The sequence below is a fragment of the Sulfitobacter sp. EhC04 genome, assembly GCF_001650875.1.
Lineage (GTDB): Bacteria > Pseudomonadota > Alphaproteobacteria > Rhodobacterales > Rhodobacteraceae > Sulfitobacter.
The window spans coordinates 1-53,369 of sequence record NZ_LXYI01000047.1; the positions used below are offsets into that span (position 1 = coordinate 1).

At 60.6% G+C, this 53,369-nt stretch carries 66 protein-coding genes and 2 pseudogenes (1 of these 68 running past the window's edge); 24 read left to right on the forward strand and 44 right to left on the reverse strand.

The window, feature by feature from the left end:
- The 4 genes and pseudogenes from A8B82_RS24020 to A8B82_RS18735 form a co-directional block, all read right to left on the reverse strand.
- Window positions 1-530: pseudogene (locus tag A8B82_RS24020) on the reverse strand (hypothetical protein); the annotation flags it as partial.
- Window positions 527-931 (reverse strand): phage tail terminator-like protein, encoded by a 405-nt coding sequence (locus A8B82_RS18725; RefSeq protein ID WP_067295900.1) that lies wholly within the window; start codon window positions 929-931, stop codon window positions 527-529. The pseudogene A8B82_RS24020 and the gene A8B82_RS18725, both read right to left, overlap by 4 nt.
- Window positions 928-1,362, reverse strand: a complete 435-nt coding sequence (locus tag A8B82_RS18730) for a hypothetical protein (protein WP_067295903.1) — start codon at window positions 1,360-1,362, stop codon at window positions 928-930. The genes A8B82_RS18725 and A8B82_RS18730 overlap by 4 nt, the downstream gene beginning before the upstream one ends.
- Window positions 1,359-2,387, reverse strand: a complete 1,029-nt coding sequence (locus tag A8B82_RS18735) for a hypothetical protein (RefSeq protein WP_067295905.1) — start codon at window positions 2,385-2,387, stop codon at window positions 1,359-1,361. The genes A8B82_RS18730 and A8B82_RS18735 overlap by 4 nt, the downstream gene beginning before the upstream one ends.
- A 153-nt stretch (window positions 2,388-2,540) precedes the next feature.
- Between A8B82_RS18735 and A8B82_RS23690 the strand changes: the two genes are divergently transcribed.
- Window positions 2,541-3,296 (forward strand): GIY-YIG nuclease family protein, encoded by a 756-nt coding sequence (locus A8B82_RS23690; RefSeq protein ID WP_161489475.1) that lies wholly within the window; start codon window positions 2,541-2,543, stop codon window positions 3,294-3,296.
- A 152-nt stretch (window positions 3,297-3,448) separates the two neighbouring features.
- On the opposite strand, the gene A8B82_RS18745 is transcribed toward A8B82_RS23690, so the two are convergent.
- The 25 genes and pseudogenes from A8B82_RS18745 to A8B82_RS18855 all read right to left on the reverse strand — a co-directional run bounded on the left by A8B82_RS18745 (window position 3,449) and on the right by A8B82_RS18855 (window position 19,316).
- Window positions 3,449-3,847, reverse strand: coding sequence for a hypothetical protein (locus A8B82_RS18745; protein ID WP_067295907.1), 399 nt, complete (start codon window positions 3,845-3,847; stop codon window positions 3,449-3,451).
- Window positions 3,844-4,350 carry a DnaT-like ssDNA-binding protein gene (locus A8B82_RS18750; RefSeq protein WP_067295910.1) on the reverse strand — a complete coding sequence of 169 codons (507 nt, stop codon included), beginning with the start codon at window positions 4,348-4,350 and terminating at the stop codon, window positions 3,844-3,846. The genes A8B82_RS18745 and A8B82_RS18750 overlap by 4 nt, the downstream gene beginning before the upstream one ends.
- A 45-nt stretch (window positions 4,351-4,395) precedes the next feature.
- Window positions 4,396-4,617 (reverse strand): hypothetical protein, encoded by a 222-nt coding sequence (locus A8B82_RS18755; RefSeq protein WP_067295912.1) that lies wholly within the window; start codon window positions 4,615-4,617, stop codon window positions 4,396-4,398.
- Complete coding sequence (locus tag A8B82_RS18760; protein ID WP_067295914.1) at window positions 4,614-5,636, reverse strand: major capsid protein; 1,023 nt, start codon at window positions 5,634-5,636, stop codon at window positions 4,614-4,616. Before A8B82_RS18760 ends, A8B82_RS18755 begins: the two co-directional genes overlap by 4 nt.
- 18 nt (window positions 5,637-5,654) lie before the next feature.
- On the reverse strand, window positions 5,655-6,035 hold the full coding sequence (locus A8B82_RS18765; RefSeq protein WP_067295917.1) for a head decoration protein: 381 nt from the start codon (window positions 6,033-6,035) through the stop codon (window positions 5,655-5,657).
- Window positions 6,036-6,038: 3 nt separating this feature from the next.
- Window positions 6,039-7,160, reverse strand: coding sequence for a DUF2213 domain-containing protein (locus A8B82_RS18770; RefSeq protein WP_067295920.1), 1,122 nt, complete (start codon window positions 7,158-7,160; stop codon window positions 6,039-6,041).
- Window positions 7,157-8,914, reverse strand: coding sequence for a phage portal protein (locus A8B82_RS18775; RefSeq protein ID WP_138069805.1), 1,758 nt, complete (start codon window positions 8,912-8,914; stop codon window positions 7,157-7,159). The genes A8B82_RS18770 and A8B82_RS18775 overlap by 4 nt, the downstream gene beginning before the upstream one ends.
- On the reverse strand, window positions 8,911-10,581 hold the full coding sequence (locus tag A8B82_RS18780) for a hypothetical protein (protein WP_067295925.1): 1,671 nt from the start codon (window positions 10,579-10,581) through the stop codon (window positions 8,911-8,913). Before A8B82_RS18780 ends, A8B82_RS18775 begins: the two co-directional genes overlap by 4 nt.
- A complete protein-coding gene (locus A8B82_RS18785) occupies window positions 10,550-11,074 on the reverse strand; it encodes a DNA-packaging protein (RefSeq protein ID WP_067295927.1) in 525 nt (174 codons plus the stop codon). Before A8B82_RS18785 ends, A8B82_RS18780 begins: the two co-directional genes overlap by 32 nt.
- A gap of 99 nt (window positions 11,075-11,173) precedes the next feature.
- Window positions 11,174-11,809 (reverse strand): hypothetical protein, encoded by a 636-nt coding sequence (locus A8B82_RS18790; protein ID WP_138069806.1) that lies wholly within the window; start codon window positions 11,807-11,809, stop codon window positions 11,174-11,176.
- Entirely contained in the window at window positions 11,809-12,024 is a 216-nt protein-coding gene (locus A8B82_RS18795; RefSeq protein ID WP_067295933.1) for a hypothetical protein, read from the reverse strand. Before A8B82_RS18795 ends, A8B82_RS18790 begins: the two co-directional genes overlap by 1 nt.
- On the reverse strand, window positions 12,021-12,632 hold the full coding sequence (locus A8B82_RS18800; protein ID WP_067295936.1) for a hypothetical protein: 612 nt from the start codon (window positions 12,630-12,632) through the stop codon (window positions 12,021-12,023). Before A8B82_RS18800 ends, A8B82_RS18795 begins: the two co-directional genes overlap by 4 nt.
- A complete protein-coding gene (locus A8B82_RS18805; protein WP_161489476.1) occupies window positions 12,629-13,465 on the reverse strand; it encodes a DUF1376 domain-containing protein in 837 nt (278 codons plus the stop codon). Before A8B82_RS18805 ends, A8B82_RS18800 begins: the two co-directional genes overlap by 4 nt.
- The gene (locus tag A8B82_RS24240; RefSeq protein WP_161489477.1) at window positions 13,452-13,820 is read right to left on the reverse strand and encodes a hypothetical protein; all 369 of its coding nucleotides are present in this window, start codon (window positions 13,818-13,820) and stop codon (window positions 13,452-13,454) included. The genes A8B82_RS18805 and A8B82_RS24240 overlap by 14 nt, the downstream gene beginning before the upstream one ends.
- Entirely contained in the window at window positions 13,817-15,505 is a 1,689-nt protein-coding gene (locus A8B82_RS18810) for an SNF2-related protein (protein WP_067295941.1), read from the reverse strand. Before A8B82_RS18810 ends, A8B82_RS24240 begins: the two co-directional genes overlap by 4 nt.
- A complete protein-coding gene (locus A8B82_RS18815; RefSeq protein ID WP_067295944.1) occupies window positions 15,502-15,864 on the reverse strand; it encodes a hypothetical protein in 363 nt (120 codons plus the stop codon). Before A8B82_RS18815 ends, A8B82_RS18810 begins: the two co-directional genes overlap by 4 nt.
- Entirely contained in the window at window positions 15,861-16,097 is a 237-nt protein-coding gene (locus A8B82_RS18820) for a hypothetical protein (protein WP_067295947.1), read from the reverse strand. The genes A8B82_RS18815 and A8B82_RS18820 overlap by 4 nt, the downstream gene beginning before the upstream one ends.
- A complete protein-coding gene (locus A8B82_RS18825) occupies window positions 16,097-16,396 on the reverse strand; it encodes a DUF2312 domain-containing protein (RefSeq protein ID WP_235604734.1) in 300 nt (99 codons plus the stop codon). Before A8B82_RS18825 ends, A8B82_RS18820 begins: the two co-directional genes overlap by 1 nt.
- A 41-nt stretch (window positions 16,397-16,437) precedes the next feature.
- Window positions 16,438-16,917 (reverse strand): hypothetical protein, encoded by a 480-nt coding sequence (locus A8B82_RS18830; RefSeq protein WP_138069807.1) that lies wholly within the window; start codon window positions 16,915-16,917, stop codon window positions 16,438-16,440.
- Window positions 16,883-17,149, reverse strand: a complete 267-nt coding sequence (locus A8B82_RS18835) for a hypothetical protein (RefSeq protein WP_067295954.1) — start codon at window positions 17,147-17,149, stop codon at window positions 16,883-16,885. The genes A8B82_RS18830 and A8B82_RS18835 overlap by 35 nt, the downstream gene beginning before the upstream one ends.
- Window positions 17,146-17,316: a hypothetical protein gene (locus A8B82_RS24245; protein ID WP_161489478.1), complete on the reverse strand. Its 171-nt coding sequence runs from the start codon at window positions 17,314-17,316 to the stop codon at window positions 17,146-17,148. The genes A8B82_RS18835 and A8B82_RS24245 overlap by 4 nt, the downstream gene beginning before the upstream one ends.
- The gene (locus tag A8B82_RS18840) at window positions 17,313-17,798 is read right to left on the reverse strand and encodes a hypothetical protein (protein WP_067295955.1); all 486 of its coding nucleotides are present in this window, start codon (window positions 17,796-17,798) and stop codon (window positions 17,313-17,315) included. The genes A8B82_RS24245 and A8B82_RS18840 overlap by 4 nt, the downstream gene beginning before the upstream one ends.
- A gap of 564 nt (window positions 17,799-18,362) precedes the next feature.
- Window positions 18,363-18,488 (reverse strand): annotated as a pseudogene (locus A8B82_RS18850) (ClpX C4-type zinc finger protein); the annotation flags it as partial.
- Window positions 18,489-18,577: 89 nt separating this feature from the next.
- Window positions 18,578-19,036: a hypothetical protein gene (locus tag A8B82_RS24025; protein ID WP_138069808.1), complete on the reverse strand. Its 459-nt coding sequence runs from the start codon at window positions 19,034-19,036 to the stop codon at window positions 18,578-18,580.
- A 70-nt stretch (window positions 19,037-19,106) separates the two neighbouring features.
- A complete protein-coding gene (locus A8B82_RS18855) occupies window positions 19,107-19,316 on the reverse strand; it encodes a helix-turn-helix domain-containing protein (protein ID WP_067295964.1) in 210 nt (69 codons plus the stop codon).
- A 74-nt stretch (window positions 19,317-19,390) separates the two neighbouring features.
- Between A8B82_RS18855 and A8B82_RS18860 the strand changes: the two genes are divergently transcribed.
- The gene (locus tag A8B82_RS18860) at window positions 19,391-20,104 is read left to right on the forward strand and encodes a S24 family peptidase (protein ID WP_067295966.1); all 714 of its coding nucleotides are present in this window, start codon (window positions 19,391-19,393) and stop codon (window positions 20,102-20,104) included.
- A gap of 113 nt (window positions 20,105-20,217) precedes the next feature.
- On the opposite strand, the gene A8B82_RS18865 is transcribed toward A8B82_RS18860, so the two are convergent.
- Window positions 20,218-20,649, reverse strand: a complete 432-nt coding sequence (locus tag A8B82_RS18865) for a DUF2513 domain-containing protein (RefSeq protein ID WP_067295969.1) — start codon at window positions 20,647-20,649, stop codon at window positions 20,218-20,220.
- A 171-nt stretch (window positions 20,650-20,820) separates the two neighbouring features.
- Here A8B82_RS18865 and A8B82_RS18870 point away from each other — a divergent pair, with 171 nt between their 5' ends.
- The 12 genes from A8B82_RS18870 to A8B82_RS18925 all read left to right on the forward strand — a co-directional run bounded on the left by A8B82_RS18870 (window position 20,821) and on the right by A8B82_RS18925 (window position 28,040).
- Complete coding sequence (locus A8B82_RS18870; RefSeq protein WP_067295971.1) at window positions 20,821-21,120, forward strand: hypothetical protein; 300 nt, start codon at window positions 20,821-20,823, stop codon at window positions 21,118-21,120.
- Window positions 21,117-21,359, forward strand: a complete 243-nt coding sequence (locus tag A8B82_RS18875; RefSeq protein WP_067295974.1) for a hypothetical protein — start codon at window positions 21,117-21,119, stop codon at window positions 21,357-21,359. The genes A8B82_RS18870 and A8B82_RS18875 overlap by 4 nt, the downstream gene beginning before the upstream one ends.
- Window positions 21,356-21,688 (forward strand): hypothetical protein, encoded by a 333-nt coding sequence (locus tag A8B82_RS18880; protein ID WP_067295977.1) that lies wholly within the window; start codon window positions 21,356-21,358, stop codon window positions 21,686-21,688. Before A8B82_RS18875 ends, A8B82_RS18880 begins: the two co-directional genes overlap by 4 nt.
- The gene (locus tag A8B82_RS24250; protein WP_161489479.1) at window positions 21,685-21,861 is read left to right on the forward strand and encodes a hypothetical protein; all 177 of its coding nucleotides are present in this window, start codon (window positions 21,685-21,687) and stop codon (window positions 21,859-21,861) included. Before A8B82_RS18880 ends, A8B82_RS24250 begins: the two co-directional genes overlap by 4 nt.
- Complete coding sequence (locus tag A8B82_RS18885; protein ID WP_067295979.1) at window positions 21,861-22,991, forward strand: hypothetical protein; 1,131 nt, start codon at window positions 21,861-21,863, stop codon at window positions 22,989-22,991. Before A8B82_RS24250 ends, A8B82_RS18885 begins: the two co-directional genes overlap by 1 nt.
- Window positions 22,988-23,776, forward strand: a complete 789-nt coding sequence (locus A8B82_RS18890) for a lambda exonuclease family protein (protein WP_082899378.1) — start codon at window positions 22,988-22,990, stop codon at window positions 23,774-23,776. Before A8B82_RS18885 ends, A8B82_RS18890 begins: the two co-directional genes overlap by 4 nt.
- Window positions 23,777-23,868: 92 nt before the next feature.
- Complete coding sequence (locus A8B82_RS18895; protein WP_138069809.1) at window positions 23,869-24,480, forward strand: 3'-5' exonuclease; 612 nt, start codon at window positions 23,869-23,871, stop codon at window positions 24,478-24,480.
- Entirely contained in the window at window positions 24,477-25,187 is a 711-nt protein-coding gene (locus A8B82_RS18900; protein WP_067295984.1) for a hypothetical protein, read from the forward strand. Before A8B82_RS18895 ends, A8B82_RS18900 begins: the two co-directional genes overlap by 4 nt.
- An 8-nt stretch (window positions 25,188-25,195) precedes the next feature.
- Window positions 25,196-25,432 (forward strand): hypothetical protein, encoded by a 237-nt coding sequence (locus tag A8B82_RS18905; RefSeq protein WP_138069810.1) that lies wholly within the window; start codon window positions 25,196-25,198, stop codon window positions 25,430-25,432.
- The gene (locus tag A8B82_RS18910) at window positions 25,429-26,121 is read left to right on the forward strand and encodes a hypothetical protein (RefSeq protein WP_067295990.1); all 693 of its coding nucleotides are present in this window, start codon (window positions 25,429-25,431) and stop codon (window positions 26,119-26,121) included. The genes A8B82_RS18905 and A8B82_RS18910 overlap by 4 nt, the downstream gene beginning before the upstream one ends.
- Before the next feature lie 238 nt (window positions 26,122-26,359).
- On the forward strand, window positions 26,360-26,767 hold the full coding sequence (locus A8B82_RS18920; protein WP_067295995.1) for a hypothetical protein: 408 nt from the start codon (window positions 26,360-26,362) through the stop codon (window positions 26,765-26,767).
- A gap of 193 nt (window positions 26,768-26,960) precedes the next feature.
- On the forward strand, window positions 26,961-28,040 hold the full coding sequence (locus A8B82_RS18925; RefSeq protein ID WP_067295998.1) for a tyrosine-type recombinase/integrase: 1,080 nt from the start codon (window positions 26,961-26,963) through the stop codon (window positions 28,038-28,040).
- Between the two features lie 42 nt (window positions 28,041-28,082).
- Here the strand turns inward: A8B82_RS18925 and A8B82_RS18930 are convergent, their stop codons facing one another.
- Complete coding sequence (locus A8B82_RS18930) at window positions 28,083-28,496, reverse strand: MerR family transcriptional regulator (RefSeq protein ID WP_067296121.1); 414 nt, start codon at window positions 28,494-28,496, stop codon at window positions 28,083-28,085.
- Window positions 28,497-28,611: 115 nt separating this feature from the next.
- Between A8B82_RS18930 and A8B82_RS18935 the strand changes: the two genes are divergently transcribed.
- Window positions 28,612-28,869 (forward strand): zinc ribbon domain-containing protein, encoded by a 258-nt coding sequence (locus tag A8B82_RS18935; protein WP_067296001.1) that lies wholly within the window; start codon window positions 28,612-28,614, stop codon window positions 28,867-28,869.
- A gap of 4 nt (window positions 28,870-28,873) precedes the next feature.
- Here A8B82_RS18935 and A8B82_RS18940 read toward each other — a convergent pair whose 3' ends face one another.
- On the reverse strand, window positions 28,874-30,493 hold the full coding sequence (locus tag A8B82_RS18940; protein WP_067296004.1) for a long-chain-fatty-acid--CoA ligase: 1,620 nt from the start codon (window positions 30,491-30,493) through the stop codon (window positions 28,874-28,876).
- Between the two features lie 137 nt (window positions 30,494-30,630).
- Here A8B82_RS18940 and A8B82_RS18945 point away from each other — a divergent pair, with 137 nt between their 5' ends.
- Window positions 30,631-31,077 carry a GNAT family N-acetyltransferase gene (locus A8B82_RS18945; protein WP_067296005.1) on the forward strand — a complete coding sequence of 149 codons (447 nt, stop codon included), beginning with the start codon at window positions 30,631-30,633 and terminating at the stop codon, window positions 31,075-31,077.
- A complete protein-coding gene (locus tag A8B82_RS18950; RefSeq protein WP_067296008.1) occupies window positions 31,074-32,327 on the forward strand; it encodes a cation:proton antiporter in 1,254 nt (417 codons plus the stop codon). The genes A8B82_RS18945 and A8B82_RS18950 overlap by 4 nt, the downstream gene beginning before the upstream one ends.
- A 92-nt stretch (window positions 32,328-32,419) precedes the next feature.
- On the opposite strand, the gene pgi is transcribed toward A8B82_RS18950, so the two are convergent.
- From pgi to zwf, 3 genes are read right to left on the reverse strand one after another with little or no spacing between them, the layout of a single operon-like run.
- Complete coding sequence (pgi, locus tag A8B82_RS18955) at window positions 32,420-34,009, reverse strand: glucose-6-phosphate isomerase (RefSeq protein ID WP_067296011.1); 1,590 nt, start codon at window positions 34,007-34,009, stop codon at window positions 32,420-32,422.
- Window positions 34,009-34,680, reverse strand: a complete 672-nt coding sequence (gene pgl, locus A8B82_RS18960) for a 6-phosphogluconolactonase (protein ID WP_067296013.1) — start codon at window positions 34,678-34,680, stop codon at window positions 34,009-34,011. Before pgl ends, pgi begins: the two co-directional genes overlap by 1 nt.
- Complete coding sequence (zwf, locus tag A8B82_RS18965; protein ID WP_067296123.1) at window positions 34,677-36,143, reverse strand: glucose-6-phosphate dehydrogenase; 1,467 nt, start codon at window positions 36,141-36,143, stop codon at window positions 34,677-34,679. Before zwf ends, pgl begins: the two co-directional genes overlap by 4 nt.
- A 208-nt stretch (window positions 36,144-36,351) precedes the next feature.
- Here zwf and A8B82_RS18970 point away from each other — a divergent pair, with 208 nt between their 5' ends.
- Entirely contained in the window at window positions 36,352-37,311 is a 960-nt protein-coding gene (locus A8B82_RS18970; RefSeq protein ID WP_067296016.1) for a radical SAM protein, read from the forward strand.
- Here the strand turns inward: A8B82_RS18970 and A8B82_RS18975 are convergent.
- The 3 genes from A8B82_RS18975 to A8B82_RS18985 all read right to left on the reverse strand — a co-directional run bounded on the left by A8B82_RS18975 (window position 37,308) and on the right by A8B82_RS18985 (window position 39,870).
- Complete coding sequence (locus A8B82_RS18975; RefSeq protein ID WP_067296018.1) at window positions 37,308-38,390, reverse strand: hypothetical protein; 1,083 nt, start codon at window positions 38,388-38,390, stop codon at window positions 37,308-37,310. The genes A8B82_RS18970 and A8B82_RS18975 overlap by 4 nt on opposite strands.
- A gap of 27 nt (window positions 38,391-38,417) precedes the next feature.
- A complete protein-coding gene (locus A8B82_RS18980; protein ID WP_067296020.1) occupies window positions 38,418-39,494 on the reverse strand; it encodes a DUF2855 family protein in 1,077 nt (358 codons plus the stop codon).
- A gap of 94 nt (window positions 39,495-39,588) precedes the next feature.
- Window positions 39,589-39,870: an usg protein gene (locus tag A8B82_RS18985; RefSeq protein WP_067296022.1), complete on the reverse strand. Its 282-nt coding sequence runs from the start codon at window positions 39,868-39,870 to the stop codon at window positions 39,589-39,591.
- 232 nt (window positions 39,871-40,102) lie between these two features.
- Between A8B82_RS18985 and gyrA the strand changes: the two genes are divergently transcribed.
- Entirely contained in the window at window positions 40,103-42,826 is a 2,724-nt protein-coding gene (gene gyrA, locus A8B82_RS18990; RefSeq protein WP_082899381.1) for a DNA gyrase subunit A, read from the forward strand.
- A gap of 292 nt (window positions 42,827-43,118) precedes the next feature.
- Here the strand turns inward: gyrA and A8B82_RS18995 are convergent, their stop codons facing one another.
- From A8B82_RS18995 to A8B82_RS19010, 4 genes are all read right to left on the reverse strand, one after another.
- Window positions 43,119-43,469, reverse strand: coding sequence for a hypothetical protein (locus tag A8B82_RS18995; RefSeq protein ID WP_067296027.1), 351 nt, complete (start codon window positions 43,467-43,469; stop codon window positions 43,119-43,121).
- 161 nt (window positions 43,470-43,630) lie between these two features.
- Window positions 43,631-45,106, reverse strand: a complete 1,476-nt coding sequence (locus A8B82_RS19000) for a carboxypeptidase M32 (RefSeq protein WP_067296029.1) — start codon at window positions 45,104-45,106, stop codon at window positions 43,631-43,633.
- Window positions 45,107-45,108: 2 nt separating this feature from the next.
- Window positions 45,109-46,257 (reverse strand): heme A synthase, encoded by a 1,149-nt coding sequence (gene ctaA / locus A8B82_RS19005; protein ID WP_067296032.1) that lies wholly within the window; start codon window positions 46,255-46,257, stop codon window positions 45,109-45,111.
- Between the two features lie 475 nt (window positions 46,258-46,732).
- Window positions 46,733-47,488 carry an RNA methyltransferase gene (locus A8B82_RS19010; protein WP_067296035.1) on the reverse strand — a complete coding sequence of 252 codons (756 nt, stop codon included), beginning with the start codon at window positions 47,486-47,488 and terminating at the stop codon, window positions 46,733-46,735.
- A 101-nt stretch (window positions 47,489-47,589) separates the two neighbouring features.
- Between A8B82_RS19010 and A8B82_RS19015 the strand changes: the two genes are divergently transcribed.
- Window positions 47,590-48,210, forward strand: coding sequence for a thiamine phosphate synthase (locus A8B82_RS19015; RefSeq protein WP_067296038.1), 621 nt, complete (start codon window positions 47,590-47,592; stop codon window positions 48,208-48,210).
- 52 nt (window positions 48,211-48,262) lie between these two features.
- On the opposite strand, the gene A8B82_RS19020 is transcribed toward A8B82_RS19015, so the two are convergent.
- The gene (locus A8B82_RS19020; protein WP_067296040.1) at window positions 48,263-49,453 is read right to left on the reverse strand and encodes a HupE/UreJ family protein; all 1,191 of its coding nucleotides are present in this window, start codon (window positions 49,451-49,453) and stop codon (window positions 48,263-48,265) included.
- Here A8B82_RS19020 and A8B82_RS19025 point away from each other — a divergent pair.
- The 4 genes from A8B82_RS19025 (at window position 49,452) to A8B82_RS19040 (ending at window position 52,974) form a co-directional block, all read left to right on the forward strand.
- Complete coding sequence (locus A8B82_RS19025; protein WP_067296043.1) at window positions 49,452-50,270, forward strand: DUF4198 domain-containing protein; 819 nt, start codon at window positions 49,452-49,454, stop codon at window positions 50,268-50,270. The two genes, A8B82_RS19020 and A8B82_RS19025, sit on opposite strands and share 2 nt — an antisense overlap.
- A gap of 60 nt (window positions 50,271-50,330) precedes the next feature.
- Window positions 50,331-51,221 (forward strand): PfkB family carbohydrate kinase, encoded by an 891-nt coding sequence (locus A8B82_RS19030; protein WP_067296046.1) that lies wholly within the window; start codon window positions 50,331-50,333, stop codon window positions 51,219-51,221.
- A complete protein-coding gene (locus tag A8B82_RS19035) occupies window positions 51,218-52,135 on the forward strand; it encodes a pseudouridine-5'-phosphate glycosidase (protein WP_067296049.1) in 918 nt (305 codons plus the stop codon). Before A8B82_RS19030 ends, A8B82_RS19035 begins: the two co-directional genes overlap by 4 nt.
- A gap of 101 nt (window positions 52,136-52,236) precedes the next feature.
- Window positions 52,237-52,974, forward strand: a complete 738-nt coding sequence (locus A8B82_RS19040) for a DUF502 domain-containing protein (RefSeq protein WP_067296051.1) — start codon at window positions 52,237-52,239, stop codon at window positions 52,972-52,974.
- A gap of 130 nt (window positions 52,975-53,104) precedes the next feature.
- Here the strand turns inward: A8B82_RS19040 and A8B82_RS19045 are convergent, their stop codons facing one another.
- Window positions 53,105-53,369, reverse strand: partial view of a patatin-like phospholipase family protein gene (locus A8B82_RS19045; RefSeq protein WP_067296054.1) — the end only. 773 nt of this gene lie beyond the right edge of the window; only the last 265 of its 1,038 coding nucleotides appear in the window; its start codon lies beyond the right edge, outside the window; the stop codon is at window positions 53,105-53,107.

Here is a 53,369-nt window from a genome sequence, read left to right on the forward strand (position 1 = left end):
GGTCCATTTCGGCAATCCCGCTTCCAGCTGACCACCAATCCGGGCGCGAAGGTCATCGCCACGGCACGCATCACGTCCTCGATCATGGCCTGGTCGCCGATCCGCCCGTCAGGCCACGCGTCGTAGTGCTCGATAATGCCCGCCGGATTGACCTTCATGGCTTCCCAGATGATGGAATAGTCACCCGCCCATGCCATCACCCCGCTGTTCATGATGTTCGGGTTCAGGAAGTCCCTCGTCATGGTGAATTTGTCCGAAAGCAGCGGCGCCAACGGGCCGGTAATGACCGCATCGAGGTCAAGATAAAGCGTCTGGCCGGTCAGCAGACCTGGGCGGAACATCTCGATTTTCGACCACCAACCCGGCCAATCCGTTTCGAGCGGGATACGCTCACAATCCACCGGCTCATCAGAGAGGCACACAAAGCGATGTGGCAGGCTCAGGTGTCGGGCCACCCCGCGCTGCAACTTGGCCACCCATGAGGCGTCATATCGACCACCTGAACGCAGGACGCAGGCGACGGAGATCAAGCCCGCGCCTCGTATGGGATCTTCACCGGAACCCGCCAGTGGGCCCCGTCTGGATAGCCTTGCTGTACCTCGGGCGGCTGGTTGATCAGTACCTTGCCCCCCGTGACGGTCAGGCGCAGGCCATATGGGAACAATGCCGCGACGGATTCCGCGATATTGGTTGCTGTTGTTGCGAAATTGCCAATCTCGGCCATCACAGTGATCTGCGCAAAGCCACGGCTGATTGTGTGACCGCCCTTGATTGTGCCCTCCCTTCGGTTGACCGGCACATGATCGAATATCAGATACGGGTGCGGCGTTCCGGCTGGCACGTCCTTGTTTGGCCATCCGATTGTCAGAGGCGGGTCGAGCGTGGCGAGTCGCTGCCCGAGCGCGTTGGAAATAGCGGTGTCGGAGATCATCGACGCACCTCAGCGGCTCGGGCCTCAACATGATCGGAGAACTTCGCTGCGTTTTTGCCCACAAAATGACGCCCGGGCACGTTGTAAGTCCGCCCAAGTTCATCAGTTCCTATGAACCCGGCCTCGATCCGGTGGGCATAAGGGGCCACCCATGCGAAAGACATCGTATCCCCAATTTCCATGTCTGCTATCTTGACCACATAACTGTCGGCACCCTCTGAGCCATCCACCGTCAGGCTGTTGACCAGCTCGGCGGTCAGGCCCACGGGGATAGCCCCCTCGACAAAGCTGGTGGCCCCTTGGGTGATACCGATCTGCGTGGTCTGCGCGCCAACCAAAACGTCGCTGATCGACTGCCTCATGACGTATTCCATGCCTCCGACGGTCAGGTCTCGGATGTCTTTCAATTGAGCCGTGAAAGTCTTGCTCATGTCAGCCTCCGATATTGCGGGATGTACGTCGTGGTGCACCGGCAGCCGCCGGAATGCTTGATGCCGCCAGCAGGATCGTGGGCGTACTGCATCCGCGTGCCGTCATCCATCTCAAACGCCTCGTTAAAGCTGACACGCTTGCCGTCCAGCACCTTGTGGTCGGGCCTCGCGTCCTTGGCTGAATTGTGCTGCCACAGCTTGTCGATACTCTCGACCTTGCCGGATTCCATGAGTTGCGTGTAGGCCTCGCGCCGTCCCTCGGCTTGAGCTGTGAATGTTTCGTGTTCGGCAATTGCCCTGCCCCGCGCCCTCAACAACCGCGCATCATGCGCCTTGGCGATCCGCTCAATCGTCGCCTTATCCAGCGCCCTGCCCTCGGCAATCGCCTTCCGGACCTGCGCATCAAAGCGGCGATCCGTTGACGTGTATCGCGGCTTGCTGCCTTTGAAATAGTCCGCGATCTGGTCAGGGTCGCTCAATATCTCACGCACGCGCACCGAACGCTGCGCCCGTGGCCCGTCCAGCCCTAGGATACCGCCCTCACGAACGCCTGTGCGGGGGTTCAGGGTGCCTGCCAGCCTGCGCGCCGTGGTCTCGGCCCCTACGCGCTCCCGTTGCGCCTGTAGGATCGTGGCGCGTATTGGTTCAGGACCGGGCGAACCGATTTCAGTGACCAGACGCGCGCCAATCTCTGCAAATATCTGCTGCGCCCTGACGTGGTTGCCGTCGAACCCGAAGGAGCCTTGAATGCCCCTGGGTAATGTGACCGTCATTCCGCCCGCGACAATCGTGACGCGAACGGCTTCTTGCAGCGGGAACAGCAACGCCTGATTGAGCCGCATGATCTGCTCGATCCGGTTCCAGTCGCCGATTTCCACCAGCCTGACCAGTTCGGCAAAATCAACGGCACCATGCGCGTTCCGTACCACCTCAAGAAACGCCGCTTGGATCAGCGGGTCATGCTTGGCAATCAGTTCGCGGATCTGACGCTGTTGCTGGCGTGTTAGGCGTGTAGGTCGGGCCATTGTGCCCCCATGCAGTTATTCCCCGCGTGCGGGGTTGGGTGGTTCAGTTTGTGGGGTGGTTCAGTCGGCATTTTTCAACACATCTGTTGACTTCCAGTCAAGATGCAGGGGCTGTATAGTACACAGATATGTGAATTCATACGGGACGACGACATGCTGAAGCGAAAAGGCACTACTTACGTTTACGTGGTTGCCCATCCCCATGGGCTGAAGAAAATCGGGATCACGACAAACATGAAGTCCCGAATCCGGACCTTGCAAAACTTGTCCGCTGAGCCACTCAAGCTTTTGTTTTGTAAGGGCGTCGATACAGCCATAGCGCTAGAGATTGAGCGGTCGACGCACGCCAAGGTCTCCCAGTACCGAGTGTTCGGTGAGTGGTTCCAGGTCTCGGAAGAAATTGCGGTTTCCTCGCTGCTCTCATCCGCGCTTTCGGCGGGAGTGGACTTAACCAAAGATGAGAATTCGGCAAACGCATCGGCGCCACGACTGCCGCTCCAATACCCATTTGTTGCCACGCCGGATGGCGATGGCTTTCTTATCACCTGTCCTGACTTGCCCGAAGTTACCTCTGACGCCGATACACTGGATGATGCCGCCGCCCGTGCCGCCGACGCCATCGAGGAGGCGATTGCTGGGCGCATGGCTTCGTTTGAGGATATCCCCCGCCCATCGGCTGGCGCTGATATGTGCGACCCGTTGGACCCTTACCTGTCGATCAAAGTCTCGCTGTTCTGGACCCTTCATGACCGGCAGGAAACCCGCGCCGGGCTTGCGCGCCTCCTTGGTTGGCACCGCAACTCCGTGGATCGCCTATTCATGCCGCGACACGCCACGAAGTTGGATCAGTTTTCAGCAGCTTTCTCCGCCCTTGGTGCTCGGCTTGATTTCGAGGTTCGGCCCGGTTGATTGGCCTTTCATAGCCACACCCAACGCAAAGGCCTGTTCCAGCATCCGGTCGAACTCGACAAAGCACTCCGGTGGCAGGCTGGCCACAAGCTGGGCTGCGGTTGTGTCGCCTCGGTTGAGGTGCCAGAGGATTGCGAAGGATTGATAGGTGCTCAGGCCGAAAGTTCCAGTTCATACAACAGCGCCACACCAGAAGGTGCGAGTGGCTTCACGGCAAGTATTTCTTCGAACAGAGTATCCGCTGTCACATCGGCCGGCGCAACCCCGCAGGCAATCTTGTCCGACTTGATCGGCGCAATCCCCGTTGCGGATATGGTCAGCGTCCGCTTTTGCAGCCCGATCAGCGTCCCGTTCATGTCGCGGACCTCGCGGATGTCCTCAACAGCCGTCACTGCGTACAGTGTCGGGTCGGTACCTGGCGCGCCATCCCACGGCGTCCCGCCAGATGGGCTTCTCTTGATCGTGCAGATGTAGGGGCCGGAGCCGGTGCGCGTACCTGCGCGCGCAAGGCCAGCCGCGATTCGTGATTGGATGCGGGCACCGGCGGTCATGCGACAATTCCCGTGATGCCGTAGGGGTTAGACCCGCCCGCCATGACCGGGGCCAACATCGACATAACAATCGGAATGATCGGCGTCGATGTAGTCAGGCCAGCCATCGGACCCTTGGTTCCGTCTGCGTACTGAAACTCAACAGAACCGAATTTCTCACGCACAACACGCTCGTCAGACAGAACAGCTTGGTTCAGTCCGCCGGGGTTGATCAGTTCGTAAAATGCGGCCTCGTATGTGGCGCGCAGGACAGCACCCGGAACAGTGTCCGAAGCAAGCTCCCTGCCGTAGATGTCAGATGCGCCAGTGCGCGGCCACTGATCTTCCTGATCGGGGTCTGTCGGGATGCCGGGAAAACGGCTGACTGCGACCTTACCAGCCATGCGCCAACCCAGACCATCGACAAACCCGCTTGCGACCGCCAGCAGTGCGTCCGTGGGCGTCCCTGCGTAGCCTTTGGCTGTCCAGTGGGTTTGCGCATCTGTGGTGCTGCCGTAAGCCATATGGTTCTCCGATTGGTGTGAAGCGGCCCCGAAGGGCCACCTCGTTTACTTTTTGGCGTCCGCGTCAGCCTTGGCTTTTGCATCAGCTTCGGCTTTCGCCTTGGCGTCCTTGATCACCAGACCGGCGCGCTCGTACTTTGCGCGCTGCTCGTCGGACCAATCTACGTCAAGAGACACCTTCTTGCCCGGAAGGATGACGTGGAGGTCGCCCGGAATACGGACGGCCTTGCTCTTTCCTGTGGGGTTTTCAACTGTGACCTTCATCATGTCAGGGTCCCCTTGCGCAGAACACGGGGCTGCTGGCAAACATACAGCGGGTAGCTGTACAATTCACCCTTAGTCCACATGTTGCGATCACGATCCGGCACGTTCATCGCATAGACGGACTGACCCGGCGTCCCGACGTATTCCAGTGTCTCCAGCGGTGCCTGAGCAACTTTGAAAACGTCGCGCGCGCCGACAGGGAAGAACTTCGCTTCGGCCACGGGAATTGCCACGGTCGAATTGTCGTCGGTGCCACGATAGTTGTGGAACGTGATGCCGCCGACACGGAAGCTTTCGAAGATCGCGCCCTGCGCCTCGCGCAGGTTGTTCGCGGCCTGCTGTTGCAGGTAGAACTTTTCGACGTTCGGATGTGAGATCAGAGCGTCGTAGAAGTCGTCACCGGCCAGCGCGTGGATGCTGGTGCCCGTGGTGAAGGAGCCGCGACCAGAGCGGACCATGCCGCGCGCAATGTCCTTGCAGACACCATGCACGTCAGTACCCGCCTGGTCCAACTCAAAGCTGGTTGCGGCGGGGATGCTTTCGTTGAACTGGGTCGAATAGTCGTAGATGACCGTCGACCCGTCCGCGTCCAGAAGAATACCCTGCAACGCGCCCAGGCGGTGAAACTCGTGGGTGAGTTCCATGTCGGAGCGCAAGCGCCCCATGCGGCGGCCGTATTCCCGCTGCACAGCCATCAGCTCTGTTTCTGACCCGAAGGCGCGGATGCCATCCAGTTCATGCGCGTAGAGCGTGAACCGTTTGGCAAGGCGGGCGGTTTTGAGCGAAACCGCGTCACGGTCTTCGCCGTCCAGAACTTCTGGCGGGGCACCATCTGCAGATGTCGGGATAAGCGTCAGCCCACCGTCGATACGATCCACAAAGATGTTGCGGGTGCGCACTGGTGTTGGTTCGAAGATTCCCAGAGAACCCAAAAGGTTCGGCTGGTAATCCATTTTCTCAACCATGCCCGACAAGGAGGTCGTGCTGAAGGCTGAGTTGTTAAAAATGTCCATGGTAGCCATGATTTCAGACCTCCTTGCTTAGCGGACGATGATGCCGAGCGCTGCCAAGGCAGCGTTCGATGTGGTGATTTGAGCGCCGTCTGCGCCCGCCTCATAGGTCAAGTCAGAACCGTTGACCTCAGCATCCCGCGCGATGACGGTAGCCGAATAATCGACGGCTGATCCGGTGCCGTTCACGAGATTGAAGCCCAGCACTGCGGTTTCGTCTTCTGCGCCGGTATCAAGCGCCGCGTTATGGCGCACGAACTTGCTGGTTGCCGTCAGCTTGCCCAGGATCGTACCAGCGGCAAACGTGGTGTTGGCAGGAACCGTCACGGTCACCTCGTCACGCGAGCGCCAGTCATTGGCCTCGGAGATGAGGAATTCCATGTCGCGGGTGCCCTCAGTGAGAGTGGTCATGGCTTACGCCTCCTTTTTCATGGAAACGACCGAGCCCCAACCGCCGTCCTGCACCTGTGTGCGCAGGCCGGCGCCGAGAGCGGCGTCGTTTGTTTGGGTTGCAGCGCCCTTCGCGGCGAAGGCAAACGCGCCCTCGATTGCGGCGTCGGTCATAGCCTTTACCTCAGCATCGCCGAGAGACTTGGCGACAACGGCGCGGCGGATTGCGGCGTCATCCATCTTGGACATTTCGTCCTCGGACAGACCTGCCTTTTTGCCCGCTTCGGTCGTTTTCGCATACGACTTGGCCGCATCCTGCAACGCGGCGGGGCTGGTGGCATCGGCAAGGGCTTTGTCTTTCGCCTTGATTTCGCCGTCCTTGGTTTCGATCTGCTTTTTCAGATCGGCGATTTCAGCATCCTTGGTGCTGATTGTGTCAGCCAAGGTCTTTGCTGATGCGTCCTTGAACGCTTCGATTGCGGGTGCTTGGGCGGCGGGCACGTTGACCGCCTTATCGCCCAACACCACCGAGATAAGAGCATCGGACATGGTGTCCTCCTTTGGGTTGCTCGTTTGGATGGCGAGGGGCGATGCCCCCCAGTGATCCGCATCTTGGTCCCCGATGCGAAATTCTTGACCAGCGCGCCCGTTTGGAACGATGGCGAGGTGGTCCACGAAGATTGAACGCTGCACGGCGTCATAGGCTTGCCCGTCCGGCGCGATGCCGGGGGTCCAGTCCAATTTGGTCACATAGCCGACGGACAGTTCGCGCGGCCCACCGCTTTCGATGGATGCCACGGTGCTGCCGTCTGTGATCGCCACGTCCAGCGCCACGGCCTCTCCATCGCGGGCTACCCCGGCAATGTGCCCCCGTGATAGCGCCGTGTGATTGTCCGCCGTGACCCGCTCTTTAGGGTGTCCGTCTGTGATAGGCTTGCCTTTGAAGCTACCCATGCTGTCCAGATTGAACACCTCGTCAGCGGGCCGGTAGACGCGCACGCGATCCAGATCGGGCTTGCCCAACTCAGACCCCATGTAATCCTGAATTCCCGTGCGTGCCGCCTTGACGCGGGCTGTCAGGTATCCATCACGGGTTTTGCGCGGCTTGCCGATTTCGACAGCATCCGTGAAGCGAATTTCGGTCATGTCTCTGTGATCCCCTCGTTCCAATCCTCTTTGACCTCTTGAAAGATTTCAGGGCCAAGGATGATAGGCCCCTGATAGGCTTCGATACCTGCGATGTCGGGCGCATCAGGGTCATGGCTGATCGTGATGTGAGGCTGGTACTCGGGGTGATCCCAAGTCGCCCCAGCCTCCTTAATGCGCTCGTGACGCCACTTCAGTTCGTCGTTGTTGAACAGAACCACGCGCGCCTTGCCAAACTGCTCCATGATGCGAGGGCCACCGGGCGCAACCTCGACTTTCGACTGCCAGCTTTCGCCAACATCCATCCAATCAATCTCTGTGCGGCTAAAAGCGACGGTGACGTGCAGGTCTGACGCTGGCAGTGTGGTTTTGAAGCCCTGCGCTTTGGCCCAGCGGATAATCTCTGCCCCGTTCAGAACGTCGCGACGAACGTAAAGGGTACGCGGCGCTGCGTCGGCAGTGACGGTCTCAACAAAACCACCATCGTCCAACCCGTCATCCGCGATGGTCAGCGCATCAATTCCGGTTTCGCGGAACATCTGCGCACCGGCAGCGGCGATTTCGTCGTCACCGTAAATCGCAGCCGTTGCCAGCTTGGACAGCGTGTCCGCGTCCTTGTTGCGGATCTCGCTCACTTGGGTTTCGCTCATCTGCTTGAGTGGACGCCACTCGTATGTCGTTTTGTCCGGCCATGCGCCCAAGGTTGAACGGATCAGCACTTCGTCAAGGATGCTCATCGCCGGTTCGATTTCCAGCGTCTGCATCGCTTGTACGCGGTCGTAATAATTGTTCAGATCACTTTCGCCCGTGCTGTTCAGCCCGCCCGGTGATGTGCCTAGAAGCCGCGTCATCGGGATGTCGGCAGCACCAGACGCAACTTGCATGAAGCGGTCTGCAATGTCGGAAAGCCCCGAGAACGCGAAAGACTTGCTCTCGTATTCCTCGTCTTTATCCAAGATCAGCGTGCCGTTGTTGCCCTTGAGCAGGCGGGCCGTGGCAAACCGCTTGAACAGCATTTCTTCGTACTTCGGGTCGGTGATGTTCTCGGACAAGCCTTCGATCTTGATGATGTCCGTCTTCGCATCGAACACCAAAGATGCTACGTTTGCCATGGTCATATCGAGATGCTGACAGGCCGTGTAGACCGATTGCAGCACGCTGTCACCCCATCCGTATTGACCGGACCCCGCCACGAATTGAGACGGCAGAGGCTCACCCCTGAACTCTACAAGGCGCGTTGGATGAACTCGCAGGACTTCGCCGTGGTTGGTGCTGAACTGGTAGTCGATAGGCAGGCCATAGCGCGGGCTGCGGGGGTCAATATCCGCCAGACCGGCAATGATGTCCTTGCGGGTGATGACAGTCAGATACCGAAGATCGCCCTTGCGGATAGTGCGCGGGTCAAGAGGTTGATTAAGATCCTCACGGCCCGCTCCGATCAAAATTACTGCGCCGCCGTAAAGCCGCGCCTTCCATTTCGCCTCGTTGATCTTGGCGCGGATGCGGAAAGCATCCTCCATCGCCTCGATCTCTTTCGCGCCATCACCGCTCCATTCACGCCATTTGCGCACGGCGTCCATTGCAGGGATCGTGACGACCTTGCGCATCACCCAGGACGTGCGGAAAGCAGCCTCAAGCTGCTGATCGTCCAGCATGTCGACTGCATAACTGACCGTTGCGGCCTTGTCGCCGGATGTACCCAGCCGGGTCGCAAGGCTTTGCAGGCCATCGGCGATGGGTGTGAATATGCTCAAGATGCCATCCCCGCGAGGTTGAATTGTTTTTTGGTAATCACCGGCCAGAACGCCATCACGATAGCGTCGGCAAGGTTGGGGGAGCGTGTCCCTGGCGGAGATTTATCAACCACCAACTTCATCGCGCCCGTTGATCGGCTTGCGGTAGCCTGCCCTAGTTCTTTTTCGATTTGCCGCAGCTTTGGCAGCGTTGACGGCAGGCTGATCAGGTCATCCGGCGAATAGGTGACGCCCTCGGTGACCGCCCGATAGGTGCGCTCGAACCGCAGACGCAGCTCCCACCAGCCTTGTGCCTTCAGGTTGCTGTAGAAGTCCTTGTTCGTCGGTGACGCCTTGTCCGGGTTGCCGTGTTCGTCGCGTAGAATATGCTTATCTGGAAACAGCACCCCTGCCCCGGCTGACCAAGGCGTCAACTTGATGCCCACTGGCAAGTGACCCTCAGACGCCAGCCTGTTTGCCTCGGATTTAACCCCGGCACCGATGCCAACACTGTCATATTGCAGATCGACCGCACCGCGCCCTTGTAGCGCGCCAATGGCCTTACGTGTCGTTTGGCCTGTGTCGCCTTCGCCCCAATCATCTGCGGCTTCCAGGACCGCGCCCTTGCGAGCAGCAAGGGCGTTCTTGTCGCCGCCCTCGTCTGCTACGTCCAACCCTGCGATGGTTGCGCCCGTCGGCTCGAAACCAAGCTTGACGTGAGCGTCTATCGCCGCCTTGATCCACGCATTCGGGATAATGACGCCATCGACCGAAGCCGCATAGTTCCGGTCAACCTCTTGCGCGAAGACATGCAGCAAGCCATCTGCCTCTGCCTTTTTCCGCCGCGCCTGATACCATTTCTCATCTTTGGCAGGATGATCCCGCCAATCCATGACGAATACGTTGGTGACGCCCTTGTGAGCCTCGCCGCCTGTCCACTCCACCCCGGCCTCTCTGCGCCGATGAAACACGTTGCCAAGGCCGTTGACTGACGAAATGTCGATCTGCACGCGGGTGTTGTCTGCAAGCGCCGCCTCGATCTTTTCGGGCCGCTCGAAGTGCGCGGCCTCATCCTTGAAATAGATCAGCTTTCGACCGCCGCGCCCGATGTTATCGCCAGCCTCGCCAGTGATTGTCGCCCCCGTCTTCGGGTTGATGATCCGCATGTACGTCATGTGGTCGGATTCATTGAATCCTTCGGGCCAGAATTCGCGCGGAATGCCACGAATTAGCATCCGCATTTTCTCGAACAGGCTGTCAGGGTCGCCGATCTTATCGACAAGCTGTTCCTTGCGTGACCCCCAGCCAACTGCCGCGCCATCCCAGAACCGCCAGAGCCACACCGAAACGGCGCAGCACACCCAACTGGCCCCCATGTCGCGGGCCTTTTCCATCAGCCCGTTCTCTTCACCAGACAGCATTGCCATGATGAACTCGACCATCTCGGCCTGACGTTCGAACATGATGAACGGCATTTTAGCTGGCGTCGTCTTGCCTGCGTTTCTTGGGTCGTATGTGTCCATCCAGTGATTGATGAAATCGACCGGGTGCGTGCGGTAGTACACCAGCGCCCCCGCCATGATGACCGGATCGGCGCGCATCGCCTCAAGCTGCTGTTGCCGCCACGCCCAGACAGGGACGTATTCAGGCGGCCAGTTATCCTTTGTTGCTGTGCAGGGTGGCTGCATAAGCTTCAGCGGCCTCCTGCGGCGTCATGTTCACGTTGACCTTGGGTGTCATGCTGCCGTCCGGGCTGGTGTGTTCCCGCTTGTCCGCAAGCCCCAAATCGCGGGCGATGATGCTGCCATTCAAGAGGTCCGCCGACGCACCTTCGAACTTCTGGCGATAGATCACGGATTCCGCTCGCGTAATGACAGGGGATAAATCCGGACGCGAAGTCCGCCATTCCCGCCATGTTGTTTCATCAATGTCGATGAATTGGCAAAGACCGGCGATGGTCATAGCCCGCATCTTCGCAATAGGCTCGTGTGAGGCTGACCCTTGGAATGTCACAAGCTGGTCTGCGTAAAGCGGGTTCTCGTGGTTCCAGTCGAAGTATTCCAGGCACGCGCCCCACAGGTCATCAGGGTTGTTGAACTTGGGTTTCGCGCCATGCGATGAACGCGCCTCCCAAAAGCGGTTACCCATCGCAAAGCGCCCGTTCTCATCACGGTCGCTCATTTCGCTCTCCGATGTCCTGAAATAGCAAAACGCGCCGCAGGTTTCCCTGAGCGCGCTTCATCTGCCGATGATGCCAAAATGACCATTCCGGCACGTTTGTCAACCCTCGCGCCTCCCTCGGTACGACAACCGTTTACCCTTGATTCCGTCGGACACGCAGCGCAGTGCCAGGATCAGACCGTCAGGATCGACGCAGACCTCATCGTGAAGCACCACCCGTTTCGCCTCGGACCGGGATCTTGTGTCGGTGTAGCCCAGCCACCCCTCGACCTTCATCAGCGCGGCAGACGCCCGGGAAACGCGCTCCTCGTCGGTCCGGGTGTCTTCCACGCGCCCGATTACGACGCTGTCCTGCAGGAGCCGCATGCAAGCCGCGTGGCGCTTTGGTAGACCGATTGCGGCGTCGTGCTGCGTAACGACCTTGCGCATGTGGCAGATCGCAGACCACAGGTCCGCCCGATCAGCGGCGTCCATGGTCCTGTCGCCGAGGATGCGCCCTGCATAGCAACCCCACCACGGTGCCCGAACCTCGCCAATGTTTTTTGCCGTCACTTGCTTGCCCATAAGCCTGCACCTCGCCTTGAGTGTTTCGATACCGGGGTCGCGGTCCCTGCCTCGCCGCGATGGTCGACCGTTTTTTTCGCGCTTGGGTGTTTCTTCAAGCCCCAGACCTTCGCCGCCCACCGGCGCCTTCCTCGCCCGCCGTTTCGCGCCCTTGCTGTAGTTCTTCGTCATCATCTGCCCCTTTGCCCAAATCGCCTGTTTCCTTCGTTCATGATCGCCTGCCTCAGCCAGTCGTCATCCACATCCGCCGGGTCGATCACCAGCAACCCGAAGCGCTGCCATGCGATCTTGCGGGCCTCCATGTTCCGCCGATGCACCTCTTCGCCCGCTGGTGCCGGAGCATTCGCGCAGTCGTAGATTCTGCTGATGGCGGGTTGACCTCTCATGCTGCAAACTCATCCTCCGGGCTTGTCGGCATCCGGTTGAATGGCTCGCCGTCAGGCGGTGACGCGGCGACCTGATCAAGCCGTTCTGCAGCATCGTGCCGGGCGATCCATCCTTCCTCCATCAGTCGCGCCTTCTCCTCGCCGTAGATTTTTTTCGTGCTGAAGTACAAAGAGCTTCGGTATTTCCGCATCAGGTCGCTGGACACATCGCCGGTCCTCAGCAGAGCCACTGCGTCGCGACCGTAAAGCCAGCCATCACTGACCGATTCACCGGCGTTCATTCGCCGTGCCGCGATGGTCGCCGGGATGGTCGTGACCGCTGTCCGTTGGCCGCTCAAGGATCTGGATTTGTTCACATTGCTGCATGCGGCGCCAACCTCTGAAACCGTTGGCCAAGCCGATGTTTTCATCTGGTAGTCGAGCTGAGTTGTCACTTTTTCGAGCCAGCTCAGATAATCCGCTACCGGTGCCATTTTCAGGATAACCCGCATGAGTGCGTTGATCTCTGCCCCCATTGCTTTTTCGTTCGACTGGAGCGCGCGCCTTGGGCTGTAGCGGTCGAGCCACTGCTTGAATTCTTCGGTCAGAGCTTCCGTTCTGGGGTTCATTTATCCAACTCCGGGTGTTTTGCGATGAGGGCGGCAAGGTCAAATTTCACCCCTCCTGGCGGCGGTTGAGCCCTACCGTCTGTCGATGCTTTTGGAGCCAGCGGCGCGGTGTTTCGGAGGCCGGCAAGCTCCTCCATGGCTTGGTCGAAATAGGCAAATGAGGACGGCGGTCCATTGCGCTTTCGGGCCATGACCTCGGCAACGACCAAGCGCTGCTCATCGTCGGCTACGCCAAGAGCCCGCCACCGATCGACGTGCGCCATATCGGCACGGCCGCCCAGCATTTTCCCGCCGTGGCCAGTCAGCCCGGAAACCGGGTCGACGCCGATGGCGGCGAGGATGCGCTGACGATGATCCAGATCTGGATTTTTCGCGCCCGCGCTATCATCATCATCTCTTATCTTATCTTCTCTTATCTTATCTGCTTGGTTTTCGCTTGAAGCACCCGCTTCACCTAAGTGATTGTTTTCTTTTATTGCGGCCCTTTTTTCCGCAGATTTTTTACCTCCCTTTTTTCCGCTTTCTCTTGCGGTTTCACTCACGTTTTCTTTCGTTTTCGCTTCGGTTTTCGCTCGTTTTTGGGAGATTTGATCGCCGTCGATGAAAAGTTTTCCCCTCTCGACCAGGCTGGAAATGGCCTTTCTGACGGCTGCTGACCCCATGTCTTTGATCCATCCGGAGATCCATCCGGGGTCGTTGTTCACCGATCCGCCGTGCGCATAGATGAGGTCCAGCGTCACCGAATAGACGGCATGCTCCTTGGCCGTGAGGCCTTGGACGCCGCCGAGATACGCGGTGGGCTCCCGCTTATACCAGTCGCTACCGTGCTTCATTTGAAGCCTCCACAACGCGGAAAACCACCTTGCCTTTAGGATCGTTTCCCGCCCAGACAGACGGAAAATCCACTCGAAAACCTCGATCATCGCACCCCATGGCGTCGGCAATTCCGTCTATGTAGGCCTTCATTCGCCCGTGCATATTGTGGACGTCCCCACGGCGCGCCTTGGGCCAGTATTCAACGAATATGACGGCATCCGGCACAGTCTTGATGCGGGGCTTTTCCAGCGCCACAGCGCGGGCCAAAGCGCGGGCTTGCTTGGTGGCGCGTATCTTTGGCCACTTGCCTCCCTTGGCGTGAGGCGTCAGATCCTGTGATGGCCAAGGCAACTCTATCGTGCGAACGGTCATATCTCACCACCCCGCGCTTCCATCGTGCCGCGATCCAGCACGGCGCGGGCCAGCTGCTTGACGCGCGTTTCATCGACGGGTGTCGCCTCTGTGTCCACACCATATGGGTCAAGGATTCCGTGGGACTGGGATGCCTTGAGGCCCAGCACAGACATGATGACCGGATCGGACCCTCCGTCCGTCCAGAGATAATGGGACGTGACAGGTTGAGCCTGCCCGAAGCGCCGCAGCCGCCCGGTGACTTGAGCATGAACCTGCGGTGACCAGTCCATTTCACCAAAGACCATGTGGTGGCAGACGCTCTGCAAGCCATCGAGACCAGCGCCAGAACGCAACGACATGAACATCAGTTTCGTCTCACCCGACATGAATGCATTGACGGCGCGCTGTTTGGCTGCCTGGCTTTCGCTGCCGGTAAACATGACCGGGTTCAGATCGGCCAATGCCTCATTCCAGATCCGGTACACTTCCCGGTGCCAACCGGCGATGACAACGGGTTCGCCCGCCTCAACCAGAGTCCTGGCATAGGCCGCGACCGCCCTCGCCTTGGCAATCCCGGTATCTTGACGCAGTAAGAGGTCAAGTTCACGCGCCGCCTGACCGCGCTCATGCCACCCACCACCCAGGACACGCATGGCCAGTTTGCGCTGCAGTTCACGGTTGGATTCGGCATCACCCTCGTTCCAATCCACCTCGAAGATGACCTTAGATGCAGGCGGCAATGTCGCAGAGACCTCTTCATCCTCGTTGGTCCGGCGCAAGGTGACGCCCTCGCCCTGTAGGTAAGCCCCAAGTGCCGACGGATCTTTGACCACCCAATGCGATCCGTGCGCCACACACCAATTGACGATGAATTCGCCCCAAGATCCCAAAACACCGGGCGCGATGAATTCGATCACGTTGAAGATTTCAGACCCATAGTTGTAGATCGGGGTGGCCGTCAGCCCGATCACAGCGTCAGCGGCGTTTGCGAAAGCTTGAGCCCCCCTCCCCTTGTCGGTGCTGGTTCCGTGGCGCAGTTCCTGAACCTCATCAAAGATGACCGTCTTGCAGCCCAGCGTTTCGGCATAATTTCCCCATGCTGCGATGTTCGAGTAGCGAAACAGGTAGATGTCGGCAGGCTCCAGGTCGCGCACGCTGCGGTCCTTGACCATAACGGCGCGCAAGTTGGTGAAGCGATTGATGTAATCCACCACCCATTGCCGCTGGAGGTGCGGCTGAACAACCACCGCCGCAGGCAATCCCCATCCGTCAGACACCGCTGCCAGCGCAGATACGGTCTTGCCAAGCCCCACATCATCGAGAAGCAGCAAACCACCATTGGCGCGGGCCATTTCAGCGGCGCGCAGCTGATACTTGAATGGGCGTTCTCCGGTGCGGAAACCTGGGTCAATCAGTGGCTGATAGTCTGGGCGCTTCAGGGTCTCCAGGCGCTGACGTTGCGCATTGTAGGCGGCAACCCCTTCGGCAAGGCGCGCGGCGGCCCGGTCTGTAACCGTCAACGGGTAGCGCTGCATGAACCAATCCAGATCAGCGGCCCGATCAAGCCGGTCGCGCAGGATGAACGGCGGCGTCTGCCCCTCGGGGATACCTTTGAACATACCTTTGAAGCGCATGGAAACATGCGGTTTCAGGTCGATGAGCGCCCAGCGTTCGCCATCATAGTCGAGAGTTCCAAGGTTCATAACCAGCCTCTACTCAGTGATGCGATGTGCAGTTTCTTGCCGCCCAATTCTTTTATGGATTTCGGGAATGCGATGGCCGTGGCCAAGATTACCTCGGACACCTCGTCTATTTCGGAGTACCGCTTGATCTGGCGCAGGATGTCCGCGCGCCGGTGCCCGGTCTTAACCTCGATCGCGATGGTTTCGACCATCAGGTCAACACGGCTTTTCGCAGACAAGCGCACCTCTGACCGGACATCCATCCCCTGCGCCGCCAGCAACGCGGCAATAGCCGAATGGCTTGCCGCCTCGGTGGTGACATTGATCTTCGCGCCTTCGATTAGGCGAACGATGCGGCGGGCAAGAAATACGTTTTTCATGGCTCAGAAGCAGCCGCCAGCCGATACGTCTGCGAGGGCGCATCTTCCGGAAACAGCCCGTCCCCGACCGGCTCCAGCTGATCCGAGAGCTTGCGAAAGGTCAGCGCTGAAAGAGCGCCCCCCCCCAGAAGGTTGTACCTGGTCCGGTCGGACTCCTTCGTTGGATCTTTGAGTGTCACCATGATCCGGTCACCAGACCGAAGGGCGGAAAGCGCGGCGTCGAAATTCACCATCAGCCCATCCCCAGCGCTTCTTTATACATCTGGATCACAGCTTCCTCCTCAGCCACGTCGTCCTTGTCGCGCTTGCGGAGGGCGATGATTTTCCGGATCGCCATGACCAGGTAACCGCGCGACTTCGCCTCGCCGAAAACCTCTTTGATCTGGTCGGCGATATCCTTTTTCTCGGCCTCCAGCCGCTCGATCCGCTCGATGAACTGGCGCAACTCGTTGGCGGCGACACGAAACGATGCATCGCCAGGTGTTTCGATTTTTTCAGCCAAGTCGCCTTTTGGTTGTGTCATCGCGTTCATCTCAATCTCCAATCAAACGCACCTGTTCGCCGGTGCCGCGGCTATTTCGCGGTGGTCTTCTTGAGTGCAAATTCCTCGGCCATCTTGCCGCCAACACCGGAAGGTTTGCAGAATGGTGGAAGCTCAAGAATCAGAAAGCCGTCAGCGGATTCGAGGATCTTGCACGACGCTGCCGGGCGCTTGTCCTTTGGCAGCAAATCCCAACCCGCCATGTGGATGGATGCCGACCCCTTGATGCCACCTTTTGCGGTGAGGGTACCCTCGGGATTCACGGCAAGTCGCAACCTCCCCTCATCCGATCCTCGCCCCGCCTGTGCGGTGAATTTCATCCCGTCGATCGGGCCGCCGAAATATCGGTTCTGGATTTCCTCGCGCAGGGTGATCCGGACTTTTCTGATACCCCGTGTGCTGACAGTCAGGCTGAAGGTGATCCCGGTTCCTGGAGGTGGTGGCGCGGGCGGTGGGGCAATATCTGTAAAAGGCATCTCAATCTCCTGTGTTGATCCGGTCTTCGAGTTCATCCAGCCGGTGGGCCAGTTTTCGCAGTTGATCGGCCATCCCAGGCTCCACATGCGCAGAGAACAGCGCGGGCTTGTCCTGGAACGCCTCCCCATCGGGCCGGAGCGAGAACGTCACCCCATGCTCCGGGTGGTCGATGATCTGGAATGACACATGTCCAACCGGGAACCGCTCGCGCTTGAGCTTGCTGGGTTCTGGATGACGCCTCATCGCCTTGACGCTATGGCTGCTCATCGCTTGCCACCCACCTGCAACTGTACCCGTCGCCGAGCCAGCGCCTGCACCGCCTCACCCGGCATTTCCTCACCGCGCGCCTTGACGGCATCGCGCAAGGCATCCAGCTCCTCGACGGAGGGGCAGGCCTCGATCTTGGCGATCATGTGTGGATCCGTGTTCATCATCTGCGACCCACCCTGCGAAGCGCCGCACTCTCTTTTTTCGCGTACATAGCCATCACGTCGGCACCACTGATCCTTGCTGGTTCGGGTGGCTTTGGTTCTGGCCTCAGCTTTACCGGCGGGGGTGCTGAGCGCTCCTCAAGGGTCAGAGCTATGCCCCGCGCCCTGGCGAAGACCCGAACCGCTGTCGGGCTGCACTTGAAGTGCTTTGCCGCCTCTCGCGCCGTAATCCCGTTGGCGGACAGCGCGCGCATCTCAGCTTCATCAATCTTGCTTTTTTTGGCGCATCCAGACGGGAATTTGACGCCGTAATTATTTGCCATGCTCCTGAGCGTCGTATGCGGACACCCGAACTTGCGTGATGCATCGTTGAGGCTCTCGACATGAGGAACCAGCGATCTGACCCAGGCGGCACGGCTGTCCATGTTGCCTTCAAGCGCCTCGTGGTCCTTCTGTTCGGCCCAAGTGCGGATCGGGAGGGTCATCGGACTGCCCCTCCCGTAGACCGCTCTTGCAGACGGCCTTTCCTCGCAACTAGCACTGCAAGGATGCTGTGGTCTCGCAACGAACCATCAGCAGAACAGGGGCCTCGACCCCCACCCTTTCGGGTCTCTTTGGCGCGGGACACCAGTTGCCCCACCACACGCTTTGTCACCGACTGACAGACCGAAGCCCTGCCCTTGTCTGTGAGATAATCGGGATGAGAGTTGAAGGCGTCCACAACAGCCCCCTCGACCAGCCGCCACAAAGCTGCGTGCTCTTGCCTCGCCATGTAGGCCGGCGTTCGCCTTCCCGTGCGCCGGATCATCGCCACCACCCTCGTGGCAGGCCGCCGTCCTTGTTCTCAGGCTTCATGCACCGACAGGGCAGTTCCGCACGATAGATGCTGTTGATGATGCGAGACACCGACCCGCGGCCCATCCCAGGGCGGCTCCCGATGACCGCGCCGCTCAACCCGTCGCCGTCTCGCATGTCCAGGATGCGCAAGTACCGCTCGTCGTCGGCGCGTGTTTGGGGGGCGCTGCTCATGCCGCACCGCCCGTCGCGGCGACGATATCGGCGCAGAGATCCACGCATTCGTCGCAGATGAACACCGTTGGTCCCGCAATCAGCTTCTTGACGTCATGCTGAGCCTTTGCGCAGAAGGAACAGCGCAGCGGGCGTAGATCGGCCAAAGTGGCTTTAGCCTCGTCGCGCTCCTTGATTGCGATCTCTAGCTTGGCGCGTAGATCGTCGACCTCACGGGGCTTGCCGCCCAGCCCGGTCACGCCGCACCGCCTGACACAACCTTCACGCCGCCGGTGGCAGCGATCGGTGCCAGTATCTCGATCAGTTCGGCAGCCATCGGACGCAACCGCGCGGCCTCGCGATGATCGACATGACCGTCAGCAACCGCCTCCGAGACACTATGGATGAGAGCACCCATGGCCCCGAGAACCCGCATGTGTTCGGGCTGGTCCGTGGTTGCCTCGGAAGCTGATAGGCCGCAGACACTGAGAACGTCGCTGGCAAATGATGGCCCAAGAACCGCGCAGAGGGACAACAGAGCGGACAGCCCCGGTGTCGCTCCCTGCACATAGCTTTCCAGCGTGCGCGTCGGGATACCCGTGGCATCAGACAGCGCCGGAAAGCTGTGCTTGCGACCGCGACCAACCCGTAACCTGAGCGCGTCCTCGATGCGAGATGCCGCAAGATCATGCGGAACAAGGGGGGATTTACTCATTGGCGGCCCTCCGAATGCAGCGCAGGTTCAGCGCATGAATGAGAATCAGGGATATGAGAGGGAGGGCGCATCAGGCGGCGCTGGTGGTCGAACCATCAATCAGAGATTGATAGGCGGAAGTTGCTCCGCTCCACGCCCGAAAAGACGGCTTGAATTTGTCGCGCTTCCAGCGCCCCCAGGTTGTCTCGGCAATACCAGCCTGTCGGCAAAGCTCCGCAACAGGAATACCGCGCTCAGCCAGCGCCTCTTCCATTTTCGGGATATCATCAGGATGAAGCATAAATCTGCACGCCTTCTGCTTTTATGCATCTGTTATGCATTTCTGCAGATCGCATGTCAATGCAGGAATGCAGCATGACTATGCATATATGCATTGATAACGTAGCGGACATGAGCAAGTGGGCCGTAGAATACCTAAAGCACGTAGAGCGCACGACTGGGCGCAAGTTGTCGGCGATTGCTGTCGACGCTGATCTGTCGAGCACAACGTTGACCCGACCAGTCAACAGTCGCGATTATAAATTCCAAGTGAAACAAAGCACGCTTGAGGCAGTTGAGCGCGTAACAGGCGTGCCTTGGGCACCATTTGCATCTGGCGACCCCATACCCGATGTTGAGACTGTTGATGCTGACACGCCAGCCATCGGAAGCCGACAAATGGTCAATGTTTACGACGTTCAAGCCGCAGCAGGCGATGGCGCACTGGTCGATGAGTATGAGGCAATCGCGAGTAAGCTCTCCTTTCCGCCAGACTACCTGCGCCACATCACCTCAACCAACCCGGTGAACCTTGCAATCATCAGTGTAACCGGCGGGTCGATGGTCCCCACACTGCACCACGACGACATAGTGATGGTCGACACGACCAAGAAAAACATCGCCTATGACGGGATGTTCGTCCTGCGCCATGACGGACTTCTGAAGGTGAAGAGACTACAGTGGGGCCCAGGTAAACAGACAATCATACTTATTTCAGACAACACACAACTTCACCCACCTGAGGAGCATGCCCTCGATGAGATAGAAATTCTCGGGCGTGTGATTTGGGTTGGAGCGAAGCAACCGTGAAGCTGAAGTGGGCCGCAGCGTCCCAAGAAAAATAATGCTCAATCCCAACCACTACTCCGCCCCCAACCCGCCACTGGCGGGTTTTTCTTTGCGCCGACACCCCTTCGGCTGCGTTACATCCCAAGCGGCACGCCCATCTGCGCCAGCTTTTCGCGCGCGTAACCCTCGGCGACCCGGTACAGCATCTGGATGCTTGCCCCGCCCATGTGCCGCGTGGCGGACTTGGCGGCTTCCCATGCCTCACTTTGCCGGGTGATCGCCAGGAAGTCATGTCCTTGGCTCGTCAAGCGGTATGGCGATCCGTTGCCATTTATCGAGGTCATCAGCCCAGCGTCCACGAGCAAAAGGATGTGGTACTGTCGCCGGAACGCTTCATGTTTGGAAAGCGACAACCCGGCACCGCTGCTGTGATGTATCCAGGTATTGCTGGCTTCGAACTCATTCAAAAGTTCACGCAGATAGTCGTCGTCTCTGTTCACTTCGATTCCACCCCTGACAATCGCCCACAAGGCTGGATCGTCGTTGACCTCAAGGCAATGATTCATTCGTGTGAGACCTTTCTGCCGTTTGCGCCGACACCGCGTCGGCAGGGGTGTTGTAGCATGCATTTCTGCTATCGCACACGCGAAATGCATATTATCTGCATTTGTGCATTGACTGATGTAGTGCATTAATGCATATTCCCCCCATAGCCACACGGCAACGGAGAGACTCAGATGAACGCTTTCAACCCCATCCGCCAGAACCCCATCATGGACGCTGCCCTTGCAGCATCCGGCGGCAACAACGCCAGCGCCACAACCATTCTGCTCAAGGCGCTGTCCGCGAATGAAGGCGACAGCGATCTTGGCTGCCTGATCCACGCGATCCTGCAAGCGGGTCCGTTCTGCCAGCGCACGCACAAGTCCGAATGGGAGGACGCATCCCTTGCCTGCGACGATGTGACCAAATGGGCGGAGGCGCTGGCTGAGGCTTGGCGGATGTCTGCGGACTATTATGCCGAGGATGCGGCATGACCCACCTCACCTCCCTGCTCGGCGCGGAATGGTTCGACCACATCCTGCACCGCCAAGAACAAGACACCGCGCAATGCCGCGCGGCTGGCGCCGGGGACGGGCCTCGCCTTTCCCACCCCGAACCCCGGCGTCCCCATTACCAAGAAATATCCGACTTGCTGTTTGAGGATCAGATGCGGCGCGAGATGCGCGCAGACGATGATCTGCGGCGTCGGGTCCAGTTTGATCAGGAGACATGAACGTGAAGGATCAGCGCATCGAAGACCTTACCCGCCTGCAGGGCTATATCCGCAGCCTGATCTCCATGCGCAAGCGTGTCGTTAAACTGAGCGGTGCTGAATACTTGCAGATGACTCAGCGCGCCATCCAGAAGAATGGGGCCGATCTGACATGGTTGGGCATGGATATCGACAAAGCTGAGCGTGAAGCCCATGCGGCAGCCGTCGATTGCGGTCTGGCTGATCCCCGTAGCGCCGACCGGTATCAGCCTGTCGATTATCACCCGTCCAGCTTTCACCATTATCGGCATGTTCCGAGCAAGCCGCGATGCATGGGAGACGAGACATGAACACCTGGAGATACCCACCCCGCCCACCAGAGGCATCCCGCACCCGGTTCGCGATGATGGCGATCATGGCGCTCGCGGTTTTCTTCGCCGCCATCATCGGCGCGTCGATCACCGCCAAGGGGATCGCCAACCTCGCCCATTTCAACGTGACCTATATTGAAGGAATGCACTGATGAATGATCTGACGCCAACGGACAGTGGTAACGTGCTGGCCCTCCCGACTGGAACCGCCCTCACCGACATGTTCGCGCAGCCCGAGCAGGTTGACGACATGATCACGCGGATCGAGGCCGAGGTGCGCAGCCATGCGCCCGACCTGACAACCGCCAAGGGTCGCAAGGCGATTGCATCGCTGGCCCACACAGTCGCCCGCAGTAAGACCGCCTTGGATGGGGCCGGGAAGTGCCTGACCGACGAGGCGCGCAAGCAGATCGCGGTTGTCGATGCGGAGCGGCGCAAGATCCGCGACCGGCTGGATGCTCTCAAGGCGGAAGTGCGCAAACCGCTGGACGATTGGGAGGCCGCCGAGGAGGCGCGGATCGCAGGCATCAAGGGCATGTTGAGCAACTTCGACACGGGGCGCGCGGATGCGGAGAGCGGCCCCGACCATATCCGGCATGTCATCGCCGATATTGAGGCCACGCCCACCGGGGCCGATGTTTGGGCGGAATACCATGAGATTGCACAGACCAAGCGGGAATCCACGCTGAGCCATTTCCGCAACCTGCTGATCTCCGCCGAGAAGCGCGAAGCCGACGCCGCCGAATTGGCCCGCCTGCGCGCCGAGGCCGAAGAGCGCGCCCGTCGCAACGCCGCGGAGGTCGAGCGTCAGGCCGAGGCGGAACGTGCGGCTGAACAGAAACGTCTCGCCGCAGAGGCTGAGCGCCGCGCCAACGAGGAGCGCCAAGCGGCTGAAGCTCGCGAAGCCGAGCGTCAGGCCCAGATCGAACGCGACAAGGTTGAGGCAGCCGAGAGGGCGGCGAAGGAGGCAGAAGCCCGCGCCGCCCGGGAGGCCAAAGAACGGGAAGAGCAGCACAAGCGCGACTTGGCCGAAGCCAAAGCCCGCGAGGAAGCGGCCGCCCAGCGGGAGCGTGACCGGATCGCCGCCGCCCAGAAAGCGGAGCAGGAAGCCGCAGACAGGCGGCGCGCTGACGCCGAACACGCCAACCGGGTCAAGACAGCGATCCGGGATGCGCTGGTGCCCATGACCGCCCCCTACGGAGACGAGGATCTCTCCTTGGCAGCCGATATCGCTGTCGCCCTGCTCGATGGGAAAATCCCGCACATCGAGGTGAAAGCATGAACGACTTCATAGCCGAACCCTTCATCAATGGTGATTTCGAAGATCCTATTCCAGCCGATCACGGTGTTGGTGAAACGATCGGAAACGTCACCTATTACCGCAACCTCGTCCAGGGCAGTGACGAATGGTTCAAGTTGCGCCTTGGGGTTCTGACCGCCAGCGAAATGAAGCTGGTTGTTACGCCAACATTCAAGGCCGCAAACAACGACAAGGTGCGAGCCCATGTCTATGAGCTGGCCGCGCAACGGATCAGCCAATTTATCGAACCAACATATATCGGTGACGCAATGCTGCGCGGTCACGAGGACGAAATTGAGGCGCGGATCAAGTACGAAGAAAAGATCGCTCCGGTTCGTGAAATGGGCTTCATCACCAACAGCAAGTGGGGCTTCACGCTTGGATACTCCCCTGATGGCTTAGTCGGGGAGAACGGCGGTATCGAGTGCAAATCCCGTATCCAGAAGTACCAGGTTCAGACAATCGCTGAGCATGTCCATGACGACAAGAGCACGACAATCCCGGCTGAATTCATGGCGCAATGCCAAACCGGGATGTTGGTCGCCGAGTTGGATTGGATCGACTTCATCAGCTACAGCGGCGGACTGCCGATGGTTGTTATCCGCGTCCACCCCGATCCGGATATCCAGGCAGCAATCATCGACGCCGCCACCGAATTCGAAATGAAAATTCAGGAACGCATGACCGCCTATCGCAAGGGGCTCGCCGCGCCCGAAACCCGCGCATTCCCGACCGTGCGCCGCATCGAAGAGGAAATGATGGTATGAGCATTATCAGGGTCTTGGATTTCGAGACGACAGGTACAGAGCCGCCAGCACAGGTCTGCGAAGTAGGATTGTGCGACCTGGACCTTGAGGCAATGACCGTGGCGTCATGGAAATCATGGCTCTGCGGCGTGTCGGAAATGCCCCCCGAGGTCCGGGCTGTACATCATATCTCGCTGGCGGAATGTCATGGGTTACGGGAGTTCAGTCAAGCACAGGCTGACGCGCTCATGGATGAGAGCGAACCTGTTGCTCTGGCCGCGCACAATGCTGAGTTTGAGACAAAGTTCTTTGCTCCCAGCATCCCGGTGATCTGCACCTACAAGGCTGCACTCCGGGCATGGCCACACGCCCCCAGTCACAGCAACGGCGCGCTGCGGTATTGGTTGGAAGATCAAGGATTGATCGCCTTAGACCACTCCATGACACAACCTGTCCACCGCGCCGGGCCGGACGCCTATGTCACCGCGCATATCCTACTGGCCTTGTTCAACGCGGGCCACACCGGGCGCGAAATGATCGCCTGGACGAAGGAACCCCGCCTTCTGCCCACATGCCCGATTGGCAAATTTCGTGGCCAGCCTTGGTCCGAGGTCGAAGCCGGGTTTCTCGGCTGGATGTTGAGGCAACCGACGATGGAAGCCGATCTGAAATGGAATGCGGAAAGGGAAATTTCCCGCCGCCAAAGTGAAGGAAACAGACCATGACCGACATGAGCCAATTCATCGCTCCGAAAAGCGACCAGATGAATGCCGACGACCTGATTGGGGGTACGCGCACGATCAAAATCACCAGAGTGTCCGCGTCACCTGACAGCGCGGAACAACCTGTGGCCGTCAGCTTCGAGGGTGACCAAGGAAAGCCGTTCAAGCCCTGCAAGTCGATGCGCAGGGTCATGGTCAACATCTGGGGCGCTGACGCCAGCAAATACGTGGGCCGATCCATGACCTTGTATCGCGACCCCGAGGTCAAATTCGGCGGAATCGCGGTCGGCGGTATTCGCATCAGCCATATGACGGACATGAAGAACAACCGTGAGGTTGTGATGGCATTGACCGCCAGCCGCGCTCAACGGAAACCGTACACGGTCAAGCCGCTCCAGTTGCAGTCAGAGCCGCCGAAAGCCAGCGAGGCTGAAATTAAGGCCGCGCAGGATGATGCAACCACTGCCGCGAAACAAGGCAAGGCAAAATTCCTGGAATGGTGGAATGGCGATGGAAGGGGGGTCCGAGACCTGGCCCGGCCGATCATGGCGGAACTGACACGGCTTTGCGATGTGGTCGATACATCAGGCTCAGATCAGGACGACAACGACCCCTTCGCCGACGCCAAGCCCACACCCGAAGAGATGGCAGCCGCAGAGGCGGCGGCGCGTGAAGCGGCTGAGGCGCAGGGCCGGGAGGAAGGGGTGTGAGCGGAGTGGTGAGCCAACTTCTTTCTGCTGCCGCGCAGTTTTCCGGGGCTGTCAGTGATTTGGTCGAGGAAGCCCGCGAGGGTGCAATAAAGACCCACTCCAACGTCGGCTCCGGTGACACGTTGACCATCGCGGCGGACGGCCTTCGACTACTTATCGAGGCAACGGATAGCGACGACAATCCAGATGCTGCTGTGAACCAGTTGCATGGGGCGCTGATCCGGTTCCTGGAGGAGCGCCCATGATCTCCCCTCTCCGCGTTCTGATCGGCTGCGAAACCAGTGGTATAGCACGACGGGCATTCGCGGCGCGGGGTCACGATGTTTGGTCTTGCGATATCGAGGCCGCAGAAGATGGCAGTAATCGTCACATCAGATGCGATATTCGAGATGGTATTCTGGATGAGGGCTGGGATTTGCTCTGTGTCATGCATCCGCCTTGCACCCGGCTATGCAGATCAGGCCGCCGATGGATGAGTGGCCCCGGCAAGTGGACCGAGCCGAAACAACTGCCGCGCGGCAAGACTCTGGCGGATTTGCGATCAGAATTTGAGGAAGGTGTCTCGATCTTCACCTCATGTTGGAGCGCACCGATTGATCGCGTGGCCATCGAGAATCCTGAAATGAACGACCTCGCCCGCGATCGGATGCCGTCCGATCTGCCTGCGCCAGATATCGTACAGCCGTTCTGGTTCGGTGAGCCAGCCTACAAAGCGACCGGCTGGTATCTACGCGGGCTGCCCAAGCTGGCCTCCACCGATCTATTGCAGGAGCCGGAACGGGGCTCTGATGAGTGGAAGACTTGGAATCGAATCCATCGAATGCCTCCCGGTCCGGAGCGCACCCGCCTTCGTAGCCGCAGCTTTCCAGGCATGATGAATGCCGCCGCCGATCAGTGGGGTGGATACGCCCTCAAACAGGAGCAGTCAGCATGAGCCAGATCGTAACCGGAAACACAAGGGTGAAAACCGACTTCCGGAACAACAGTCTGGATGTCCGGTTCCGGGATCCTGAAACCGGGCGATATTTGCACCTGTCCGGGGCTGGATTAACGACCGGCACCGCATCCGCCTGGATCGGGACGCGGAAGCAGGCGGGAACGCTCAAGGAGCGGGCGGTCGCGCGAGGCGAGGATTGGCCGTTTCGGGCAGTTTCGGCTGGAGGGAAAGAGGCATGACCCACCCCAAAACCGAGGTTTACTGTGACAGCGGAGACGGCACCGCGTTGACAGCTTATCACAGTTGGAACGCTATTCACGTCAGTGTGGAGTCCAATCTGGTGGTTCTGTCATCGGTGTCCGCAGAGGCCTTCGGGCTCGCCTTGATCCAGTTGGCGCAAAAGGCGAAAGCCCAGCCGAATGCTGAACGGACCAACGAAGACCGTGTGGCCGAGTTTTCGCTGCAATTGGACCTGCTTCACGCTCTGACCGGCATGGATCCTGATCCAGCCGCCGACGGCCCGGAGACAGCCGTTTCGGATCTTCTGGCCCACGCCATGCATTACTGCGAGGCGCATGGGATGGACTTCCAGGCCTGCGTCGATCGCGGGACCGGTCATTTCACCGCCGAGGCGAACAGATGAGCCGGCTCAATGAAACGGAAAGTGCGCTGCCAAATCGGCTGTTAAAGCCATCTGACGCAGCCATATTCCTGGGGGTTTGCCAAAAGTCCTTGCAAGACTGTCGAGCGCGCGGGCTAAAGTGGGTCGAGGTCACGCGCGGGGCCATCCGCTACCGCTACGACGACCTGCAGGAATATGTTGAGGCGCAAACCAGATGCCATTCAGAACAGCGAAAACCCGCGTCTATCAATACGACATCGTCGTCAGGGGTCGTCGCTTTCGAGGCTCTACCGGGACGGAAGATTACGAAGAGGCGAAAGAGGTAGAAGCCAACATTCGCGCAAACGCAAAGCAGAATGCCGCGCGCGGGTCGGATTGCACTCTATCAGAGGCTCTTGGGACGTACATCAAGGACAGGATCATGGGAACAGCATCAGAGGCCACCACAAACAGCCAGGCGCGCGTCCTGCTGTCCTTCATGGATGGAAGTAAGAGGCTGTCTGCCCTGACCGACGCCGATCTGATGCGTTATGTCTCCAAGCATCGCGCCACCTGCGCCAACAGCACGGTCAACCGTCACCTGCAAATGCTAGGGCGCGCTATCCGCCACATGGGAAAGGTCTACAAGGCACCCCTGCCCGATCTGGACTACAAATCCGCCGAAACGAAAGAACCCCGTGAGCGGGTCCGGGAGATGTCCACCGAAGAACAGCAGGCATTGTTTGCCGCCCTTCCGCAGGAGTATCACGCCTTCGTCGCCTTTGCGCTGATGACCGGCGCGCGGATCAGCACGATCACGGGCCTGTTGTGGCGCGACGTTGACATGGCCAACCGCGAACTGACGTTCCGGCTCAAGGGCGACGACATGATGATTTTCCCGATCAATGATGAGCTGGCGGCGCTGCTGTCGGCATTGCCCCGCTCAAATGTCCTGGTGCATCGCAAGCTGGTGTTCACGCGCATTGACGGCCACAGCCTCGAACGCATCCCTATCGTAGCTGGCGGCGGTGTGTTCGGAACGGCGTTTCGAAAAGCCTTGAGGGATGCCGGGATAGACAATTTCCGGTTTCACGATCTGCGTCACACCTTTGCCACTCGCATGCTGCGCCGAACGCAGAACATCAGCTTGGTATCAAAGATGCTGGGGCACAAAGACATCGCCACAACCATGCGATATGCGCACGTCCTGACCAGCGATATGCGCAACGCTCTGGACGATTTCAGTGTGCTGGGAACTGGCCCGAAAATTGCCAAGCCCCAGAATTCGCCCCAGAGAGAACGAAGGAAGGATTAAATTACAATGCCTTACGTCACTTCTCCCTGTGCTTCCCAAGCTTTAGTTACGAGTTCGATTCTCGTTACCCGCTCCACGCTCCATTTCATCCAATCCATCCTGCGGCGCGCGCGCAAGCGCTTGTTTTGTCTGTTCCAGCAGGGTCAGGAAACGCTGGCTTGCCGCAAGGCGGGCTGCGACCTCCGCGATCTTGTCATCCAGAAAGCGCTGCATGTCCTCCGCTTCGCTGTCCTGTGCCATATACTGGCCTATGAACAAGGTGATATCGGCAATACTTAAACCTGCCGCCTGAGCGTCGCGGATCACGTCGAGGGTCAGGAGCGTATCTTCGGGATAGATGCGATAGCTGTTGGAGGCTTCCGGGTCGATGTCAGAGCGGATCAGCCCGTGGCGTTCATAGAAGCGGATCGTATCGCGGCTGACCTCTGCCCGCCTTGCCAGTTCACCGATGCGCATGATGCCCTCAAAACCGTTGACAATGGTCCATTGTTTATAGTTTACTTCGAACCGCAGGGCAATCGGCAATCAACTGCGATGCCCCAGAGTGCCTGACCCCATTGGAGGACACCACATGGCCACATCCTGCCAAAGCTGCGGCATGCCGCTGAACAAGGACCCCCAGGGCGGCGGGACCGAGGCGGACGGCAGCCTCAGCACCAGCTATTGTTCGATCTGCTACGCCGATGGCGCGTTTCGCCACCCGAATGCAACGGTAACCGAATTTCAGCAACACTGCGTCGAGGCGCTGATGCGCTCAGGCATGCCGAAAATCATGGCATGGCTGTTTACCCGAGGCATTCCGCGGCTGGAGCGGTGGAAAGGGGCCTGAGCCCCTACCCAATCAAGACCTCGCCAAACTCTTCGCGCAGGTTCCGTTTGAGCACCTTGCCCGTCGCATTGCGCGGCAACACATCGGTAAAGACCACCTTGTCCGGCACTTGCCATTTCGCGATCTTGCCTTCGAACACGCTCAACACGTCTTGCTCGGACGGGTCCTGCCCTTCGACCTTCACCGCGACCAGAACGGGCCGTTCATCCCATTTTTCGTGCCGCGCGCCGATCACCGCCGCATCGGCCAGCGCCGGGTGCGAGATGGCGATATTCTCCAATTCGACGGAACTGATCCATTCGCCGCCCGACTTGATGATGTCCTTTGAGCGGTCCTTGATGGTGACATAGCCATCCGGGTCCATGGTGGCGACATCGCCGGTGTCGAACCAGCCGTTGGTCAGGGTCTCTTCGGTGGTTTTCCTGAAATAGGCATCCAGAATCCAGTGCCCGCGCGTCACCAGATCGCCCTGCGCCTTGCCGTCATGGGGCAGCGGCTTGCCATCGTCGTCCAGGATTTCCAGTTCCACCCCGTAGACCGGGCGCCCCTGGTTCTCGCGCAGATGGTGCTGTTCCGCCTCCGGCAGGTCGGCATGTTTGGCCAGCGGGCGGTTGACGGTGCCAACGGGCGACATTTCGGTCATGCCCCAGGCGTGGATCGTATCGACCCCGAATTCCTCGCGGAAACTCTTGATCATCGAGGGCGGACAGGCCGAGCCGCCCACCACCGTGCGCTTGAGACTTGCCAGCTTGCTGCCGCTTTTCTTGGCCTCGCCCAGCAGGCCCAGCCAGATCGTCGGGACCCCCAGTGCCAGCGAAACGCGGTAGGTGTCGATCAGACTGACCAGCGACGGGCCGTCCAGCCCCGGCCCCGGCATCACCATGCGCGCGCCGACCATGGCGCAGGCATAGGGCGCGCCCCAGGCGTTGACGTGGAACATCGGCACCACGGGCAGCACAACCTCGGCGGCGGATATCGCGACACTGTCGGCCAGGTTGATGCCGAAGGAATGCAGCACGGTGGAGCGGTGGCTGTAGAGCACGCCCTTGGGGTTTCCCGTGGTTCCCGATGTATAACAAAGGCTTGAGGCCGTATATTCATCCATGTCCGGCCAAGCGTAGCCCGCATCGCCCTGGGCCAGCAGATCGTCATAGGCGATGATGCCGGGCAGTTTGTCAGCGGCATCGCCCACCGTGGGCTCCATCAGGATGATGTGTTCCAGATGCTCCAGCTTGTCGCGGATCGCGGCGACCAGCGGGACAAAGGTGGCGTCGATGAACAGCACCTTATCCTCGGCATGGTTCAGGATATAGACCAGTTGTTCCGGGAACAGGCGCGGGTTGATCGTGTGGCAGACAAAGCCGCCGCCCGAGACGCCGAAATAGATTTCCAGGTGCCGCCGGTTGTTCCAGGCAATGGTGCCGCAGCGCGCCTGCGGGTCCAGCCCCAGCCCCGTCAGCGCCGAGGCGAGCCGCCGGGCATTGGCCGCGACCTGCCCCCATGTTGTATCCTCGACCCCGCCACCGGTGTTGACCGAAAAGATCTGACCCCCGGAATGGTACTTTTCAGCGTGTTCAATCAGGCTGGAAATCAACAGCGGTTGCGACATCATCTGGCCTAGCATCGGGATCCTCCTCATCCGTTCTTTGCGCCAGAGTGGATCAGCGACCCCGCACTTGCAAGCCTGCCGTAAGGTGCCTAAAGGTCAGCTATACGGCCTGCCCGCCTGCCCGCAATCGCCCTGAGACGGAGGAGATCCCGATGACGCTGATCATTCGCCCCACAACTTCCAACGACCGGGAAGACTGGGACCGCCTCTACCAGGGATACGCCGAATTCTACAAAGTCGAGCAGACCCCGGAAATGCGCGATACCGTGTTCGGCTGGCTGATGGACGAGACCCAAGAATGCAACGGGTTTGTCGCCGAAACCGCAGAGGGCCGCCTGATCGGGCTGACGCATTTCCGCCCCTTCGCCAGCCCGTTGCGGGCGGCCACCAATTGTTTCCTCGACGATCTCTTTGTCGATCCGGCCGCGCGCGGTTCAGGTGCGGCGCAGGCCCTGATCGACGCGGTGGCGGAACATGCCCGCGCGCGCGGCTGGGCCACGGTGCGCTGGATCACGGCGGATGACAATTACCGCGGGCGCAATGTCTATGATCGTCTGGCCACAAGGACGATGTGGGTGACCTACGACCTCAAGACATGAACTTTCTGCAAATCACCTCCCTGCTGATCGTGCTCGCCGGGGCCTTTGGCGCAATCAACTACCTGTTTCTGAAGCTGCCCTCGGCCATCGGCATTCTGGTGGTGTCGCTGCTGGCCTCTTTCGGGCTGCTGATGCTGGACCTCGCCCTGCCCGCCCTTGGCATTGCCGACACGGTGCGCCAACTGGTCACCGGCATCGACTTTTCCGAGGCGCTGCTGGAGGGGATGCTGGGCCTGCTGCTGTTTGCGGGGGCGCTGCATGTCAAGCTCAGCGATCTGCGCAGTGAATGGCTGAGCGTGTTTCTGATGGCGACACTGGGCATCGCGCTGTCGACGCTGGTGGTGGGCTTTGCCTTTTCCTGGCTGACCGGCATGCCGCTGCTGGTGGCGCTGGTCTTCGGCGCGCTGATCTCACCCACCGATCCGGTGGCGGTGCTGGGTGTGCTGCGCGAGGCCGATCTGCCCAAGGCACTGGAGACCAAGATCGCGGGCGAAAGCCTGTTCAACGACGGTGTCGGATATGTGGTGTTCCTGGTGTTGGTGGGCCTCGCCTTTCCCGGTGCGCATCACGGCGCGGGCGGCAGCCCGCTGGGCGATGCGGCCCTGCTTTTCGCGCAGGAAGCCTTTGGCGGCGCGATCCTTGGGCTGGTGCTGGGCTGGCTCACTTTCCGGGTGATGCGCCGGATTGACGATTATTCGCTGGAGGTGCTGCTGACCCTCGGGCTCGCCTTTGGCGGTTATGAACTGGCGGTCTGGCTGCATGTCTCGGCCCCGATCATGGCGGTCTGCGCAGGCCTGCTGATCGGCGATGTGGGCACCGCACGCGGCATGTCGGAAGAGACCCGCAAATATGTCGAAGCCTTCTGGAAGCTGATCGACGAGATCCTGAACGCGGTGCTGTTCCTGATGATCGGGTTTGAAGTCTTTGCCATCGCCCTGAACACGGATGTGCTGGTGACCGGCGTGATCACGATTTTTATCGCGCTGTTGGCGCGGCTGGCTGCCGTGGCGGTGCCCATCGCGATGCTGCGCCCGTTCCGCAGTTTCAGCGCCGGTGTGACGCCGATCATGACCTGGGGCGGGTTGAAGGGCGGCATCTCTGTTGCGCTGGCACTGTCGCTGCCGGAGGGCGAGTGGAAATCGCTGATCCTGACCTGCACCTATGTCGTGGTCGTCTTTTCCATCATCGTGCAGGGGCTGACCGTGGGGCGGCTGGCAAACCGGATGGGCCGCGCGCCGGACCTCATGTGACCCACCGGTGCGGCTGCGCCGCATTCGATCCATATTTTGTTGGGGCTCTGCCCCAAACCCCGGGAATATTTAGGGCCAAAAAGAAAACGGGGTCAGGCCCGGTGTTTCAGGATGTAACCCACCAGTGCGGCGGTGGAGCCGTCCTTGCCTTCCGCGCTTGCGCTGCCTTCGACAATGGGTTGCAGGGAGGTCGCCAGTTCCTTGCCCAGTTCCACCCCCCATTGATCGTAGGAATTGATGTTCAGGATCACCCCTTCGACAAAGACGCGGTGTTCGTAAAGCGCGATGATCTGACCCAGGGTGAAGGGATCAAGCAGCGGATAGACCAGCGTGGTGGAAGGCCGGTTGCCCGGAAAGACCCGGTGGCGGGCCTGACGTTCCAGTTCATTGCCGGTCAATCCCTTTGCTTCCATCATGCGCCGCGCCTCGGACAGCGAGCGGCCGCGCATCAACGCCTCTGACTGGGCGAGGCAATTGGCCAGCAGCAATTGGTGATGGTGCGCCAGTTCGGGTTCATGCCCGTTGGCGGCAACCAGGAATTCGCAAGGCACCACCCGCGTGCCCTGATGGATCAGTTGGTAGAACGCATGCTGGCCATTGGTGCCCGCCGCGCCCCAGACCACGGGCCCGGTGTGATGCGCGGCATCGGTGCCGTCCATCTGCACCGCCTTGCCGTTGCTTTCCATCTCAAGCTGCTGGAGGTAGTCCGGCAACATCCGCAGCCGCTGGTCATAGGGCAGGACGGCGCGGGTTGCATAGCCGCAGAGCTGGTTGTGCCAGATGCCCGCAAGCGCCAGCATCATCGGCATGTTTTCCAGCGGCTCTGCCACGCGGAAGTGCGTATCCATCGCCTGCCCGCCCCGCAGAAAGGCATCGAAGCCCTTTGGCCCGATGGCGATCATCAGCGCGAGACCAATCGGCCCCCACATGGAATAGCGCCCGCCAACCCAATCCTCAAAGCCAAAGACCTGTTCGGGTTTGATGCCAAAGGCTGCCGTTTTGTCCTCTGCCGTGCTGAGGGCCGCGAACTGGCGCGCGGGATCACCGCCGTGGTCCGTCATCCAGGCCTTGGCGGTGCGGGCGTTGGTCATGGTCTCGATCGTCGTGAAGGTCTTGGAGGCGACAATCACCAGCGTGGTTTTGGCATCCAGCCCGCGCAGCGTGTCGGCGATATGTGCGCCATCGACATTGGAGACGAAATGGCACCGCGGCCCGTCGTGATAAGGCGCAAGTGCGGCCACCGCCATGGCCGGGCCCAGATCGGAACCGCCGATGCCGATGTTGACCACATCGGTGATGGCGCTGTCGCGGACCGTGTCGGCATAGCGGCGCATCCGCTCAAGCGTGGCATGCACCCCCGGCATTACATCGGTGCCGTCCATCATGACCGGCCCGCCATCGAGATTGCGCAGGGCGGAGTGCAGCACCGCGCGGCCCTCGGTCTGGTTGATCTTTTCGCCCGCGAACATCGCGTCGCGCTTGCCCGCCACACCGGCCTGTTCCGCAAGGGCAATCAGGTCGGCGCGGCTGTCCGCGTCGATGTTGGTCTTGGCGTAGTCGAAATGCAGATTCTCCAGCGTGACGGAGAAATCTGCCGCCCTGCCGGTATCCTCGAAAAGGGCCAGCAGCGGTCTGTCCGCGACGGCTTCGGCCCGGCTTTTCAGTTTGTTCCAGAGTGTCATCATGCGGCCCAATGTACCTCTGCGTTGTTCAGAACGGCGGCGACGGGTGCCTCTTCGGGTGGCAATTCCTCCGCGCGTTCCAAGGCGGCGCGTTTCGCGTCACCGAAGATCACCAGATGTGTGGACATGGCACCACGCAGCACATGGGCGGGCAATGTCACGCGCGCGATATCCTGGCCTTCGGGCCGGACGACACAAAGATTGGGCGCGCCTGACGCCATCGCCGCCGCGACCCCCTCGGCCCCCGGAAACAGCGAGGCGGTGTGCATGTCATCGCCCATCCCCAGCACCAGCAGCGAAAGCGGCAATTGCCCCTCCAGCGTCGGTGCAACTGCTGCGGCACCGGCCTCGGCATCCATACCGGGCTGAAAGAAGGGCAGAAACCGTGCCGCCGCCGCATGGTCGGTCAGCAGCCGCGAACGGACCAAGGCCCCGTTGGAGCGCGCGTCCTTCTCGGACACCCAGCGTTCGTCGGTCAGCATCACATGCACCCGGCCCCAATCCAGGTCGGTGCCGCTGAGCATGTCAAAGATCGGGCCGGGCGTGGTGCCGCCGGGCACGGCAAAGGAGGCGAATTCATGCACCAGAAGGCATTTCTTCAATTCTCCGGCCAGCCGGTTCGCGACCTTCATCGCCAGGATTTCCCGGTCGGGATATTCGATCAGGTTCATGGGGTCACCTCGCGCCATTCGCGGCCGTCACGCCGCATCAGTTCGTTTGCATAGTCGGGCCCGGCAGAACCGCTGTCATAGGGTTTGGGCACGTCATTGCGGGCCTCCCAGCCCTGAATGATCGGGTCGGTCCAGGCCCAGGCGGCCTCGACCTCATCGCCGCGCATGAACAGGGTCTGGTTGCCGCGCATCACGTCCATGATCAGCCGCTCATAGGCATCCACCTGATCCGCACCCTCGCCCAAAGCCTCGGCAAAGCTCATGTCGAGGGGGACGTCGATCAGCCGCATGCCGCCCGGCCCCGGTTCCTTGATCGTCACGCCAAGGGTGATCCCCTCGTTCGGTTGCAGCCGGATCGACAGCACATTGCGGTGGCGGCCCGCGTCCTCGCCAAAGATCGAATGCGGGGTTTCCTTGAACACCACGGTGATCTCGGAAGAGCGCGCCGACAGCCGTTTGCCGGTGCGCAGATAGAACGGCGTGCCGGCCCAACGCCAGTTGCTGATATGGGTTTTGAGCGCGACAAAGCTTTCGGTACGCGAGCGGGGGGAATCGACTGCCTCGCGGTAGCCGGGCATCTTTTCCTCGTTGCCGGTCTCGGCCAGATACTGCCCTCGCACGATGTGGTGCGGCAACACCGGGTCCAATGCGCGGATGACTTTCAGCTTTTCGTCGCGCACCGCATCCGGCGCAAACCGCGCGGGCGGCTCCATCGCGATCAGGCACAAAAGCTGCATCAGGTGGTTCTGCACCATGTCGCGCATCGCACCGGACTTGTCATAATATTCACCCCTGCCCCCGACCCCCACGGTTTCTGCCACGGTGATCTGGATATGGTCGATGAACTGCGCGTTCCACAGCGGTTCGAACAGCATGTTGCCAAAGCGGACCGCCATCAGGTTCTGCACGGTCTCCTTGCCGAGGTAATGGTCGATCCGATAGATCTGATCCTCGTTGAAATAGGTGGCGAGGGTCGCGTTCAGCGCATGGGCGCTTTCCAGATCGCGGCCAAAGGGCTTTTCGACCACGATGCGCGCGTCCTTGTCGGCCATGCCCCATTGCTGCAACCGTTCGGCCAGATCGCCGAACAGCGTCGGCGAGACGGAGAAGTAATAGGCTTCGGTCCGGCCCTTGCCCTTCATGATCTCTTGCAGTTCGGCCCAGCCTGCCTCGCCGCGCGCGTCGATGGCGGTGTATTCGATCCGCGACAGGAAATCCTGCATCGCCTCGGGCGTGTGGCTGAACCCGGCATTGAATTCCTCAATCGCCTCTGCCACCATCTCGCGATAACCGGCGCTGTCCAGTTCGGTTCGGGCGGCCCCGACGATACGCGATTCCGGTGGCATCTGTCCGGCGACGAAGCGGCGGAAAAGCCCCGGCAGGATCTTGCGTCGGGCCAGATCGCCTGTGCCCCCGAAAATCACCAGATCGAATGGATCGACCGGAATCACACGGCTTTCCATATGTGGCAGCCGGTCTTTGGTCTGGGTCATACTGGATTTGGTCTGGGTCATGCTGGCCCCTGCGGTTCTTGAGCTTCTGTTAGCGCTACCATACTCGTATATTCGGGCTTCACAAGGTCGTGCACCGCCCCCGGTCAGGTCTTTTCACGCCCTGCCCGATCGCTTAGCACAAACAATAGCATCCGAAACGATCAGACAAGGACCTATCATGAAAGATATGGCCAACGCCAAATCGCAGGCGAATGTCGGCAAGTTCGTCGACCCGGCGACCACCGCCAAGGGCGAGCCGCGCGCGACTGTGGCGCTGAGCAACCCGCAGACGCTCTGGTTTAATACCGGGACGCTGTGCAACATCGAATGCGCCAATTGCTATATCGCCTCGTCGCCCACCAATGACGCGCTTGTCTATATCACCGCCGATGAGGTGCGCGACTATCTTGACCAGCTTGAGGCGCGCAAATGGGCGGTGCGCGAAATCGCCTTCACCGGGGGCGAGCCCTTCATGAACCCCCAGATGATCGAAATGACCGAGGCATCGCTGGCGCGGGGATACGAGGTGCTGATCCTGACGAACGCCATGCGCCCGATGATGCGCAAACCCATGCAACAAGGGCTGAAACGCCTGAATGCGGCCTACCCCGGCAAGCTGACGCTGCGCATTTCTGTCGATCATCACCGCCCGGCCCTGCATGACGCCGAACGCGGCGAAGGGTCCTTTGACAAGACGCTTGCGGGCATGAAATGGCTGCGTGACAACGGGGTCCGCATGGCCATCGCGGGCCGCTCCGTCTTTGCCGACAACGAGGCGGAAAGCCGCGCGGGCTATGCTGCATTCTTTGCTGAACACGGGTTCGACATCGACGCGGACAATCCCGGCATGACGGTGCTGTTTCCTGAAATGGACGAAAGGATCGACGTGCCCGAGATCACAACCGCCTGCTGGGGTATTCTGGACAAATCACCTGACGCGGTCATGTGCGCGTCCTCCCGCATGGTGGTCAAGCGCAAGGGGGCCGAGGCGCCTGCGGTGCTGGCCTGCACCCTGCTGCCCTATTCCCCCGAGTTCGAACTGGGCACGACGCTGGCCGAGGCCGAAGGTGACGTGGCGCTGAACCATCCCCATTGCGCGAAATTCTGTGTTCTGGGCGGGGCAAGCTGTTCGGCCTAGGCCTTCCGCCCTGCCTGAAAGTGCTGCCAGGCGCGCTGCATCGCGTCTGCGCGCCCCTGAATGTGGGCTAGGCGTTCGGCTGCGGGAACAGCGCGCCGCAGCGCGGTTTCCTGCCGTATCCTTTCAGCCAGATCCTCGGGATTGCGTATACCGCGCGGTTTGAAATAGGCCGGGTCGATCCCGAAATCTTTTGCGAAAGCCAGATTGCGCGCCTCGAACCGGGTGTCGATACAATCTCCCAACCAGGTCAGGAATGCCGCGTCCGGCAGCGGGATCGCCTGCACGGTTGCGTCACCGACAGCCAGAAACCTGTTTGCCTCATGCCTGCCCGGCATGTCGAAGCCGCGCTCAATCGCATTGCTCACCGCCTCGACAATGGCGGGATCGAAAGCGGCGTTCACCACCGCGTCGTCTGTGGGGGCGGCGTCGGATGCAAGACCGATCCGGGTCGCGAAATCCACCAGCAGCGGGCGTTCGGCATCTCGGGACGGTAAGGCCGCGACAGTCAGCGGCACCTCCAGCGCGCCCAGCTCTTGCGCCATCGCTGACATGCTGTCGGACCAATCAAAGCGCGTGAACCCTCCGGCATCCCGCCCGACATCGTGATGGCCAAGCGCAATGGCCATCAGATGCCTTTCCACGCCGGTAAAAAGCATCGGGTCAATGTCATGGCCGCGCAAGATCGTGGCTGTCTCCGCAATCCGGTTCGGTTCACGGAACAGCCATTGGCCATACACCGACCGCAGGTAATCCGACTGCCTGCGCACATAGGCCAGGGCCGAGGCGTCGGCCCCCTGATCCAGGGCGGCACGCACCAAGGCCAGCAGGGCCGCCTTTTTCTTGAAAAGCGCCTCGTGGCTGATGATCAATGGCAAACCGGGCGCGGCAGCCCGTGCCATCCGTGCTGCATATCCTTCAATGGTCCCGCCATCCCCGGCTTCCAACGCCTGAATGTCCTTTGATCTGGGAAGTATTGCATGCAGACATGCATCCGCCGCCGCCGAGGTTCGGCGCAGATAAGTCTGAATAGCAGAGGACCCGCATTTGCCCGGTCCGAGATGAAAGATGATCCGCGCCATGCGAAACCGGCTAAATGAGATCGCTTTTCAAGACAAGTTTCCAATCACGATGACATGTCCGTCACGCGGGTTGGCGCGGCCCTCTGCCAGGTCGGCATAGACCTGTGGCGCGGCCTCGATGCCCTCGTGGACCCGGACCTGCATCCAGGCTCCCGCTTCTGCCGCGATACGTTTCCAGGCCGCCGCGATGCGTTTTTCAATCTCGCCCGGCCCCCATTCCTCGCGTCGCTTCGCAATCTGGGAAGGCGCGAAAAAGAACTGCGGTTTTGGCCCCGGCAAGGATTTCTGCGGGCGAAACTGGTCCCAATGGCTGGTGCCGACTGCGGCGGAATGTTTCAGGACCTCTGCCAGATGGCCATGCAGCTTCAGCTTGACCTCGGCATTGCCAGACATATCCACATAAACCGATGGCACCTGCGCGATTTCTTCGATCTCGCCATAGCTGACCACCTGATCGCAGGCCCCCAGCCCTTCGACAAAGCTGCGGTTGCCCTCCGAGGTCAGACCGACGATGCGGTAGCTGCGGTCTTCCGGCTCTGCCAGATATTTGCACAGGCCCAGCCCGGTCTTTGAGGACGCCGACCCGATGATGATCTGCTGCGCGCCAAAGCACTCATTGTCCATCAGCCAGTCAAACAACAGGTATGAGGTCGCCAGAAGCGGTTGCAGCAAGGCGCGCAGGTGGTCCTGTTCCACCGCCCCCTGTCGCACCGGGACATAGCGGTTATAGACCGCAGGCAGGTCGGCCCGATGCGCCACCGCATCCAGGATCATGCCATGGCCGTCATCTTGCGGTGCAATCACCAATTCCTCCGCCAGCGGATAAAACCCGTAAAGCCGCGCTCCCTGTTCCACCGCATCGCTGCGGCTTTCCACCACATTTGCGACGCCCCAGACCGGGACCTGACCCATGCCGTCGCCCCCCGTGGGAAAGAACCTCCAATACCCGATGTCAAACCCGACGGCGGCATAGGTGATGTTGTTGGCGGTGATGGCAAAGCTTTCCAGCCGCAACCGGGCCTCACCCGGTTGCAACGGGGGGCTTTCCACCTCCTCCAGCCGAATTTGCGTGATGTTCTTCTGGTCGACAAGAAGTCGTTTCATGCCGTTCCTCCCATATGGCTTGCCTCAGCCTAACCGGGGAACAACAGCATGTGAGCCGGAAAATGCACCGACGCCACGTCACATCGCGACCTGGTCAATGAAGAATGAATTCCCCCACCTGATTGCGCCACTCGCCCGGACCGATCAGCTTGCGATGGGTGAAGCGCACCGAATGAAGCGGGCCGTCGATCTTTTCCTGCCAGAATTCGACAAAGCTGAAGAGTTTCGGATGATCTGGTGCCAGGTCGTAGTCCTGCCAGATGTAGGAATTCAAAACATGGGTGTAATCCGGCATCCGGTAAAAGAATTCCGCCGTGGTCAAACCATATCCCTTGAGCATCATTTCAGTTTCGGTTGCGATGGGTGTCTGGGCCATTTGTGACCTCTCCTTGCTGCTGCTATATCACCACCTTCGCACGGATGAATTACTTTTCAATAAAAACAGTGTGTTGTCACTCCATCCCCTTGGCTGCCAGTGATCGGGGGGCATCGTGCATTGCACCTGATATGCGCCCTCTGCTATAAAATCTCACAATATATAGATCGCCATCAGAAGCAGAGCAGCCAACGTGAACGACACGCCGGAAACCCCTGAAAACGAAGACGAAATGCCGCCAGAACGGCCCGAATTCGATGGCCCTTCGGTCACCATCGAACATGAGATGCGCACATCCTATCTGGATTACGCCATGTCGGTCATCGTCAGCCGCGCAATTCCTGATCTGCGCGACGGGTTGAAACCCGTGCACAGGCGTATCCTTTTTGCCATGCACGAGACCGGAAATACCCACGAAAAATCCTATCGCAAGTCCGCGCGGCCCGTGGGCGACGTCATGGGCCAGTACCACCCGCACGGCGACAGCGCGATCTATGACGCGCTGGTGCGGATGGCGCAGGATTTCTCGATGTCGCTGCCGCTGCTGGACGGTCAGGGCAACTTTGGCTCGATGGACGGCGATAACGCCGCCGCCATGCGCTATACCGAAGTGCGCATGGACAAGCCCGCCGCCTTCCTGTTGGCGGATATCGACAAGGATACGGTTGATTTTCAGGATAACTACGATGGCAAGCAGAAAGAACCCTCCGTTCTGCCTGCCCGGTTTCCGAACATGCTGGTCAATGGTGCCGGTGGCATTGCCGTCGGCATGGCCACCAATATCCCGCCGCACAACCTGGGCGAGGTCATCGACGCCTGCCTGGCGCTGATCGAAGACCCTGATCTGACCTCTGAACAGTTGATCGACTATGTCCCCGGCCCCGATTTTCCCACCGGCGGCATCATGCTGGGCCGCTCCGGTGCGCGCAAAGCCTACCTTGAAGGGCGTGGCAGCGTCATTATCCGGTCAAAAACGCGGGTGGAAGAACTGCGCAAGGACCGTTGGGCCATTGTCATTGACGAGATCCCCTATCAGGTGAACAAGGCCACAATGATCGAGCGCATCGCGGAACAGGCCCGCGAGAAGAAGATCGACGGCATCGCCCATGTGCAGGACGAATCCGACCGCAATGGCGTGCGGGTGGTGATCGAGTTGAAACGGGACGCGACCGCCGAGGTGGTCATGAACCAGCTGTTCCGCTTTACCCCGATGCAAACCTATTTCGGCTGCAACATGCTGGCGCTGAACGGTGGCCGGCCAGAAACGCTGACCCTGCGGCGGTTCCTGACCAGCTTTATCGACTTCCGCGAGGAAGTCGTGGCCCGGCGCACCGCTTACCTGCTGCGCAAGGCGCGCGAGCGCAGCCATATCCTGTGTGGTCTGGCCGTTGCGGTCACCAATATCGACGAGATTGTCGCCACCATCCGCGCCTCTGCTGATGCCGCCGAAGCGCGTGAAAAGCTGATGACACGGCGCTGGCCCGCGGCCAGCATTCTCGAATATATCGCGCTGATCGACGATCCGACCCATACCGCCAACGACGACGGCACCTACAACCTGTCAGAAGCACAGGCGCGCGCCATCCTTGAACTGCGGTTGCAGCGTCTGACCCAGATCGGCGTCAAGGAAGTCACCGACGAGTTGGAAGAACTGGCCGGCAAGATCAAGGAATACCTGGAGATTCTGGGCTCCCGCGAGCGGATCATGGGCATCATCTCGGATGAGCTGCGCGAAGTGCGCGACCAATTTGCCGTCCCGCGCCGCACCGAGATCGTGGACTGGTCCGGCGATATGGAGGACGAAGACCTGATCGCCCGCGAGGACATGGTCGTGACCGTGACCTCCGGCGGCTATATTAAGCGGACCCCGCTGGCCGATTTCCGCAGCCAGCGGCGCGGCGGCAAGGGGCTGTCGGGTGGCGGGCTGAAAGAGGACGACGTGGTCACCACGCTCTTTGTCGCCAACACCCATACGCAATTGTTGTTCTTCACCACCGAAGGCATGGTCTACAAGCTCAAGACCTGGCGCCTGCCCCAGGGCAGCCGCACCTCCAAGGGCAAGGCGATTGTCAATATTCTGCCGATCCCCACAGGCGTGTCGATTGCCGCGATCATGCCGGTGGACCGGGACGAGGACGAATGGGACGATCTGCAGGTCGTCTTTTGCACCGACCATGGCACCGTGCGTCGGAACAAGCTGTCTGACTTCACCAATGTGAAATCGAACGGCAAGATCGCGATGAAGTTCGAGGGCGAAAGCGAAGGCTGGAAGCTGATCAACGCGCGCATCGCCTCAAACGACGACAACGTGATGCTGACCACCAATTCGGGCCGGGCGATCCGGTTCCGCGCCGATGACGTGCGGGTCTTCAACTCGCGCGCTTCCACCGGTGTGCGGGGCATCAGGCTTTCGGGCGATGACCGCGTGGTCTCCATGTCGGTGATCCGCCACTTCGAGGCGACCTCGGACGAACGGGCAGCCTATCTCAAAATGCGCCGCGCCATGGCTGGCATCGCCGATGACGCCGAGGTCGAGGATGAAGACGAGGGCAACGCCAACGCAATCCTGCCGATGGAGCGTTACGTGGAAATGTCCGAAGCCGAAAACCTGATCCTGACGATCACCTCCGGCGGCGCGGGCAAGCTCAGCTCGGCCCATGATTATCCGCTGCGCGGGCGTGGTGGCATGGGTGTCACCGCCTGGGACAAGCGGATGCAGACCGGCGAGATCGTGGCATCCTTCCCGGTCGAGATGGACGACCAGATCATGCTGGCCACCTCCAAGGGACAGTCGATCCGGGTGCCGGTGGATGGCATCTCGTTCCGATCCCGTTCGGCTGGTGGTGTGAAAGTGTTCAACACCGGCAAGGGCGAAGTGGTCGTCAGCGTGGCCTGGATCGCAGATCAGGGCGATGCGGATGTCGATAGCGACACGACGGAAGATCCCGCCGAATAAGGGCTAACCGAAACTGCAACCGGTTGCAGACCGTCCGAACCAGCCAAAGGTTGGGCCCCCGCAGGTAACTGCGGGGGCCCGTTTTTCGTGTGGGGCGGAAATCGGTGACACAGTCCCCGGCCAATAGGTGCGGCGACAAGGCTGGTCTGGAAAAGGCATATCTCCGGCGGCCATGCGGCGGATCACTTGCAAGCTATCTGCTCAGAAGAAACCAAAAGGCAAAACGCCTCCCGGCCTTGCGACCGGGAGGCGTGAATTTTCTAACCCTGCCCCGATGGGGCAGCGCCATGAATTAGTCGGCGACGGGCGTGGTAGTTGTTGTTGTGCCCGAGCCGCTGTCGCTGGCTGCCAGAACGACCAGCAACAGAGCGCCCGCTGCAGCGGCGCCACCTGCGGCAAGACCGCCACCAGCAGCGTAAAGCGCACCATCGTCATCCTGGACGCAGCGACGTGCGCGCACGCCGTCGATTGTTTCGATTTCAGCTTTGCAGCTGTAGATCTGGCCGTTGCCACCCTGAACGCGGAGAGGGTATGCGGCGTTGCCGGTTTCACCCAGAACTGCTGCCTGAGTTGTATTCTGTGCGGATGCACCTGCGGCAACGGACATTGCTACAGCTGCGGTAAGTGCGAAAATCTTCTTCATCTGGACCAAACTCCCAAGAGTATTTCTGTTCACAATTCTTATGACACGTATCAAAAGTCACTAAAAGCCATGTATCGCATTGCCTGGCAATTTGCACCTGCTGATACAAAAAAATCGCACAAAAAACAGGAGATCATTGGCGAAAAAATGCTCATTGGGGCCTAGAGATCGTAAATTTCCGTAAACTTGCCCCGCAAATACCCCAGAAGCGGCGACTCAGAAGGCGTTTTTCCTGTGGCCTGAGCGATGACATCGCGCGGTTCCAGCAGCCCGCCGTGGGTCTGGACGTTTTCGCGCAGCCAACCGGTTGCCGTGCTGGTGTCCCCTTGTCCCAACTGATCGTCCAGACCGGGCAACGCCGCGCGCATCGCTTCGTTCAGGCACCCGGCATAGACGTTGCCCAGCGAATAGGTCGGGAAATAGCCCAGCAAGCCCACGGACCAATGCACATCCTGCAAGACGCCGTTCGAAGCCTTATCGACCGGATAGCCGAAATCGGCTTCGAACCGATCGTTCCAGGCGGCTTCAAGGTCCTGAACCTGCAGGTCATGCGCCACCAGTGCGCGTTCCAGATCGAACCGCATCAACACATGCAGATTGTACTGCAATTCATCCGCTTCGGTGCGGATATAACCATCAGAAACCCGGTTCACGACCCTGTAGAAGGTTTCGGCATCCGGGATGCCAAAATCGCCAAATGCCTCTTTCATCTCGCCGAACAGCCAGCCGGTAAAGGCGCGGCTGCGCCCGATCTGGTTTTCGTAGATCCGGCTTTGGCTTTCGTGCACCCCCATCGACACACCCCGGCCCAGCGGGGTCAGCAGGTAGGCCCTGTCGATCCCCTGCTCATAGGCGGCGTGGCCAACCTCGTGGATGGTGGAATAAAAGCAATTGAACGGGTCGACCTCGTTGGTCCGCGTGGTGATCCGCACATCCAGGCCGGACCCCGAGGAAAACGGATGCACGGCCTTGTCCACCCGGCCCATGGACATGTCATAGCCGAAAGTCTTGGCCAGATGGCGGGTCAGCTTCATCTGTGCCGCTTCGTCAAAGCGGCCCTCCAGCTTCGGCGGTGCCTTGGCGGCACGAACCGCTGCGCGCAACTCGCTCAACTCCGGGCGCAGCGCGCCGAACATCCCGGCAATTTCCGCGCCTGTGGTGCCGGGCTCATAATCCTGCAACATCGCATCATAGACATCGCCGCCCATCGCCAGCGCCTGCCCCTCTTCGCGTTTCAGCGCGATGACCTCGGTCAGGGTCGGGGCAAAACTGGCAAAGTCATCCGTCGCGCGGGCCTCGGCCCAAATGCCCTGCGCCTCGGAGGTGACGCGGGCGATCCGTGCCGCCAATTGCGCGGGCACCTTGCTGGCGCGCTCAAAGCTGCGGCGGATGTGGCGCAGGTTGGCACGGCCTACGTCATCCAGCGTATCTTCCTCGATCTCGGCCAGCCAGCCGCCCACACGGGGGTTGACGCGGCGTGCATGCAGCACGGATTCCATCGCGGCCATTTCCTCGGCCCGCTGCGGGGCTGCGCCGCGCGGCATCATGGTTTCCTGGTCCCACCCCAGCCGGCCCGCCACCTGTGACAGGGCTTCGGTTTCGCGCTGGTGCGCCATCAGGTCGTCATAGGCGGTCATGGTCATTTTCCTCTCAGGGATGTCGCGACGGGATAGGCGCTCAGGAAGCGGGCGCGCAGGATCAGCACCCACAGAACGACCGCAAGCGCCTGATGTGTCAGGGCAATATGGACGGGAGCCGCATAAAGCACGGTGGTAATGCCCAGCACGATCTGCAAGGCCAGTGCGGCCATCACGGCGTTAAAGGCGAAACGCGTGGTTGCATGGGCCGAGCGCCGTCCGCGCAGCCAGACGACAGCCCCGAAGAGGGCCAGCAGATAGCCGGTCATGCGGTGAATGAATTGCACCAACCCGGCGTTTTCAAAGAAATTGCGCCAGACCGGCGTCAGGTCGAGCGCGTCGGGCGGAAAGAACTGCCCCTGCATCAGCGGCCAGTCGATGAAATAGCGGCCCGCGTCGATCCCGGCCACCAGCGCACCCAGCAGGATTTGCAGGAAAGCGAGGTGCAAAAGGCCCGTGGCCATCCCGAATTGTTTTGCCTCCTTGGCCCGGCGCGCCTGCATCAGGTCACGCTCCGACCGGCCCAGCATCAGGATGTACCAGGTGATGAACCCCATGATGACAAAGGCCAGGCCCAGATGCGTCGCAAGCCGGTAGCTGGCCACATCCGTGACCCCCTGCCCGCTGGTCACACCGGATGACACCATCCACCAGCCAATCGCCCCCTGTGCGCCGCCAAGCGCACCCAAAAGCAACAGTCGGCCATGCCAGCCCGCCGGGATCTGGCGGCGCAGCGCGAACCAGCCAAAGCCCAGTGCCCAGACCAGCCCGATCACCCGGCCAAGCTGACGGTGTCCCCATTCCCACCAGTAGATGCGTTTGAAATCAGCCAGTTCCATCCAGGCGTTCTGCACCTGAAATTCGTCGATGGCCTGGTATTTCTCGAACTCCGACTGCCAGTGCGCCTCACTCATCGGGGGCAGCGCGCCGGTCACGGGCCGCCATTCTGTAATCGACAGGCCGGAATCCGTCAGCCGGGTCATGCCGCCCACTGCGATCATGACAAAGACAAGTGCAAAGAGGATCATCAGCCAGACCCGCATCGCACGGCGGCCAGCGCCCCTGCCCCGGTCGATCACACCTGCATGGGTCTGCGGCCTTGTGGTTTCGGTCTCGGCCACATCTTCGAACAACTTGCGTTTTTCAGCCATATCCTGCCTCGGTCTTGAAGTACCGCCTTGGTAGGTCACGGCGCGGCAGAGGTCCAGTGGGGCAAAAGTTGCGGTCCGGGTCCGCAGTGTCGCACCCATGGGTTCGGGATCGGCCAGGACTGGGGCGGCAAATCCCGCCCGGCACGGTCCTGGCAGCTAAGCAATGGCAGCGTTATCCGGTTCAGTCTGGGCAGTCTGGCCTGCAAACAGGTCGGGGCTGCGGTCATCCAAGCCCGAATGCCATCTTTTTTGCCGGGTCCATCCCGGTTTTGAAACCGTAGACATGTCATAAATGACAGGTCTTGGATGACATGTCATTTAAGACATGTCTGCACCGCTGGTTGCGAACAAATGGGGCGGCTTCCAAAGGCACCATGATCCAGAGCCTTGGCACATTTCGAAGGGGGCGGATTTCAAGCGATAGCGCAGTTCACACGGATGGCGCACGTCGATCGACAGCATTTGTCCACAGGCCCTAGTCGCCCCGACCCTTCCAGCGCACCATCTGCCGCATCATCCCGTGCATCATCTGCACATCGGCCCGCGTCATCGGCATCCGCGACCACATGTTGCGCAGGTTCAGCTTCATCGAGGCGACCTTGTGCGCAGGGAAAAAGAACCCCGCTTCCTCCAGCCGTTCCTCGTAATGCGCCGCCAGATGCTCGATCTCCTGGCCGCTGGCCCAGTCGGTGCCTGCCATTTCGGTCGTCACTTCGGTGACAGAGGCCGTGGCCCGCATCCATTCATAGCCCATCAGCAACACACATTGCGCCAGGTTAAGCGAAGCAAATGCCGGGTTCACCGGGACCGAAACAATGGCATTTGCCCGTGCCACGTCTTCATTCTCCAGCCCTGCGCGTTCCGGGCCGAACAGCACCGCCACCCTCTCGCCCCGCACGATGCGTTTCGCGGCCTCCGCCATCGCGGCCTCGGGCGCGAAGACCGGTTTGGTCATGTCGCGGCCCCGTGCCGTGGTCGCCAGCACAAAATCGCAATCCGCCAGGGCATCCGGCAGATCGGGGCAAAGCCGCGCTGCATCCAGCAACCGACCGGCACCTGATGCCATGGCCACCGCCGCAGGGTTCGGCCAGCCGTCGCGCGGGGCCACGATGCGCATATGGTCCAGACCGAAATTCCACATCGCGCGGGCCGCCGCGCCGATGTTCTCGCCCATCTGCGGGCGCACAAGCACAAAGGCCGGGATTTGCGGAGGGGTGACAGGGCGGGACATGCGCGCCTCTTACCGCCCGCCCGTCAGGCCCGCAAGAAAGGTTTTCATTTCTCCGCAGCTTGGGGTACGCAGACCGCCAAAGACCGCAAAGGACCGCGCCCATGGACAGCCCCGAACAGCCGCAGATCTATCTGATCACCCCGCCCGAAATCGAACTGGGCAGCTTTCCCGCCCTGCTTGGCACCGTTCTTGATGCGCATCCCGTTGCCTGTGTCCGCCTGGCCCTGTCCAGCAAGGACGAAGACCGCGTCGCCCGTGCCGCGGATGCGCTGCGCGAAGTGACCCATGCGCGCGACGTGGCACTGGTGATCTCCGACCATCTGCTGATGGTCGAACGGCTGGGCCTTGATGGTGTGCACCTTTCCGATGCCGCGCGGTCTGTCCGCTATGCGCGCAAGGAGTTGGGCGAAGACGCCATCGTCGGCTGTTACTGCGGCCCCTCCAAACACGACGGCATGGCCGCAGGCGAAGCAGGCGCGGATTATGTCAGCTTTGGCCCGGTGCAGGCCTCTGCCCTGGGCGATGGCAGCCATGCGGAAACCGAGCTGTTCCAGTGGTGGTCCGAAGTGATCGAAGTGCCCATCGTCGCCGAAGGCGCGCTGGACGCGGAGATGATCCGCAGCCTTGCCCCCTACACCGACTTTTTCGGCATCGGGGATGAGATCTGGTCCACCGACGATCCTGCCGACGCCCTTGCCACGCTGATCAAGGCAATGGGCTGACGCGACATGCGCGCCCACCCGGAAGGGTGGACGCGGCTTGCGGGGGCTGAGCTTAGAGGAACACCCGCTCTATCACCCAATAGACCCCGATGATCGCGATCAGCAGCGATCCTGTCACGGAGACCGCGCGGAACATCACCGGGTATTCGGTCACCAGTTCCTCCTGCCCCTCCAGATGCGCCTTTCGCGCCGCCCCGACGGCCAGCCACAGCAGGATGGCGGCCATGGCGATCACGGTAAGCTGGCCCAGTTCGACCCCGATGTTAAAGCCGATCAGCGCGGGCAGGAACTGCCCCGGCGGCAGGCCGAAGTCGCCCAGGACGGAAGCAAAGCCAAGACCGTGCAGAAGCCCGAAGCCAAAGATCACCATCGGTCGCCAGCGGCTGAGACGGTGGAAAAAGATATTCTCGACAGCAACATAGACAATCGAGGCCGCGATCAGCGGCTCCACGATGGCGCCCGGCACATTGACCAGCCCCAGCGCCCCCAGCGCCAGCGTGACCGTATGCGCCAGCGTGAATGCCGAGACCTGCCAGACTAGCGGCCGCAGGTGGATGGACAGAAAGAACAACCCAAGCACGAACAGGATATGGTCCAGCCCCTTGGGCAGGATGTGGTCGAAGCCAACCGGGACATAGCCGACAAAAGTGCTGAGGCCGGTCTGCTCTGCGCCGCCCTGCAAGGTGATTTCCGGGCTGGTGTCGCCGCCGTCAAGATAGCCGGTAAAGGGGTCATCCACCCCCTGCTGGCGCAGCACCATGGCCCCGCCTCCGTCGGGCCATGTGACCTGCACAACCTGGGCGCGCGGATCGACCGGCGCGGTCAGCGTCCAGTCGGATATGCGGGCCAGTTCGATGTCCGTGTCCTGTGGCATGGTGACAGAGGCGGTCGTCAAGGCCACCGGCGCGCCATCCAGGCTGAGCAAGGGCAAGGCGTTCCAACGCTCCAGAAGGCCCGGCACACGGGCAATGATCTCTTCATTGGAGAGCGCGCGCAGCGCGTCATAGTCTTCGGCATTGGCGGCATCATTGGTATCGTCCACCGCGTCCAGGTCGATCCCGGCCAGAAATGCCTCAAGATTGATATGCAGCACCAATTCGACCGTGCCGCTTTCGACGCTCAAATCACCAATGGTCGGTTGCAGCTCATGCGCCCCTGCGCGCTGCCCGCCAAGCGCGAATGCACTTGACAAAAGCACCACCAACATCAGCTTTGAAATCAACCCAGTGAGAGTTTTTTGCATGTCCCTGTCCCGTCTTTTTTTACTCGTTACGCTTGCCGCGGTGCCATTGTCGCCCGCGCTGTCCCATGAATTCTGGATCGAACCGCATGATTATCAAGTCGATAATGGTGGAACCCTAAAAGGGGATTTCAAGAATGGACAGGAATTCGTGGGCAACACCCTGTCATTCTTCGACAAAAGCACACAGCGTTATCTCATGCTGGCCGATGGTGTCGCCACAACGCTGAAACCGCGCGCAGGCGATCGGCCCGCCCTGAATGTCGCGGCACCCGTGGACGATGGGCTGGTGGTTGTGGCGCATGAAACCACGCCGCAGTTCGTGACCTATACCGATTGGGACAAGTTCGTGAAATTCACCGAACACAAGGATTTCAAGGATGCGGTTTCAATCCACGAGCAAAGGGGATGGAGCAAGGAAAGGCTCCGCGAGCGCTATACCCGCCATGTCAAGGCGCTGATCGCCGTGGGCAGCGGGGCGGGCATGGACCAGACGGTTGGGCTGGCCACCGAATTCACCGCGCTGACCAACCCCTATGACCCCGGTTTCGATGGAACGATGCAGGTCAGGCTGACCTATGACGGCGCGCCGCGCGCAGATGCGCAGGTGGAAGTTTTCGACCGCGCCCCGGACGACAGCGTAACCATCACCCTGCACCGGACCGACGCCGAGGGGCTTGCACAAATCCCCGTCGCGCCGGGGCATGAATACCTGTTTGACGCCGTGACCCTGCGCGAAGCCGCTGACGCGGGCGAAACCGATGACTCGCCGGTCTGGGAAACGCTCTGGGCTGCCCTGACCTTTGAAGTGCCGCAATGATTTGAACTGCCGCAATGACATGGCTTGCGCCCCCGCCTCGGGCGCGGGTAAACCGTGACCATGACGGCATCGCATCCCCCTGATATCCTGTGCATCGGCTCTGTCCTGTGGGACATCATCGGGCGGTCCGATCAATCCATGCGGCAAGGGTCCGACATGCCGGGGCGGATCACCCGCCTGCCCGGCGGCGTGGCGCTGAACATCGGCATGGCGCTGTCGCGCTTTGGCCTGGCCCCCGCCCTGCTGTCAGCCGTCGGCCGCGATGCGGAAGGCGACGAACTGATCGCCGCCTGCGCGGTGCGCGGCCTGATCACCGATTTCATCTATCGCTCTGACGATCTGCCGACCGACCGTTACATGGCGGTCGAAGGGGCCAACGGGCTGATCGCCGCCATCGCGGATGCCCATTCGCTGGAAGCCGCCGGCGACAAGATCCTTGGGCCCCTGTCCGATGGCCGGTTGCCGCAGCCCTTTACCGGTGCCGTGGCGCTGGACGGGAACCTGACCATCGACCTGCTCAGCCAGATGGCCCAAAGCCCGCTGCTGACCCAGGCGGACCTGCGTGTCGCCCCTGCCTCGCCCGGCAAGGCCCTGCGCCTTGGCCCCTTTGTGCAGGCGGGGCGCGGCACGCTTTACGTGAACCTTGAGGAAGCGGGCCTGCTCTGCCAAAGCGAATTTGGCGATTCCCGCGCGGCGGCGACCAGCCTGCTGGCGCGGGGTGCTGCGCGCGTGGTGGTCACCGATGGCGGCAGACCCGCCACTGTGGCCGATCAGGACAGCATGCTGACCCAGACCCCGCCGCCCGTCCAGGTGACCCGCGTCACCGGCGCGGGCGATACATTCATGGCCGCCCATATCGCGGCGGAACGCAGCGGCATCCTCGCCGATGATGCCCTGCACCGCGCGCTGGACGCCACAGCCCTTTACGTTTCCGGAGAGACCCGCATATGACCCTGCCCCTGACCCTCAGCGCCGAAGTCGCACAGGCCCGCACTGCGGGCACCCCCATCGTGGCGCTGGAAAGCACCATCATCACCCACGGCATGCCGCACCCCCAGAACCTTGAGGTCGCCCGCCAGGTCGAAGACGACATTCGCGCGGCAGGCGCTGTTCCCGCCACCATCGCTGTCATGGATGGCCAATTGCACATCGGGCTGGAGCCGGATCAACTGGAAGCGCTGGCAAAGGCGCGCAATGTCGCCAAGCTGAGCCGCGCCGATCTGGCAGTCTGCATCGCGCGGGGCGGCACCGGGGCAACAACCGTGGCGGCCACCATGATTGCCGCACAGCTTGCCGGGATCGCGGTCTTTGCCACCGGCGGCATCGGCGGCGTGCACAAGGGGGCCGAGAACAGCTTTGACATCTCGGCCGATCTGATGGAACTGGCGCAGACCCCGGTGACGGTTGTGGCCGCCGGGGCCAAGGCGATTCTGGATGTGGCCAAGACGCTTGAAGTGCTGGAAACCCAGGGCGTGCCGGTGATCGCCTTTGGTCAGGACAGTTTTCCGGCTTTCTGGTCGGCCTCCTCGACGCTCAAGGCACCGCTGCGCATGGATGACCCCGCCCAGATCGCTCAGGCCCACCGGATGCGCGCAGCACTGGGACTGCCGGGCGGGCAATTGGTGGCCAACCCGATCCCCGCGGCGGATGAAATCCCGGCGGCGGAAATGGCACCGGTGATCGCCAAGGCGCAGGCCGATGCCGCAGCCCACGGGATCAGCGGCAAATCCGTCACGCCCTACCTGCTGCAACGCATTTTCGAGCTGACAAAGGGCCGGTCGCTGACCGCAAATATTGCCCTGGTGCGCAACAATGCCCGCCTCGCGGCCCGGATTGCTGTTCAGATCGCAACTGCTGACGCATAATCGCTGGGCAAACCGCCTGAATTCAGGCGGAAATGGATCGCGCGCCATTGTGGCAAGCACGCAAAGGCCTTAGCTATATCGCGATCTTGCCGGGACAGCTCATGAACACGCCTTTTGACCTTGATACATCCGAACCCCGCCGCCCCGGCCTGGTGGCGCGCCTGCGCGCGTCCTTCCTGACCGGGCTTGTGGTGATCGCGCCTGTCGGCCTGACCATCTGGTTGATCTGGTCCGTCGTCGGCTGGATCGACGGTTTTGTCCTGCCGCTGGTGCCCCAGTCCTATCACCCCGACCGGATGTTGCAGGATTTCCTTGGCCTCGATCCGTCGGTGCAGATCAACGTGCGCGGCCTCGGAGTGGTCATCTTCCTGATGTTCACGATCATCGTCGGCTGGATGGCCAAGGGCATCATTGGCCGGTCGCTGATTCGATTTGCCGAAAGCCTGGTGGAACGGACCCCTGTGGTGCGCACCATCTACTCCGGGATCAAACAGATATCCGAGACGATCTTTGCCCAGTCCGAACGCAGTTTCGAAACCGCCTGCCTGATCGAATACCCCCGCAGAGGCATCTGGGCGCTTGGCTTTATCTCGACCACGGCCAAGGGCGAAGTGGCGGAAAAATCAGACGCTTCGGACGAGATGGTCAGCGTCTTTCTGCCCACCACGCCCAACCCCACATCGGGTTTCCTGCTGTTCTTTCCCAAGAAGGATGTGATCGAACTGGACATGTCGGTGGAAGATGCCGCGAAACTGGTGATCTCGGCCGGGCTAGTCTATCCCAGTGATCGGCCCGAACCGGGCGAGACGCTGGACATCACACCCGTTTCCCGCGACTGAGTTACTTCAGGAGCGCGTAGCAAGCTGCTGTTATAAGAACACTTCTGTTATATTGCGGCTTCGTTTTCTTCAAAGAAAACGGACCGGAGTTTTCAAAAACTCCGTCCCCCTCATCTAAAGGCCGGACGCTTTATCCAAACATTTCCGGTAGATCGACGCTGCTTTCCACACCGATCTTTTCCTTGTGCTGTTCAAGGAACCCTTCCGCAGCCTTTTGACCTGCCTCAAACAAGGTCGCGATCACCGACGGCAGCGGCACCAGCTTGGTGGCCACCGACAATTGCTCCATCAGGTTGTCATCGGCCACCATATGTACCCTGATCCGGCGCATTGTGCCTTCGGGTATTTTACCCCGGTCCAGCAGGCGCTGGACAAATTCAATCGCGCGCAGCTCC

Coding starts and splice junctions, on each gene's coding strand:
- A8B82_RS18725 (WP_067295900.1), bottom strand. CDS start 931: ATGATCTCCGACACCGCTATTTCCAACGCGCTCGGGCAGCGACTCGCC.
- A8B82_RS18730 (WP_067295903.1), bottom strand. CDS start 1,362: ATGAGCAAGACTTTCACGGCTCAATTGAAAGACATCCGAGACCTGACC.
- A8B82_RS18735 (WP_067295905.1), bottom strand. CDS start 2,387: ATGGCCCGACCTACACGCCTAACACGCCAGCAACAGCGTCAGATCCGC.
- A8B82_RS23690 (WP_161489475.1), top strand. CDS start 2,541: ATGCTGAAGCGAAAAGGCACTACTTACGTTTACGTGGTTGCCCATCCC.
- A8B82_RS18745 (WP_067295907.1), bottom strand. CDS start 3,847: ATGACCGCCGGTGCCCGCATCCAATCACGAATCGCGGCTGGCCTTGCG.
- A8B82_RS18750 (WP_067295910.1), bottom strand. CDS start 4,350: ATGGCTTACGGCAGCACCACAGATGCGCAAACCCACTGGACAGCCAAA.
- A8B82_RS18755 (WP_067295912.1), bottom strand. CDS start 4,617: ATGATGAAGGTCACAGTTGAAAACCCCACAGGAAAGAGCAAGGCCGTC.
- A8B82_RS18760 (WP_067295914.1), bottom strand. CDS start 5,636: ATGGCTACCATGGACATTTTTAACAACTCAGCCTTCAGCACGACCTCC.
- A8B82_RS18765 (WP_067295917.1), bottom strand. CDS start 6,035: ATGACCACTCTCACTGAGGGCACCCGCGACATGGAATTCCTCATCTCC.
- A8B82_RS18770 (WP_067295920.1), bottom strand. CDS start 7,160: ATGACCGAAATTCGCTTCACGGATGCTGTCGAAATCGGCAAGCCGCGC.
- A8B82_RS18780 (WP_067295925.1), bottom strand. CDS start 10,581: ATGCAGCCACCCTGCACAGCAACAAAGGATAACTGGCCGCCTGAATAC.
- A8B82_RS18785 (WP_067295927.1), bottom strand. CDS start 11,074: ATGAGCGACCGTGATGAGAACGGGCGCTTTGCGATGGGTAACCGCTTT.
- A8B82_RS18790 (WP_138069806.1), bottom strand. CDS start 11,809: ATGACGAAGAACTACAGCAAGGGCGCGAAACGGCGGGCGAGGAAGGCG.
- A8B82_RS18795 (WP_067295933.1), bottom strand. CDS start 12,024: ATGAGAGGTCAACCCGCCATCAGCAGAATCTACGACTGCGCGAATGCT.
- A8B82_RS18800 (WP_067295936.1), bottom strand. CDS start 12,632: ATGAACCCCAGAACGGAAGCTCTGACCGAAGAATTCAAGCAGTGGCTC.
- A8B82_RS18805 (WP_161489476.1), bottom strand. CDS start 13,465: ATGAAGCACGGTAGCGACTGGTATAAGCGGGAGCCCACCGCGTATCTC.
- A8B82_RS24240 (WP_161489477.1), bottom strand. CDS start 13,820: ATGACCGTTCGCACGATAGAGTTGCCTTGGCCATCACAGGATCTGACG.
- A8B82_RS18810 (WP_067295941.1), bottom strand. CDS start 15,505: ATGAACCTTGGAACTCTCGACTATGATGGCGAACGCTGGGCGCTCATC.
- A8B82_RS18815 (WP_067295944.1), bottom strand. CDS start 15,864: ATGAAAAACGTATTTCTTGCCCGCCGCATCGTTCGCCTAATCGAAGGC.
- A8B82_RS18820 (WP_067295947.1), bottom strand. CDS start 16,097: ATGGTGAATTTCGACGCCGCGCTTTCCGCCCTTCGGTCTGGTGACCGG.
- A8B82_RS18825 (WP_235604734.1), bottom strand. CDS start 16,396: ATGAACGCGATGACACAACCAAAAGGCGACTTGGCTGAAAAAATCGAA.
- A8B82_RS18830 (WP_138069807.1), bottom strand. CDS start 16,917: ATGAACTCGAAGACCGGATCAACACAGGAGATTGAGATGCCTTTTACA.
- A8B82_RS18835 (WP_067295954.1), bottom strand. CDS start 17,149: ATGAGCAGCCATAGCGTCAAGGCGATGAGGCGTCATCCAGAACCCAGC.
- A8B82_RS24245 (WP_161489478.1), bottom strand. CDS start 17,316: ATGATGAACACGGATCCACACATGATCGCCAAGATCGAGGCCTGCCCC.
- A8B82_RS18840 (WP_067295955.1), bottom strand. CDS start 17,798: ATGACCCTCCCGATCCGCACTTGGGCCGAACAGAAGGACCACGAGGCG.
- A8B82_RS24025 (WP_138069808.1), bottom strand. CDS start 19,036: ATGAGTAAATCCCCCCTTGTTCCGCATGATCTTGCGGCATCTCGCATC.
- A8B82_RS18855 (WP_067295964.1), bottom strand. CDS start 19,316: ATGCTTCATCCTGATGATATCCCGAAAATGGAAGAGGCGCTGGCTGAG.
- A8B82_RS18860 (WP_067295966.1), top strand. CDS start 19,391: ATGACTATGCATATATGCATTGATAACGTAGCGGACATGAGCAAGTGG.
- A8B82_RS18865 (WP_067295969.1), bottom strand. CDS start 20,649: ATGAATCATTGCCTTGAGGTCAACGACGATCCAGCCTTGTGGGCGATT.
- A8B82_RS18870 (WP_067295971.1), top strand. CDS start 20,821: ATGAACGCTTTCAACCCCATCCGCCAGAACCCCATCATGGACGCTGCC.
- A8B82_RS18875 (WP_067295974.1), top strand. CDS start 21,117: ATGACCCACCTCACCTCCCTGCTCGGCGCGGAATGGTTCGACCACATC.
- A8B82_RS18880 (WP_067295977.1), top strand. CDS start 21,356: ATGAACGTGAAGGATCAGCGCATCGAAGACCTTACCCGCCTGCAGGGC.
- A8B82_RS24250 (WP_161489479.1), top strand. CDS start 21,685: ATGAACACCTGGAGATACCCACCCCGCCCACCAGAGGCATCCCGCACC.
- A8B82_RS18885 (WP_067295979.1), top strand. CDS start 21,861: ATGAATGATCTGACGCCAACGGACAGTGGTAACGTGCTGGCCCTCCCG.
- A8B82_RS18890 (WP_082899378.1), top strand. CDS start 22,988: ATGAACGACTTCATAGCCGAACCCTTCATCAATGGTGATTTCGAAGAT.
- A8B82_RS18895 (WP_138069809.1), top strand. CDS start 23,869: ATGACCGTGGCGTCATGGAAATCATGGCTCTGCGGCGTGTCGGAAATG.
- A8B82_RS18900 (WP_067295984.1), top strand. CDS start 24,477: ATGACCGACATGAGCCAATTCATCGCTCCGAAAAGCGACCAGATGAAT.
- A8B82_RS18910 (WP_067295990.1), top strand. CDS start 25,429: ATGATCTCCCCTCTCCGCGTTCTGATCGGCTGCGAAACCAGTGGTATA.
- A8B82_RS18920 (WP_067295995.1), top strand. CDS start 26,360: ATGACCCACCCCAAAACCGAGGTTTACTGTGACAGCGGAGACGGCACC.
- A8B82_RS18925 (WP_067295998.1), top strand. CDS start 26,961: ATGCCATTCAGAACAGCGAAAACCCGCGTCTATCAATACGACATCGTC.
- A8B82_RS18930 (WP_067296121.1), bottom strand. CDS start 28,496: ATGCGCATCGGTGAACTGGCAAGGCGGGCAGAGGTCAGCCGCGATACG.
- A8B82_RS18935 (WP_067296001.1), top strand. CDS start 28,612: ATGGCCACATCCTGCCAAAGCTGCGGCATGCCGCTGAACAAGGACCCC.
- A8B82_RS18940 (WP_067296004.1), bottom strand. CDS start 30,493: ATGCTAGGCCAGATGATGTCGCAACCGCTGTTGATTTCCAGCCTGATT.
- A8B82_RS18945 (WP_067296005.1), top strand. CDS start 30,631: ATGACGCTGATCATTCGCCCCACAACTTCCAACGACCGGGAAGACTGG.
- A8B82_RS18950 (WP_067296008.1), top strand. CDS start 31,074: ATGAACTTTCTGCAAATCACCTCCCTGCTGATCGTGCTCGCCGGGGCC.
- pgi (WP_067296011.1), bottom strand. CDS start 34,009: ATGACACTCTGGAACAAACTGAAAAGCCGGGCCGAAGCCGTCGCGGAC.
- pgl (WP_067296013.1), bottom strand. CDS start 34,680: ATGAACCTGATCGAATATCCCGACCGGGAAATCCTGGCGATGAAGGTC.
- zwf (WP_067296123.1), bottom strand. CDS start 36,143: ATGGAAAGCCGTGTGATTCCGGTCGATCCATTCGATCTGGTGATTTTC.
- A8B82_RS18970 (WP_067296016.1), top strand. CDS start 36,352: ATGAAAGATATGGCCAACGCCAAATCGCAGGCGAATGTCGGCAAGTTC.
- A8B82_RS18975 (WP_067296018.1), bottom strand. CDS start 38,390: ATGGCGCGGATCATCTTTCATCTCGGACCGGGCAAATGCGGGTCCTCT.
- A8B82_RS18980 (WP_067296020.1), bottom strand. CDS start 39,494: ATGAAACGACTTCTTGTCGACCAGAAGAACATCACGCAAATTCGGCTG.
- A8B82_RS18985 (WP_067296022.1), bottom strand. CDS start 39,870: ATGGCCCAGACACCCATCGCAACCGAAACTGAAATGATGCTCAAGGGA.
- gyrA (WP_082899381.1), top strand. CDS start 40,103: ATGCCGCCAGAACGGCCCGAATTCGATGGCCCTTCGGTCACCATCGAA.
- A8B82_RS18995 (WP_067296027.1), bottom strand. CDS start 43,469: ATGAAGAAGATTTTCGCACTTACCGCAGCTGTAGCAATGTCCGTTGCC.
- A8B82_RS19000 (WP_067296029.1), bottom strand. CDS start 45,106: ATGACCGCCTATGACGACCTGATGGCGCACCAGCGCGAAACCGAAGCC.
- ctaA (WP_067296032.1), bottom strand. CDS start 46,257: ATGGCTGAAAAACGCAAGTTGTTCGAAGATGTGGCCGAGACCGAAACC.
- A8B82_RS19010 (WP_067296035.1), bottom strand. CDS start 47,488: ATGTCCCGCCCTGTCACCCCTCCGCAAATCCCGGCCTTTGTGCTTGTG.
- A8B82_RS19015 (WP_067296038.1), top strand. CDS start 47,590: ATGGACAGCCCCGAACAGCCGCAGATCTATCTGATCACCCCGCCCGAA.
- A8B82_RS19025 (WP_067296043.1), top strand. CDS start 49,452: ATGTCCCTGTCCCGTCTTTTTTTACTCGTTACGCTTGCCGCGGTGCCA.
- A8B82_RS19020 (WP_067296040.1), bottom strand. CDS start 49,453: ATGCAAAAAACTCTCACTGGGTTGATTTCAAAGCTGATGTTGGTGGTG.
- A8B82_RS19030 (WP_067296046.1), top strand. CDS start 50,331: ATGACGGCATCGCATCCCCCTGATATCCTGTGCATCGGCTCTGTCCTG.
- A8B82_RS19035 (WP_067296049.1), top strand. CDS start 51,218: ATGACCCTGCCCCTGACCCTCAGCGCCGAAGTCGCACAGGCCCGCACT.
- A8B82_RS19040 (WP_067296051.1), top strand. CDS start 52,237: ATGAACACGCCTTTTGACCTTGATACATCCGAACCCCGCCGCCCCGGC.